Raw genomic sequence first — 52,880 nt, forward strand, 5'->3', positions numbered from 1 at the left:
GACGTTCTTCGCCGCCCACGGCATCACCCGCATCCAGCGGGTCCTGACCGACAACGCCCGCAACTACCGAGTCTCGGCCGCCTTCCAGCAGGCCTGCACCGAACTGGGCGCCCGGCAGAAGTTCACCCGCCCCCGCTGCCCATGGACCAACGGCAAGGCCGAACGCCTCAACCGCACCCTGGCCACCGAATGGGCCTACCGACGCCCCTACACCAGCAACGACCAGCGCACACAAGCACTCGGACCCTGGCTGGAGCACTACAACACCGCACGCCCCCACTCAGCCCTGGGCGGCAAGCCGCCCATCACCCGACTGTCACCAAGATCATGACCGAGTACAGCTAGCCCGGCGGGCCGCCGCCCGGCCTGGCGGAGCGTCCGGCGATGAGCAACCGCACGCCGCGCGCCAGCGCCGTCAGCGCGATCAGCACGCCGAACGCGCCGGCGAGGACGAGCCCGGTCTTGTTCATCGGCGGGACGCTCAGGGACACGAACGCGACCATCTCGCCGAGGATCACGAGCGTCCAGCAGTCGACCGAGCGGCTCCGGACGGCGAGCGGGCCGAGCTGCGACTCGGGCAGCAGCAGCCGGGCGAGCGCGCCGATGAGCAGCGCGGCGGCCATCAGGCCGGAGCCCTTGCGGAAGTAGTTGAAGGCGCACAGCGTGAGCCCGGCACCGACGCCGCTGAGCACGAGGAGGTACGGCAGCTGGGCGAGCCAGTGCGGCGCGGCGCCTCTGCGGCGCGGCGCCCTGCGCCTGCGCCGGTGCACCTGGGTGCTCATGGCCCTCACGGTATAGGCAATCGGTCCGCCGGACGACATCGCGGGCGCGAGGGGCGCGGTGGAACGGTCCGGCTTGTCACCCGGGGCCGGGAATGAGGGTGGGACGGGTGGGGCCGCGGAGGGACCCGGGAGACCCGAATCCCTTGCGGCATCGGACCTACTCGTCAGTAGGAGGGTGTGACAGTACGGCGCCCGGGTAACCCGGCAGACAGGGGTCGCTAACTAGCTGGGAGGACTGCCGTGGAGGGGCCGTTCATGCGGATCGAGGACAGCGGGCTGGTGATGCCGCTGCGCCCCGACGTTACGACGGTCGGGAGAGGGAGAGGAGTCGACGTACGCCTCGACGACCCGAGTGTGTCCCGTTTGCACGCAGAGATCGTCCGACGCGGTCCGTACGTCTACGTGGTGGACATGGGCCTGTCCCGCAACGGGACGCGCGTCAACGGGCGGCCGATCGCCCGCCGAGTCCTGGAGGACGGCGACGTCGTGAGCTTCGGCACGGCGCGCTGCCGCTTGGGGGGAATCCCCCGTGAGGAGGTCGACCCGGACGTCGAACTGCGGCGCGCCGTCGCGCCCGAGCTCACCCGCCGCGAGGTCGACGTGCTGACCTCGCTGTGCCGGCCCGCCCTGTCCGACGAGGCGTTCGTGGCCCCCGCCACGGCACGCGACATCGCCGGCGAGCTGGTCGTCACCGAGGCGGCCGTCAAGCAGCACCTGCTGCGTCTCTACCAGAAGTTCCGCATCCCCGAGGGCGCCAACCGGCGCACGCGGCTCGCCAACGAGGTCATCGCGATGGGCCTCGTCCGGCCGCTGCCGCCGGTGCACGTGCCCCAGGGCCGCCCGCCGATGGACGGCCGGGTGTCCGGGGTGCGGACCACGGGCGAGACGCGCAGGCCCGGGGCGCCGGGCCACGCAGCACATGGGCCGGGACGTCCGGCGCACAGCACGGCCGGGCGGAGGGCCAGCTGATGTGAACCGCGGTCGCCCTCCGCGGCAGCGCACTTGCGAGGGCGATCGCCCAGACCCCCGTCCCGCGTACGTGACGGCGCGGCTCGGGGAGACGTGGGCGGAGGCCGCCACCCTGGTGCTGGGTGGCGGTCTCCGTACGTGTGCGGTCAGGCGGCCCGCTCGGCGGCCTCGACGACGTTGGCGAGCAGCATCGCGCGGGTCATCGGGCCGACGCCGCCGGGGTTGGGCGCGACCCAGCCGGCCACGTCGCGGACGTCGGCCGCGACGTCGCCGGCGAGCCTGCCGTCCACCCGGGACACGCCGACGTCGAGGACGGCGGCGCCGGGCTTGACCATGTCCGCGGTGATCAGGCCGGGGACGCCGGCGGCGGCCACGACGATGTCGGCCGCGCGGGTGTGCGCCGCGAGGTCGCGGGTCGCGGTGTGGCAGAGGGTGACGGTCGCGTTCTCGGAGCGGCGGGTCAGCAGCAGGCCGAGGGCGCGCCCGACGGTGATGCCGCGGCCGACGACGGTGACCTCAGCGCCCTTGATCGGGACGTCGAACCGGCGCAGCAGCTCGACGATGCCCTTCGGCGTGCAGGGCAGCGGGCCCGGCTGCATCAGCACGAGCCGGCCGAGGTTGACGGGGTGCAGGCCGTCGGCGTCCTTGGACGGGTCGATGCGCTCCAGCACGCGCTGCTCGTCGAGGCCCTTCGGGAGGGGCAGCTGGACGATGTAGCCGGTGCAGGCGGGGTCGGCGTTCAGCTCGGCGACGGCGCGTTCCACGTCGTCCTGGGTGGCGGTGGCGGGCAGGTCGCGGCGGATGCTCTCGATGCCGACCTCGGCGCAGTCGCGGTGCTTCATGTTGACGTAGGAGTGGCTGCCGGGGTCGTCGCCGACCAGCACCGTGCCGAGCCCGACCGACACGCCGCGGTCGCGCAGTGCCTCGACGCGGACCTTGAGGTCGGAGCGGATCTCGGCGGCCGTGGCCTTGCCGTCCAGAGTCTGTGCCGTCATGCGTACCTCCGCGTGGATCTCACCTGGACCGGGACCGGCTCGCAGCACGGCCGCGGCAGGGGCCCCGTCCACCCAGGCGCGCGGTGTCCGGACCGTCGTTCGCTCCCCGGTGGTGATCCACCTTGACCGCGCCAGTCGCGTTGGCCCTCCATGCTAACCGGCCGGCCGGCGGCGGCACGGTACCGCGGTGGCTTGTGGAAATCGGCGCCGAGTGGCCCTGCCGGATGCCGGCCGGCGGCTCCTAGCGTGGTCCGCATGAGCGACGAATGGTTCGAGCGGCCCGTGCTGACCGGGCGGTACGTGCGGTTGGAGCCGCTGTCGGACGAGCACGCCGAGGGCCTCTTCGCGGCGTCCGGGGACCCGGCCGTGTGGACGTGGCTGAGCGAGCGGCGGCCGACGACGGTCGCGCGGATGCGGGTGCTCGTCGGCAAGGCGCTCGCGGCGTGCGAGCGCGGCCTGCGCCTCCCCTGGGCCCAGATCGACGTCTCCACGGGGGAGGTCGCCGGGACGACGTCGTACTACGAGATCGTCCCGTCCCACCGCGGCCTGTGCATCGGCCACACCTGGCTCGGGTCGCGGTGGCACCGCACGGCGATCAACACCGAGGCGAAGCTGCTGCTGATGGGGCGCGCGTTCGACGACCTCGGCGCGATGCGGGTCGGGTGGCACACGCACGTCCGGAACGCGCGGTCGCGGGCGGCCATCGAGCGCCTCGGCGCGTCGTTCGAGGGCGTGCACCGCAAGCACCGGATCCTGGCGGACGGCTCGGTCCGCGACACGGCCGCCTACGCCATGACGGACGACGACTGGCCCGCCGCCGAGGCGCGCCTGCGCGCCCGGCTGCGCTGATCGCGGCGGGTCAGTCCTCGGAGCCCTGCCGCCAGGCGATGAGGCGGTCGGTGCCGTGCCAGCCCAGCTGCGCGGCCAGCACCGCGGCCAGGAAGGCGGCGACCAGCCCGATCACCTGCCGGGACTCCATGAGCAGCGAGTCGGCCCGGTACACGACGCCCAGCATGAGGGACACCACGACATCCATCCCGCCTCCATAACGGAACGCCCGCGCCAGGGTCAAGGGAGGATTACGGGGCGCGGTGCGCCCGAGGCTACCCGCCTCGCCACCGTGCCCCACCTCCCCCAAACCCCGAAAGACCGTGTTCCTCACCACACCGCCCCGCCAACCCCAGCCACCGCCGCAACCACGCGACAACCTCAATGGTTGCGATCGCGTCCGAAGGCAGGGGCGAGCGAAGCGAGACCCTGATCGCGCAGCGAGCCGCAAGGCGAGTCGAAGCGATGCCGGCGATCGCCCGAGTCTTTCGACGATGGAGGGCCGCCAGGCCCGAAGGAGGAGAAAGACTCAATGAAAGAAGTGCCTGACTCCCGTGAAGTAGAGGGTGATTCCGGCCTTCTCGGCGGCTTCGATGACCTTGCCGTCGTTGACGGAGCCGCCCGGTTGGACGATCGCCTTCACGCCCGCCTCGGTGAGCACCTCCAGGCCGTCCGGGAAGGGGAAGAAGGCGTCGGAGGCGCCCACCGCCGACGCCGCCCGCTCCGCGCCGGCCCGCGCGACGGCGAGCTTGGCGGAGTCGACCCGGTTGACCTGGCCCATGCCGACGCCGACGGTGGCGCCGTCGGCGGCCAGCAGGATCGCGTTGGACTTCACCGACCGGATCGCCCGCCACGCGAACGCCAGGTCGCGGAGGGCGGCCTCGTCCGCGGCCTCGCCGGCCTTGAGCTCCCAGGCGGCCGGGTCGTCGCCGGGCGCGTCCACGCGGTCGACGCCCTGCAGCAGGACGCCGCCGTCGATGCGCCGGTACTCGGCCGCGCCCGCCGGGGCGTCCGGGCAGACCAGCAGCCGGATGTTCTTGAACCGGTCCTTGAGGACGGTCACGGCCTCGTCCTCGAAGGACGGGGCCACCAGCACCTCGGCGAAGCTCTCGGTGACCTGCCGGGCCATCGCGGCGGTGACCGGGCGGTTCGCCGCGATCACGCCGCCGTACGCCGAGACGGGGTCGCAGGCGTGCGCCTTGCGGTGCGCCGCGGCGATGTCGGCGCCGACGGCGATGCCGCACGGGTTAGCGTGCTTGATGATCGCGACGCACGGCTCGGTGAAGTCGTAGGCGGCGCGGCGGGCGGCGTCGGTGTCGACGTAGTTGTTGTACGACATCTCCTTGCCGTACAGCTGCTCCGCCCCGGCCAAGCCGGGGCGGCCGTGAGGGGTCTCGCCCGGCGACCGGTACAGCGCGGCCCGCTGGTGCGGGTTCTCGCCGTACCGCAGGGTGTTCGACCGCTCCCAGGTGGCGCCGAGGAAGTCCGGCCACCGCGTCTCGGCGGCGGTCTCGTCGGGCGCGTAGGCGCTCGCGAACCAGGACGCGACGGCGACGTCGTAGGACGCCGTGTGGGCGAACGCGCGCGCGGCGAGGCGGCGGCGCTCGTCCAGGGTGAAGCCGCCCGCCTTCACGGCGGCGAGGACCGTCGCGTATGCGGACGGGTCGACGACGACGGAGACGCTCGCGTGGTTCTTCGCGGCGGCGCGGACCATCGTGGGCCCGCCGATGTCGATCTGCTCGACGCACTCGTCCGGCCCGGCGCCGGAGTCCACCGTGTCGGCGAACGGGTACAGGTTGGCGACGACCAGGTCGAACGGCTCAACGCCGAGGTCGTCGAGCTGCTGGAGGTGGTCGTCCTTGCGGCGGTCGGCGAGCAGGCCGGCGTGCACGCGGGGGTGCAGGGTCTTGACCCGCCCGTCCAGGCACTCGGGGAACCCGGTGAGCTTCTCCACCTTCATCACCGGCACCCCGGCGGCGGAGATCCGGCCCGCCGTGGACCCGGTCGAGACGATCTCCACACCCGCCTCGTGCAGGCCCCGGGCCAGCTCCTCCAGCCCGGACTTGTCGTACACGCTGATCAGCGCGCGCTTAATCGCCACCCGACTCACCGGCCGAGCTCCCCTCTTGATCGGACGAATCACCACAGGTCCTGCACTTCATCGAGACCCGCCTGCCGTGCGCGGTCCAGCCGTCGCGGGCGAGGCGTCCGACGACGTCGACGAGGAGGCGGCGCTCCACCCGCTTGATGCGCTCGTGCAGGGAGTCCTCGTCGTCATGCCAGCCCACGGGGACGGTCTCCTGGGCTATGACGGGTCCGGTGTCCACGCCTTCGTCGACGAAGTGAACCGTACAGCCCGTGACCTTGACCCCGTACGCCAGGGCGTCCCGTACGGGGTGGGCGCCGGGGAAGGACGGGAGCAGCGCGGGGTGGGTGTTGACCGTCCGGCCGCCGAACCGGGCGAGGAACCGGGGGCCGAGGATCTTCATGAAGCCGGCGGAGACGACCAGGTCTGGCTCGTAGGCGCCGACCGCCTCGGTGAGGGCGGCGTCCCAGTCGGAGCGAGACGGAAAATCGGGGACACGCAGGGTGAAAGTGGGCACACCGGAGCGTTCGGCGCGCTCGGTTCCCCCGATATCGGGACGGTCCGCACCCACGGCCACGACCTGCGCCCCGTAGGCTGGATCCGCGCACGCGTCGAGCAGCGCTTGTAGGTTGGTCCCCGCGCCGGAGACGAGGACGACGAGCCGGGCGGACACATGACTCCCCGGTGGACGTTGCTGGGACACCACGAAGCCTATCGGGCGAGCTCGGTGCCGCTTGATCCCAGTCGGACCCCACGGGCCAGGAGGAGACGAACGTGAGCGAGCAGCAGGGCCCGCCGGCCCCGCCCGAGGACCGCCCCGGCGGGCACCCGGCGGGTCAGCCGCCCGCGGGACCGCGGCAGGACGCCCGGCGCACCGGCTGGCGGGCCCTGTGGCTCGGCGGCATCGCGCTGCTGACCGCGGTCTTCTTCTACCCGCTCGGCCTGGTGCTGGGCGTCGCCGCGCTGGTCGTCGGCATCCGGGCCCGCCGCTTCGCGCGCCGCGCGCGGGACACCGCGCCCGGCGCCGTCCCCGGCATCGTGCTCGGCGCGATCGGGCTCGCGTTCTCGCTGATGTCGGTGTCGCTCACGGCGTTCCTGTGGTCGGAGCTGAGCGGCTACCAGAACTGCGTCAGCGCGTCGAACACGACCACCGACAAGCAGGCGTGCCGCGACGAGTACTACCCGAAGATCGAGAAGAAGCTCGGCCTGCCCGCGGGGAGCATGGACAAGTACGGCGACCTGCTCTAGCCGTCCTGGTCGGGGTCCTCCCGCAGGACGTAGATGGCGCCGCCGCGGTTCTCGGTGCGCCCCGGGTCCTCGCGCGGGGGCGGGACGGGCCGGGGCGGCTCCTCGGGCTCCGGCTCCGCGTGCTCGTCGACCACGTGCTCGTCCACGATCTGCTCGTCCACCACGTGGCCCTCCACGACGACCGTGCCGTCGCTCGGCGGCGGAGGCGGCGGCGGGGACGGTTCCGCGGCCAGGTCGGGCAGGGGGTCGGCACGGCGGCGGGCCCGGCGCGGCGCGAGGACGGGCTCGGCCTCCTCGAACTCCAGCCGTCCGGGCGCGTGCGGAGCCCTCGGCGGCGGCTCGGGCGCCGTCCCCGGCCGCGGGTCGTAGTCGCCGGGGATGGGCGCGGACAGCGGCATCGCCGGCTCCGGCGCGACCCGCGCCCGCTTCTTCGGTTTCGGTGCGGGCTTCGGTGCCCGTTTCTTGGAAGCCGGTTTCCCGGCGGCCCGCTTCTTCTTCCGGGTGTCGCGCTCCGGGCGGCGCAGCACCATCCAGTTCGCGACCCACGCCGCGATCGCCGCCGAGATGCCCACCTCCAGGGCGGCCAGCAGCCCGACCTGCCAGGCGGAGGGGCCCACGGTCGCCATCCGCCCGCCGCCGAGCGGCCCGCCGGACAGCGCGGTCAGCAGCGCCGCGACGGCCCCGGTCAGCGCGCCGGACACGAAGCCCCACAGCGGGGCGCCCTCCGACACCGGGCTCGGCAGCGACCGGATCGTGAGGACGCCGCCGACCGCGCCCGCGACGAACGGCGCGGCCAGCGCCAGCAGGGAGATCGCGGGGGCGGGACCGGGCTGGGGAAGCGCGGCGAGCGGCGGGAACGCGGGGACCGCGTCCAGGAACACCCCCGTCGGGGAGACGCTCGTCCCGGCGCCGACCGAGAAACCGGGCCCGACCGCGTAGGCCATCCCCCAGATCGCCGCGTTCGGCAGGAACGCCAGCTCGACCAGCAGCAGCAGGACGCCGCCGACGACACCGGGCGCGAGCATGTCGTAGAGGTCGGCGGCGTCCGACAGGTGCAGGGCGAGGGACGCGCCGACGAGGATCGCGCCCGACGCCAGCAGCACGCTCAGCGACCCCGCCACGCCGATCACGAGGGACCGCGGCCGTTCCGGCAGCAGCTTCAGCAGCGCGCCCAGCCCGGACCGGACCCGGCCCTCCCGCGCCTCGGCCGCCACGACCGCCCGCGCGGCGCCGAGCCCGCCCGCGACGGCGGCGACGAGGAAGCACCCGACGAGCGCCTGCCAGGCCGACGGCCGGACGGTCTCCGACGAGGCCGCGAGCGCCAGCAGCCCGGCCAGGCCGGCGTACGGCGCGGCCAGCGCGACCGCCACGTGCACGACCGCGATCCGCTGCCGGTGCTGGAGCCCGACCACCCGGATCATCCAGCCGCCGCCCCGGTGCAGCAGCACCCCCGGCAGGACGAGGACGCCCAGCGGCAGCAGCCCGAACCGCCCCTGCCCGTAGGAGAAGCCCGCGTGGTGGGAGACGAGCCAGAAGTTCACGGCGGTCCGGAACACCCCGGCCATGCCGTGCCCCAGCGCGGTCTTCGGCGCGGCGATCCACCCGATCAGCGTGATCGTGGTCAGCACGGCGAGCCCGATGCCGATGCACCACAGCGCCGCGACGAGCCCCGTCACGTACAGCGGCCTGGCCGCGGGGGCCGGGCGCTCTCGGCCGGAGTCCGCGCGCGGCGGCCCGCCCTTCGCCGGGTCCCGCTCCGCACGCCGCCCGGGGGTCTTGTCGCTCACGGGCTCCATGCTGGCACCGCCCCCGCCCCGCCGGGCCCCGCCCGGCCCGGCGTGTCGCCTTTGTCGTGCCGTCGTGCCGTCGTGCCGTCGTCCCGTCCCGCCGTCCCGCGGGCGCGCACGCGAGAAGACGCCCGGACCGCGCGGAGCGGCTCGGGCGTCTTCTCGGTACCGCCGGTCAGCGGTTCTTCATGATCTCCCGCATGAGGACGGCGGTCTCGCTCGGGGTCTTGCCGACGCGGACGCCGACCTTCTCCAGGGCCTCCTTCTTCGCCTGCGCGGTGCCGGCGGAGCCGGACACGATGGCGCCGGCGTGGCCCATGGTCTTGCCCTCGGGGGCGGTGAACCCGGCGACGTAGCCGACGACCGGCTTGGTCACGTTCTTCTCGATGTAGGCGGCGGCGCGCTCCTCGGCGTCGCCCCCGATCTCACCGATCATGACGATGCCGTCGGTGTCCGGGTCGTCCTGGAACGCCTGGAGGGCATCGACGTGGGTCGTCCCGATGACGGGGTCGCCGCCGATGCCGACGCAGGTGGAGAAGCCGATGTCGCGCAGCTCGTACATCATCTGGTAGGTCAGCGTGCCCGACTTGGACACCAGGCCGATGCGGCCGGGGGTGGTGATGTCGGCCGGGATGATGCCCGCGTTGGACTTGCCGGGGGACGCGATGCCGGGGCAGTTCGGCCCGATGATCCGCGTCTTGTTGCCGGCCTTCTCGGCGTAGGCCCAGAAGTAGGCGGTGTCGTGCACCGGGATGCCCTCGGTGATGACGACGCAGAGCGGGATCTCGGCGTCGACCGCCTCGACGACGGCGTCCTTGGTGAACTTCGGCGGGACGAACACGACGGAGACGTCCGCGCCGGTCTCGGCCATGGCCTCCTTGACGGTGCCGAACACCGGGAGGACGGTGCCGTCGAAGTCGACGGACTGGCCGGCCTTGCGGGCGTTCACGCCGCCGACGACCTGGGCGCCGGAGGCGAGCATCCGGCGGCCGTGCTTGGTGCCCTCGGAGCCCGTGATGCCCTGCACGATGATCTTGCTGTTCTCGGTGAGCCAGATCGCCATTGTCATGCACCTGCCGCTGCGAGTTCGGCGGCGCGCTTGGCCGCGTCGTCCATGGTGTCGACCTGCTGGACGCCGGGCAGCGCCGCGTCGTTGAGGATCGTGCGCCCGAGCTCGGCGTTGTTGCCGTCCAGCCGGACGACGAGCGGGCGGTCGACGGCCTCGCCGCGGTCGGCCAGCAGCTTGTAGGCCGCGACGATGCCGTTGGCGACGGCGTCGCACGCGGTGATGCCGCCGAAGACGTTGACGAAGACGGACTTGACGTCGGTGTCGGACAGGACGATCTCCAGCCCGTTCGCCATCACCTCGGCGGACGCCCCGCCGCCGATGTCGAGGAAGTTCGCCGGCTTCTGCCTGTCGAACTGCTCGCCCGCGTAGGCGACCACGTCGAGGGTGGACATGACCAGGCCGGCGCCGTTGCCGATGATGCCGACGCTGCCGTCCAGCTTGACGTAGTTGAGGTCCTTGGCCTTGGCCGCGGCCTCCAGGGGGTCGGCCGCGGCCTTGTCCTCCAGCTCCTCGTGGTCGTCCTGGCGGAAGGCGGCGTTGTCGTCCAGGGAGACCTTGCCGTCGAGCGCCTTCACCTGGCCGTCGGCGGTGAGGATCATCGGGTTCACCTCGACGAGGGAGGCGTCCTCGTCGGTGAACACGGCCCACAGCCGCTCGATGAGCTCGGCGGCGCCCTCGACCGCCTCCTGCGGCAGCCGGCCCTGCTCGGCGATCTCGCGGGCCTTGGCCCGGTCGACGCCGTCCAGCGGGGAGATCGGCACCATCGCCAGCCGGTCGTGCGGCACCTCCTCGATCTCCACGCCGCCCTCGACGGAGCAGATGGACAGGAAGGTGCGGTTCGCCCGGTCGAGCAGGAAGGAGAAGTAGTACTCCTGGGCGATCGCGCTGCCCTCCTCGATCAGGACCTTGTGGACCGTGTGGCCCTTGATGTCCATGCCGAGGATCCGGGTGGCGAGTTCCTGGGCCTCGTCGGCGGAGTCGGCCAGCTTCACGCCGCCGGCCTTGCCGCGGCCCCCGGTCTTCACCTGGGCCTTGACGACGACCTTCGAGCTTCCCGCGGCGAACAGCTCCGCCGCGATGGCCCGGGCTTCCTGGGGAGTATGGGCGACCTTGCCGGTGGGCACCGGTACCCCGTACTCGGCGAAGAGTTCCTTCGCCTGATGTTCGAACAGGTCCACGAGGCGTCCTTTTTACGGATCGACAGCCAAATGTGACCACACGAGTGGGGGTTACACGGGTGTCCGTGCGGCCGGCACTCTGCGGTCCGCTCCGTCGATGCAGCCTAGTCAACCAGTCTTCGTGGTGATGCCGCCGGGTCCATATGTCACCGAGAGTTCCCTCCCGCGGCGAGTACCGCGGGGCGTCAGGTGTGCTCATCCTCAAGGGAGGGCACGAGTGGCACGTGAGGAGGATGAACCAATTGACGTAGTTTGATGTACTTATTTCGGCCGGGCGGCTGATGCGGCAAAGGGGGCGAACGCATGGCGATGGCGGAAGAACGGGACACATCCCTCGCCGCACCCGTTCCCGCCACCCCGGTCCTGCCGGTCCCGCCGCCCCCGCGCCGCGGGCCCGCCCGGCGGCGGCCCGCCTCGCGCCGGCGGTCGCGCGTCCGCACGGTCCGCCGCACGGCGGCGATGCTCGTCGTGGCCGCGCTCGTCGCGACCGGCGGCGTCACCGTCCCCGAGCCGCCGGGGCCGGGCTGGGCGAGCCCGGGGCTCGTCGGCGGCGGCGGATGGCCCTTCGCCGGCGTCCCGCTCCCGCCCGACCAGGCCGACGGGGCGTCCTACCTGCCGGACAGCTCGGTGATCAAGCTCGCGGACGGGCGGATCCGGCTCATCCCGTCCGGCGGCGACACCCCGGTCACCGTGGGGGCGTCCGATCCGCGGGTGGCACGGGCCGTCCGGTCCGACAGCGCGTGGCTGGCCCAGGGAACGATCCCCGGCGGGCCGGACGGGAGCCACCGCGACATGGCGGCCCGCGCGCTCCTCGACCTGCGCCTCCTCACCCGCCCGAACGGGGCGTCCCTCGCGTCCTGGTACTCCAAGTGGCGGTACTGCTGGCCCCGCGACTCCGCGTTCACCGTCGCCGCGTTCACGGTGACGGGGCACACGTCCGAGGCGCGCCGCGTGCTGCGCTTCCTCGCCCGCGCCCAGAACGAGAACGGCATGTGGGCCGCGCGCTACAACGCCGACGGGACGGCGGTCGCGGACGGCCGCGCGCCGCAGCTCGACTCGCTCGGCTGGGTGCTGTGGGCCGCCTGGTTCTACCGCGTCCAGAGCAGGGACGCCGACGAGCTGCCCGCACTCTGGCCGATGGTGCAGCGCGCCGCCGACCATCTGGCGCGCTCGCTGGACGCCGAGGGGCTGCCGCCCGCGTCGTCCGACTACTGGGAACGCGACCACCGCCGCGAGCAGGACCCGCGGCGCCCCACGCTCGGCGTCGTCGGGCCCGCGCTGGCCGGGCTGCGCGCGGCCGCCGACCTCGCGGGGATGCGCGGCGAGGGCGGCAAGGCCGCCGAGTGGCGGCACGCGGCGCGGCGGGTGTCGGACGCGGTGGACCGGCAGTTCGCGCCCTACGGATACCCGCGCTCGCCCATCCCCGGCGGGCTGATGGACACCTCGGTGACCTTCCTCGCGCCCCCCTTCGCGCATCCCGACCCGGGCGTGACCGTCGCGATCGGGGACGCCGCGCGCAAGCAGGCGCTGCCGAACGGGGGCGTCCTGCCGGGCGAGCGCTGGTCCGGCGACCCGGACGTCGCCTGGACGCCGGAGACGGCGCTGTTCGGGCTGAACGCCGCCGCCTCGGGGCGGACCGGCGACGCGCTGAGCCGCCTCGCCTGGCTGTCCGCGCACCGCACGTCGCTGGGCGTCCTGCCGGAGAAGGTCGGCGTGACCGGCAAGCCGGCCGGTCCGGCGCCGCTCGGCTGGACGGCGTCGCTCGTCCTGCTCAGCCTGTCGGCGCTGGAGCGCCCGCTCCCCATCCCCTAGCCGCGCCCGGTCAGCCCGCCCACTCCTCGGCGAGGACGGCCCACACCTGGACGTCGCGGCGCTCGCCGTCCAGCACGAACGCCTGCCGGTGGACGCCCTCGCAGGTCATGCCCAGCCGCTTCGCCACCGCGGCGCTCGCGGTGTTGCGCGGGTCGCAGAGCCACTCGACGCGGTGCATCCCCCGCGTGCCGACCGCCCAGTCGATCATGACGCGGACGGCCTCGGTGATCAGGCCGCGGCCCCGCGCCTCCGCCGCGAGCCAGACACCGGCCTCGCAGACGCCCTGCGCGGCGTCGAACGTCCGGAAGACCGTCCCGCCCTGGAGGACGCCGTCCACCCAGATGCCGTACATGCGGCCCGTGTCCTCGGCCTGCCTGTCGGCGTAGGACTGGAGCACCTTCCGGGCCGACTCCTCGTCCACCACCGTCCGCGCCCACGGGATGTACTGCTCGATGTCCGCGCGGACCCTGTCCGCGTGCGCGGCGAACTCGGCGGCCTGCCAGGGCTCGAACGGGCGCAGTTCGGCACCGTCGGCGAGCGTGCGGGCGAACATGGGGGCCTCCAGGGGGTACGTGCCAAACGTTTGTTATGTACTCTACGGGAATGCCCGCCCGAGGTGACCACGACGCCCGCCGCCGGGACGTGTCCGAGGCCGTCTGGCGCGTCCTCGCCGCCCGCGGCTTCGGCGGCCTGACCCTGCGCGCCGTCGCCGCCGAGATGGGCGCCTCGACGGGCCTGCTCACGCACTACTTCCCGAACAAGAGGGCCCTGGTCGCGCACGCCCTCGACCTCGCCGACGAACGCACCGCGAACCGTCCCCTCCGCGAGGCCCCGCCCGGCCTGCGCTCCCTGCGCGCCGCCCTGCTCGACGTCCTGCCGCTCACCCCCGCGGCGGCGGACATGAACCGGATCTGGGTCGGCTCGTGGGACGTCGCCCTCGCCGACCCCGGCCTCGGCGAACGCCAGCGGCTCCGCTACCGGAACTGGCGCGCCCGGCTCCGCCCGCACGCGGCCGCCGCGGCCGCCCGGGGCGAGCTGCCCGCCTCGGCCGACGTGGACGCCGTCGTCGCGGCGGCCGCCGCGTTCGCGCACGGCCTGGTCGTCCACGCCCTCCTGGACCCCGGCGCGTACCCCCCGGACCGCCAGACCGCGATGCTGGACGTCTTCCTCGCGTCCCTCGCCCGGCCGGGCCCATAATGCCCCGATGATCGAATCGCGCACGCTGCGCTGCCCCCGCCATCTCGGCATGTTCCTCGCCGGAGCCGCCGTCGCCGCGCTCTTCGGCGTCGTGGCGATCGACAAGGCCCGCGGCGGCGCCGGCCTCCCGGCCTATGCCGCCGGAGCCGTGTGCTTCCTCCTCGCGCTCGGGGCCCTCCCGATGCTGCGCACGCGCATGATCCTCCGCAGCGACGCCCTCACCCTGGTCTGGGGCTACGGCCGCCACCGCCTCGCCTGGACGGACATCGTCGAGATCTCCGCGGACGCCCACCACGGCGCCTGGATGCTCCACGTGCGGACCGAGGACCACGAGCGCGTGGCGGCCTTCTTCCCCGTCCGCCTGGCGGGGATGAAGGTGGACCAGGGCACCCACCTGCAGGAGCCCTCCGGCGACACCCCCTACGGGCTCTACAAGCTCCACGCCGAGCTCTGGGAGGAATGGCGGCGCCACGTCCCCGCCCCCGCGCCCGGCTGAGGCCCGCCCGGTGGAGCGATCCGCCGCTGGGCCATCCTGGTGCCATGACGATCAGCACGCGCCCCCTCGGTGACGACTTCGGCTCCCCCATCGACGACCGCTACTTCGAGGACTACACCGCCGGCGCCGTCTACGAGTACGGCCACGTCACCCTGGACGAGGCGGAGATCATCGAGTTCGCCCGCCGGTTCGACCCGCAGCCCATCCACGTCGACCCGGACTTCGCCGCGTCCGGCCCCTTCAAGGGGATCATCGCGAGCGGCTGGCACAGCGGCTCGATCATGATGCGGCTGTTCGCCGACCACTTCCTGTCCCGCGTCGCGAGCCTCGCCTCCCCCGGCGTGGACGAGCTGCGCTGGCCCGCGCCGGTCCGTCCCGGCGACTCGCTGCGCCTCCGCGTGGCCGTGCTGGAGGCGCGCCCGTCCCGCTCCAAGCCGGACCGCGGCATCGTCCGCACCCGGGCCGAACTCCTCAACCAGGACGACCAGGTCGTCCTGCACACCCTCCCGATGAACCTGCTGCGCCGCCGCGACGCCGGCTCATGAGACACGCCCTGGGCGCGGGTCACCGTCCCGGCGCCACGTCCTCCGCCGCCCGCGGCGCGGGCGCGGCGGGCGCCGGGAGGGCGGGTTCGGGGAGGGTGCGGATCAGCAGCCAGGCCAGGGCGGGCATCGCGATGAGCGGGGTCAGCGCCGTCCGCAGGGACGTCGCGTCCGCGACGCTCCCGAGGACCGGGCCGGCGAGCCCGCCGATACTGACGGTCAGCCCGAGCGTGACGCCGCTCGCGGTCCCGACCCGGGTGGGCAGGTAGTCCTGGCCGAGGGTGACCTGGAGGGAGAACGGGATGTAGAGCCCGGCCGAGGTCAGGGCGATGAACAGGTAGATCGCCGGGCCGGGGACGAACACGATGCCCGCGACGGCGACGGCCGTCACGAGGTACGACCTGCGCACGGCGGTGACCCGGTCCCAGCGGGCGGCCAGGGAGCCGCCCAGCACGGTGCCCACCGCGCCGCCGAGGTACAGCACGAACAGGGCCGCGGTGCCCGCGGCCATGCCGCCTCCCGTGCGCTGCCGCGCGTAGAACGAGATGAACGTGGCCATCCCCATGAACACGACGGATCGGCAGACCACGGCCAGCGACAGCTTCACGAAAGATCTCCTGTCGTCCACGCCTTGCTCGGCGGAGGGGCCGGAGCCACCGGGCGTGCTCGTCTCCAGCGCGCGCAGGACGGGCAGGCACAGGACGCTGCCGACGAGGGCCGGGACGGCGAGGAACGGTGTGAACCGCAGGTCGTGCGGGGCGATCACGGCGGCGACCAGGAGCGGGGCCAGCGCGAATCCGACGTTGCCGCCGACCGAGAACCAGCTCATCGCCGTGTGGCTCGCCCCGCCGGCCTTGCGGGCGACCCGGGCCGACTCGGGGTGGTACGCGGCGACCCCGACCCCGGAGACCGCCACGAACACCAGCGTGAGCGCGTAGTCGCCGCCGAGACCGCTCAGCGCGATCCCGGCCCCGCCGAGGAACGTGCTCAGGGGCAGCAGCCAGGGCATCGGCCACCGGTCGGTGAGCGCGCCGAACAGGGGCTGCGCCACCGACGAGAGCAGCGACGCGGCGAGGACGATCCCGGAGGCGGCGGCGTAGGTGTAGTGGCGCTCGGCGACGAAGAACGGGACGAGCGCCGTCACGGACCCCTGGTAGACGTCCACGCAGGCGTGCCCGGCCGACAGGAGGAGGACCTGCTTTCGCGATGACACGCCGTTCATGCTCGCGCCGGGACGAAATGTCGGGCTTCCGATAATCTGCCAACCGATGCAGGAAATCCGCCACCAGCCGGCCGCCCCCACCCGCACCCGCTGGCTGGCCCCGGGGGCCGAGATCGACGCCCACCGGCACGACGACCACCACATCGCCTATGCCGGACGGGGCGTCGTGTCCGTCACCACCGACGCCGGGACGTGGGTGGCGCCCGCCAACCGCGCCATCTGGATCCCCGCCGGCGCCGCGCACGCCCACCAGGCCCACGGCGAGGTCGAGCTGCACCTGGTCGGCCTCCCCGCCACCGACAACCCCCTCCGCCTGGACGAGCCGTCCGTGCTCACCGTGGGCCCGCTGCTGCGGGAGCTGATCCTCGCCTACACCCGCGAGCCCGACCGCGCCGGCGACCCCGCGCGCGCACGGCTTCGCGCGGTGCTGCTCGACCGGCTGCGCACGTCGGCGCAGCAGCCCCTGCACCTGCCCGCTCCCACCGTCCCGCAGCTCACGGCGCTGTGCGGCATCCTGCACGCCGACCCCGCCGACAGGCGCACCCTGGCGGAGCTGGGGCGGGAGGTCGGCGCGAGCGACCGCACGCTGTCCCGGCTCTTCAGGGCCGACCTCGGCATGACGTTCCCGCAGTGGCGCACCCAGCTGCGCCTCCACCACGCGCTGGTCCTGCTCGCCGAGAACACGCCCGTGACCGCCGTGGCCCACCAGTGCGGCTGGTCGTCGGCCAGCGCGTTCATCGACGTCTTCCGCCGGGCCTTCGGGCACACCCCGGGCGCGCACGGGGCACCGGACGGCGCCGGCCCGTGACCGTCCGCCCGTCAGTGCTCGGCGGGCTGTTCCTCGCGGGTCTCCCTCTGGCGGCGCTTGCGGAGAGCGCCCGGCTTGGCCTTCTCCTCCGGGTGGTGCCGGACGCGAACCAGGCTGGCCCCGGTCGTGACCAGCAGGATCACCAGGATGGTGCCGAGCGAGAGCGGCGTCGGTATCTCGGGAACCGACGTGGTGACGTCCTCGTGCAGGAACTGCATGATCAGCTTCACGCCGATGAACGCGAGGATGACCGACAGGCCGATCGACAGGTAGACCAGGCGTTCCAGCAGGCCCTCGATGAGGAAGTAGAGGGCGCGCAGGCCGAGCAGGGCGAACGCGTTCGCGGTGAAGACGAGGAACGGCTCCTTCGTCACGCCGAAGACGGCCGGGATGGAGTCCAGCGCGAAGAGGATGTCGGTGCTGCCGATGGCGATGAACACCAGGAGCAGCGGTGTCATGACGCGCTGCCCGTCCTCGTGGGCCAGCATCCGCCCGCCGTGGAAGTCCTGGCTCACCGGGAGGATCTTGCGCGCCCGGCGGACGAGGAAGGTGTCCTCCACGTCGGGCTCCTCGTTGCGGTGCCGGATCAGCTGCACGGCCGTCCAGATGAGGATCAGCCCGAACAGCAGGAAGGTGAAGGAGAACAGGCTGATCGCGGCGGCGCCGACCGCGATGAGGACGGCCCGCAGGACGAGCGCGGCGGCGATCCCGAACAGCAGCGCCTTCTGCTGGAACTCCTGGGGCACCGCGAACCGCGCCATGATGATCACGAAGACGAAGAGGTTGTCGACCGACAGGCTCTTCTCGACGATCCAGCCGGAGAAGTACTCGGTGCCCGCCGTCGACCCGCCGAGGACCCACACGGCGAGGCCGAACAGCAGCGCGGCGGCGATGTAGAACACCGACCAGAAGGTGGCCTCGCGGATCCCGACCGCGTGCGGCCGCCGGACCGCGACCAGCAGGTCGAAGACGAACAGCATGGTGATCAGCGCGATCGTCGCGACCCAGGCCCATGCGGGTATGTCGACCATCCGGGGGCTCCCACGTCGGAACGAGTGTCGGCTGATCTATATCCGTTCTGGGCGCCGTCATCCGCACTCAGGCTCACTCAGGCGAATCTGAGTATTCGCGCCCATGCGGCGGCACCCCGCCCGCGGCGAGGCTGCGGGCATGGAAACCACCCGCTGGCGCCCGTTCGCCCTCGCAGCCAAGGCGGCGCTCGCCGCGCTCCTCGCACTCGTCGTCGTGTTCCCGGAATGGGACCGGTTCGCGGACAAGGCCATGGGCGTCCGCGTCGCCGCCTACCCCGCGGCCGTCATGCTCGTCACGCTCGTCTGGGCGCTGCGCGGGCGGGGCCGGCCCTTCCCGTGGGACGTCGACCTCCTCGTGACGCTGCCCTTCCTCGTGGACGTCGCCGGGAACGCCGCCGACCTCTACGACACCGTCGGCTGGTTCGACGACGCCTGCCACTTCGGGAACTGGGCCCTGCTCAGCGCCGCCGCCGGCGTCGCCCTGCGCCGCCGGGGCGGCCCGCCCGCCTGGACGCTGGCCCTGACCTGCGCCGGACTGGGCGCCGCCGCGGCGATCCTCTGGGAGTTCTTCGAGTACGGCGTCTTCATCCTCGACACCCCCGAGGCCGTCACGATCTACCGGGACACCATCGGGGACCTCATGCTCGGCCTGGCCGGCTCCGTGGTCGGCGGCCTCGCCGTCGCCCGCACCGGGGGTCGCGGGGGCCTGCCGCCGGCACGTCCGCTCCCTGCCGGGCGGCGGCCGGGCCTCAGCCTGGACACCACGGTCCACCTGCGGCTGCTGCCCGGGTCAGTACACCAGGGCCTGGACGTCGTCCGTGGTGATCTCCTCGACGAAGGTCGGGGCGCCGGCGATGCGGACGCCCGGCAGGACGTCGTCCGGGCCGATCTCGCGGCGGGCCGCGCACTGGGTGCAGAGGGTGACGCGCCCCGCGGAGAGGACGACGGCGAGAAGGTCGTCCAGCGGAGTGGCGTGCGGCAGTGAGAACTCCTTCGCCCGCCCCGGCAGCGCGAACCAGGCCGACTCGCCGGTCAGCCACAGCGAGACCGGCACGCCGCTCGCGGCGGCGGCCGCCGCCACCGTGAACGCCTGGTTGCAGCGCTCCGGGGCGTCGGCGCCCGCCGTCACCTTGATCACCAGTGGTCGGGCCATAGTCGCACTCTAGTCCCGGGATACCGCGTAGCATCCTGCGCGTGGGCGGAATGGTGAACGCGGCGATCCTCATCGCCGTGCTCGGACTCATGGCGGTGGCCGCCGTGCTCCTCGTCATCCGCCTGAGCCGCCTGAAATAGGGGATTCAGTCCAGATGGTCGAGGGCGACGATCAGGGCGGAGGCCAGGACCAGGCACGCGCCGCCGCCGTACCCGATCCCCATGAACATCACGGCCCGCCGCCCGAACTCGCGGCGCGTCCGCGTGGTGATGCTGTACTGGCCGGTCTTCTCGTCCTTGCCGATCGACCCGCCCGTCGCGGTGCCGAGGATGTAGAGCGGCCGCCCGGCCGGCAGGATCCACTCCTCGTAGCGGTACTCGGAGACCTCCTCGGTCGTCAGGCCCGGCAGGGACCCGTGCTCGGGACGGCGCTCGTCCATCGTCCGGACGGCCCCGTCGACGGCCGCCGTCCCCGGGTCGACGGTGAAGCGCCCGGACTCGTCCTGGAGCGGGAACGGCGCCGCCGACTTCTCGTCCATGAAGACCCGCTTGCCGCTCCGGGTCTTCGCCGTGGCGCGGACGCGGTACCAGGCGCACGGCGTCCCGGAGAACGGCGCCGGCTGGACGGCCTGGGCCGTCCCGCTCACCTGGCAGGGCACGCCGCCGGGCAGCCCCGCCACCCCCGCGCAACTCGTCGCGACGGCGCGGCGCAGGCTGCGGAAGCGCAGCCGCCAGACCCAGCCGGCGGCCAGCAGCACCGCGGCGAGGATCAGCAGGAAGACGATCGCCGGGGAGAGATCGGACACGGTCCAATGATCGGGACGGGGACGGCGCACGGACAGGGACGGCGGTCCCTCTCAAGCCGGGCCGGCGGCCGGGACGCGCCGGGCCGCGGTCGCCGCTACGCTCGGTGTCCATGGATCCTGAGCTGCACCCGGACCTAGAGCCCCTGGCGTTCCTCCTCGGCACCTGGGAGGGCGCCGGGGTGGGCGGCTACCCCACGATCGAGTCGTTCAACTTCGGCCAGGAGATCTCCTTCACCCACGTCGGCAAGCCCTTCCTCATCTATTCGAGCCGGACCTGGATGATCGAGGAGGACGGCACCCTCGGCCGTCCGCTCGCCGTGGAGACGGGGTACTGGCGGCCGCAGCCCGGCCACCAGGTCGAGGTGACGCTGGCCCACCCGACCGGGATCGTCGAGATCTACGTCGGGAACGCGGCGTTCAACCGGGTGGAGCTGCGGACCGACGTCGTCGCGCGCACGGAGTCGGCCAAGGAGGTCACCGGCGGCCACCGCCTGTACGGGCTGATCGGGGAGGACCTCGGCTGGGCCTACGACATGGCGGCGATGGGCCAGAAACTCCAGTCGCACCTGTCGGCGCAGCTCAAGAAGGTCTCCTGAACTCCCCCGGAAATGAACGGTCCCCGGACCTTCCCGCCGGGAGGCGGGGCGACGGACAGGACGGGTCCATCGGTCCGGGGACCGGGTAACTGCCTGGGATTCGCCGGTCACCGTCGCGACCGGTTGCCACCGCCGGGGGCGGCGGCGCCGAGGCGGAACGGCGACTAGCGGACAGCCACCTCGCGAGTCCTAGAATCAACCATTTCTTGGACCACCTCCTTTCGCGCGTACCCCGAACGTATGCGAGCGCCGTCCGGTGGGGCAAGCGAGTTTTCCGACGGCTGAAACGCCGGGCCGGACCGGCGCCGCCGGGTTCTAGACTCGGTGCATGGTCGAGTCGTGGCAGGAGGAGCTGCGGGCGAAGGGGTACCGGGTGACGCCCCAGCGCCAGCTGGTCCTTGAGGCGGTCACCAACCTGGAGCACGGGACGCCCGAAGAGATCTGCACCGAGGTGCAGCGCACGGCCCGCGGCGTGAACATCTCCACCGTGTACCGGACGCTCGAACTCCTGGAGGAGCTCGGCCTCGTCAAGCACGCCCACCTCGGGCACGGTCCGCCGAACTACCACCTCGCCGCCGAGGCCGAGCACATCCACCTCGTGTGCCGCGGCTGCCACACCGTGGAGGACGTCGACCCGCGCGCCGCGTCCGGCCTGGCCGACGTCCTGCGGCGCGACTTCGGGTTCGAGACCGACGTGCACCACCTCACCGTCTACGGGCGGTGCAAGGAGTGCCGCGCCACATAGTCTGGACGCATGGGAAGCCCTCTGCTGCAGTCGCCCGGAGCCGTCGCCGCCGACGCGCCCGACCAGGAGGTCGCCGCGCACTACGGGGACCCGGCGCGCGAGCAACGCGCCCTCGAAGAGGGGGCGGCGTTCGCCGACCGGAGCAACCGGGGCGTCGTCCGCGTGTCCGGGCCGGACCGGCTGAGCTGGCTGCACAGCCTCCTGAGCCAGCACCTGGACGGTCTGAAGCCGTTCGAGCCGACCGAGGCGCTGCTGCTCAGCCCGAACGGGCACATCGAGCACCACCTCTTCCTCGTCGACGACGGCGAGGCCGTCTGGGCGCACGTCGAGCCCGGGACGGCGCCCTCCCTGGTGGAGTTCCTCGACCGGATGCGGTTCATGCTGCGCGTCGAGGTCGCCGACGTGTCGGACGAGTACATGGTGATCACCGGGCCGCCGTCGTCCGATGCCGGCCCTTCCTGGCCGGACGTGGCGGGGACCGCGACGCGGATCGTCCCGCGCGGCTCCTTCCCCGACGGCCTGCGGCCGGCGGGGATCTGGGCGTACGAGGCGCTGCGCATCGCCGAGCACCGTCCCCGGTTCGGGCTCGACACCGACCACCGGACGATCCCGCACGAGGCGGGGTACGTGGAGACCGCCGTCCACCTGAACAAGGGCTGCTACCGGGGGCAGGAGACCGTCGCCCGCGTCCACAACCTGGGGCGTCCCCCGCGCCGCCTGGTGTTCCTGCACCTGGACGGCAGCGTCGACCGGCTCCCCGCGCACGGCGACCCGGTCGAGATCCCGGGCGGGCGCACGGTGGGCACCGTCGGCTCGGCCGCCCGCCACCACGAGCTCGGCCCGATCGCGCTCGCGCTGGTCAAGCGCAACGTCCCGGTGGACGCCGAGCTGCTCGCCGGCGGCGTCGCGGCGGCCCAGGAGGTCGTCGTCTCCCCGGAGACCGGCGCGAACGCGCAGATCGCCCTCCGCCGCCGCGCGGCGAAACACGGGTAGCAGGCGGCCCCCCGGACGAATATCGTCTGACATAGACGATTTCTGACCGGCCGGCGCCCAGGGAAGGTGGATTCCTACCGATGGTCCCGAACCTGGGGAAAGAGGAGCCGCCGGCGGCCAGGAGAGGGACCCGGCGCCGTCCGGGCCGGGAGTCCGCGCTGGTCTGGTGGGCCCTGTTCGCGGCCGTCTTCGGAGCGGCGTACTGGTTCCAGTCGTGGCGCGTCGCGCTGCTCGGGCTGCTCGGCTGGTGCCTGTACGAGTTCATGCTGGTCCCGACGATGTGCCGGATCCTCACCCAGCAGGGCGCCGCCTGCACGGAGCGGACGCGGGGACGGCTGTTCGCCTGCGCCCGCCCCGGCCACCAGCGGCTCCGCAACGACGCGCTGTGGCGCCTCGCGGGCCTCCGCAACCCCTTCCAGAAGCCCCTGCCGGCCGAGGAACCCGACCGCGACACCGGCGTCGTGGTCGTCTCCCCGAACCTGCGCGGACGCCTCGTCCCGCAGGACCGGGCCCTCATCCTGCTCGCCACCGCCGGCACGGTCGGGGCGCTCGTCGGCATGGTCTACGGGTTCCGGTAGCCCCTGCCCCGCTGCAGCCCGGCGGGTGGGTCAGACGTCCAGGACGAGGGTGATCGGGCCGTCGTTGACGAGCGCGACCTCCATGTCGGCGCCGAACTCGCCCGTCTCGACCTTCGCCCCCATGCTCCGCAGCTCGCGGACGACCGCGTCCACCAGGGGCTCGGCGACCGGGCCGGGCGCGGCGGCCGTCCAGGATGGGCGGCGGCCCTTCCGCGCGTCCCCGTAGAGGGTGAACTGGCTCACGACGAGGAGCGGCGCGTTCACGTCCGAGCACGACTTCTCGTCCCGCAGGATGCGCAGCCCCCACAGCTTCGCGGCCAGCCTGCGGGCCTTCTCCGGGCCGTCGTCGTGCGTCACGCCGACCAGGACGAGCAGTCCCGGCCCCTCGATCGCGCCGGTGACGCGCCCGTCCACGGACACGCCGGCCTGGCTCACCCTCTGGACTACCGCACGCATGACCATGCATTCTGCCGCCTATGGGAGCAACGACGCTCATCACGGTGGCGCCCACGGGCGCGGAGTCCGCCAAGGCGGACGTTCCGGCCCTGCCCGTCACCCTGGAGGAACTCGTCCAGACGGCCAAGGAGTGCGAGGCCGCCGGGGCGGCCGTGATCCACGTGCACATCCGCGACGACGACGCGCGGCCCACGCTCGACCCGTCCCGGCTGCGGGACACGGTGACGGCGCTGCGGGAGAGCACGGGGCTGATCGTCCAACTGTCCACCGGAGGCGCGGTCACCGACCCGTACGAGGACAGGCTGCGCGTGCTGGACGCGGAACCCGACATGTGCTCGCTCACCTGCGGGACGGTCAACTTCGGCGACGACGTGTTCATGAACCCGTGGCCGTTCATGGTGGAGCTGTACCGGCGCACGCAGGAGCTGGAGGTCGTCCCGGAGTTCGAGCTGTTCGACCTGGGGCAGGTGGCGGCGCTGCGGCGGCTGCTGGACAAGCACGGGCCTCCGTACGGCGGGCACGTCCACTGCGATCTGGTGATGGGCGTCCCGGGCGGCATGCCGGGCGACGCGCGGTCGCTGGTGGCGGCCGTCGAGGCGCTGCCGGACGGGGCGACGTGGTCGGCCACCGGCATCGGGCGGACGTCCCTGCCCGTCCTGTTCGCCGCGTTGTCGGCGGGCGGGCATCTGCGGGTCGGGATGGAGGACACGCTCACGCTGGCGAAGGGTCGTCCGGTGACGGCGAACGTCCAGCTGGTGGAGCGCGCCGCCCAGGCCGCCCACCTGGCGCAGCGCCCGCCGATGCCCGCCGCGGACGCCCGCGCCCTCCTCGGCGTCAAGCGGCACTGAACTTGGGGTTTTCCACAGGTCGTGATTTCCCTCCCGTGGGGTGGGTCGGGTACTTGACCATGGAGGTAGCAGGTCCGCCCCCGGGTGGGTGGGGCCTGCTTTTCGGGAGTTCGGTGTTCCGCTGGTCGGTGCCGGTGTGACGAGGTGGGCCTGATGACGATCAATCCCGTGCTGGTCGAGGTCGAGCGGTCCGGGTTCGTGGAGTCGCGGCACCGCGGGGCCGCGATCGGGATCGACGCCGGCGGGGCGGTCGCCGTGCGGGCCGGCGACCCGGCGGCGCCGGTGTTCCCGCGGTCGGCGAACAAGCCGCTGCAGGCGGTCGCGATGCTCCGGTCCGGGCTCGAACTCGACGACGAGCTGCTCGCGCTCGCCGCGGGCAGCCACTCCGGCGAGGACTTCCACATGGAGGGGGTCGAGAAGATCCTCTCCGCCGCCGGGCTCGTCGCCGCCGACCTGCGCTGCCCGGAGAGCTGGCCGCTCGACCCCGCCACCCAGCACGACATCGCCCGCACGGGCCGCGGCCCGTCCCGCCCGCGGATGAACTGCTCGGGCAAGCACGCCGCGATGCTCGCCACGTGCGTCACCGCCGGCTGGCCGACCGGCACCTACCTCGACCCCGGCCATCCGCTCCAGCGCGCCGTCCGCGACGTGGTCGAGGAGATGGCCGGCGAGGACGTCACGGCGGTCGGCGTCGACGGCTGCGGCGCGCCCCTGTTCGCCGTGTCGATCGCCGGGGTCGCGCGGGCGTTCCGCGCGCTCGTCCTCGCCGGGCCCGGCACGCCCGAGCGCCGCGTCGCGGACGCGATGCGGACCCATCCGCAGTGGACGTCCGGCACCCGGCGCGAGGAGCTGCGGCTCATGGAAGCCGTGCCGGGCCTGCTCGTCAAGTGCGGCGCCGAGGGGGTGGACGCGTTCGCGTTCGGCGACGGCCGCGCCGGCGCCGTCAAGATCGACGACGGGGCGATGCGGGCGCGGACGCCCGTCACCGTGGCGCTGCTGCGGGCGCTCGGCGTCCACGACGGCGCCGACAAGGCCGCCCTGGACGAGCTGGCGGTCGTCGAGGTCCGCGGCGGCGACGGCGTCGTCGGCGCCATCCGCCCCTCCCCAGGAGCCTTCGACCAGCCGTCTAGTGGGTGTCGGGGTTCGTGGACTTCTTGAGCTCCTCGAACTCCTGCTTGAAGACCGTCTGCTCGTACAGGATCCCGTCCGGCCACGGCTTCTTCGGTTCCCGGCCCGGCTGCGGGTTGTCGCGCCGGAACTCCTCCGGCTGCGTCTCCTTGCTGGGCGGGTAGCTGTGGGAGAACATCCCGGGCGTGTAGGTGTACACCCCGCCCTGCTCCATGCCGCGGTGGTTGTCCTGGTCGTTCCTGCGGTCGGGATGGATCTTCCTGGACGAGGCCGCCCTCAGCATGTACAGCCGGGCGATCGTCAGCACGGCGGCCACCACAACGATGATCCACACCCACCGGAGCGCGACGGTGGGGGATGTGTCGGCCAATACCTCCTGGGCGAGCATTGCGGTCCACCTCCGATGGCGCGAACGACCCCTGGCGGGGTCAGCTTGGGATGTGTCCGCTAATGCCGGAATTAATCTCCTCCTGGGCCGTGCCGGCGGGTGCGCCGACCGTGCGGAGCCGGCCCGCCGCCGCGCCGGGCGCGGCCATGACGGCGCACACGGCGAGCACGGCGACCATCGGAACGGTCCATCCACCGGTGGCGTCGTGCAGTGCCCCGACGGCGAGGGGGCCGAGCGCCGCGATCACGTAGCCGACGCCCTGCGCCATCCCGGACAGCTGCGTCGCGACCTGGGCGTCGTGCGCGCGGAGCCCGATGAACGACAGCGCGGTCGCGAACCCGAAGCCCCCGCCGATGCCGAGGACCACCGTCCAGCCCCACACCGTCGCGATCGGTGCCCAGGCGATGCCGGCGAACCCGATCGCCGACAGCACCGCCGTGGCGATCACCAGCGGGCGCTGGTCGCGGGTCCGGCGGGCGATCGCCGGGACGGCCAGCGACCCGGCCGCCTGCATCGCCGCCGACAGCGCGAGGACGTACCCGGCGGCCGCCTCGCCCATCCCGCGGTCCTGGCAGATCGTGGGCACCCACGCGAGCAGGACGTAAGCCAGCAGCGACTGCAGGCCCATGAACACGGTGACGTTCCAGGCCAGCCCGGACCGCCACACCAGCGCCGCGACCCCCTGCCGGTGGACCGCGGGCGGTGCCGACCGGGCCGCGTGCGCCGCCCGCCGCGCCCGCGGCGTCCACAGCAGCCCGGCGAGGGCCGCCGGGATCGCGAGCAGGCCGAGCGGCAGCTTCCAGGTGGCGTCGAAGAGGTCCTCCACGGGGACGGCGAGGCCGGACGCCAGGCAGGCGCCGGCGGTGAGCGCGACCGTGTAGACCGACGTCACCGTCGTGATCCGGTCCGGGTGGTCCCGCTTGATGATCCCCGGCATCGCGATGTTGCCGACGCTGATCGCGATGCCGGCGGCGAGGGACCCGGCGAACAGCGCGAACGCGCCGTCCAGCAGCCGCACCACCAGCGCGGTGACGAGCAGCGCCATCGCGGTGACCAGCAGCGTCTCGCCGCGGGGCGCACGCCGCAGGAACGCCGCGGCGAGGCCGTAGGAGCCGAAGAACGCCAGCGGGAGGGTGGTCAGCGCGCCCGCCGCCGTCCCGGACAGGTGGAACGCGTCGCTGATCTCGGTGAGCAGCGGGCCGACCGCCGCGACCGCCGGGCGCAGGTTGACCGCCACCAGGACGATCATGAGGAGGGAACCGGCGAGGGCGCGCCGTCCCGTCACCGTCCGGCCTCCTCGCCGAGCAGGGCCGCGAGGACCGCCAGGGTCGGCTCGACGACGGCCGCCGCGGCCGCCGCGGCGGCCCCCGGGTCGCCCGCGGCGATCGCGTCCAGCACCGCGCGGTGCCGGGCGGGCCCGGCCTCCGGCACCTCGCGGTCCAGCCTGATCATGCGCATCGACTCGTGCAGCCGGTCGATGAAGAACCGCATCGCCTCGATCAGCACCGGGTTCCGGGTCGCCTCCGCCACGCCGAGGTGGAAGCGCGCGTCGGCGGCGCCGAACGCGTCCGGCTCGGTGGCCTCGTCGCGGGCGCGGAGCAGGTCCTCCAGCCGCGCGAGGTCGGCGTCCGTGCGGCGGCGCGCCGCGAGACGGGCCGCCTGGACGTCGTAGGCGAGCTGCACCTCGAAGACGTCCCGGGCGGAGGCGCGCGAGACCCGGCGCAGGAGCGGGCGGGGGTCGGCGCTGCTGCGCACGTACGTCCCGTCGCCGCGGCGCACCTCCAGCACGCCGACGTGCGACAGCGCCCGGATCGCCTCCCGGACGGCCGGGCGGCTCACGCCGAGCTGCGCGGCGAGGTCCGTCTCCGCCGGGATGCGCGCGCCGACCGCCCACGCGCCGCCGCTGACCTGCGCCTGGAGCTGGTCGAGGACGGCGTCCACCGTCGACCCGCCCGCTACCGGCCTCAAACCCACACGAGCCTCCCTGTAAGACGTCAGACATCTTACGGGAAGGGATGGAACGGTCCGATATGACCCGTGATGGCCGCCGGGAGGGGTCTCGGCGGCCACCACGGGCGTCGACGGCACCGGAGGGCGTCGCGTCCCCGCGCGGGACGCGCCGGATCAGCGGGGCCGGCGCCGGCGCGCTTTCCGGGACGTCATCAGCACCACCAGGATCCACGCGATGAGCGTCACGAAGATGACGGCCGGGCCGATGGCCAGGAACAAGGCGTCCCCGAGCCTGGCGGGGTCGTCGGCGAGCACGGCGGCGGCTGGCATCGGCGCACACCTCCTCGCCTCCGCCGATACCCGGCGTCAGGCGGTTAACCGTCCGGTGGCCGCCCGCCGCCTCAGAGCCCGCGCGACTGCGAGATCGATCCCGACGTGGCCAGCAGGAACGTGCGCATCGACTCGGCGAACTTCGACAGGTCCCATTCGGCCGGGCCCTCGTACCAGTACAGGTTGTCGGCGCCCTCGGCCCGCTCCCCCGCGTCCTTCACCGTCTCCGTCCACTTCGGGACGGCGTCGAAGACGACCGCGTACGGCAGGAGGCGGGAGAACAGCGCGATCCGCTGCCGCGACGCCGTCCCTTCGCCCTCGGGGATGACACCGCGCTCCAGGAACGCGCGGAAGCCGATCGTGTGCGCGAGCACCGTCGCGCCGCGCGCGGTCTTCGCCGGCATGTACTGGCCGCCGTACGCCAGCGCCGCGCCCGCGATGATCAGCGCGAGCCCGGCCAGCGCCCACTCGGTGGTGAACGCGAGCGCGACCGTCCCGGCGATGCCGAGCAGCGTCACCAGGATGCCGGTGACCGTCCATCGGGACCGGACGGTGTCGGGGCGCCGCGCGAACCAGCCCTGCTTCACCACGTCGTCGTACATCGCCGACCTGACCTGCGCGAGCTTGGTCGCGAACGTCCCGCCGAGCTCCGACAGCTTCACGGCGTCGCGGCCGGAGCCGTCCGGCGCGGTCAGCAGGGCGTCCAGCAGGATCCGCTCGTAGGGCAGCAGGTCGGCCTGCGGGCGGTCGAGGCGGCGCAGCGTCCAGTCGAGGCGGCCGGTCCGGGCCCGGTCCTCCTCCTCGATCAGCAGGTAGCCGCGGACGGCGAGGTCGACGATCGTCGCGGTCACGTCGATCACGTCCGCCTGCTCGTCGATCAGCGTGCCGATCTGGCCGGGGCGCACCCCGTCCGGCGGCTCGAACTCGGCCCCGGCGAGCGGCGCGTGGTCGCCCTCGGCCGCCTTCTTCCCGACGACCCGCGCGTCCCGCCCGCGCAGCAGGTAGAGGACGGCGACCCCGCCGACGAGCAGCACGAGCAGGCCCGCCAGCGCGGCGCCGGTCACCGCGTTGACCGAGAACGCGGTCGCGACCGTGTGCCGACGCTCGTAGAGGGCCTTCCCGCCCGTCGTGCCCGCGGGCAGCCCCGCGACCACGGTCAGGTACTCGCCCGGCAGCATCCCCTGCTGCGCGTAGACGCCCTGCGTCTTGGTGTGGTTCGTGTAGTACTGCGTGCAGCCGATCGTGCTGCCGATCGGGCCGGTGAAGCAGTTGACGTTCCGGATCACCGCGCCGCCCTCGACGGTGACCTTCGCCTCGTCCAGCGGCACCTTCCAGCCGCCGATCACCGGCCAGCGCAGCTCCTCCGCCGCGCCCATCGGGGTGATCGCGCCGCGCAGGTCGTACTCCAGGACGACCGTGCGGTCGCCGGTCAGCTTCTGGCCGCCGCTCACCTTGACCGTCGTGGTGGTGTCCCCGCTGGTCGCGGTGACCTCGGCCGGGCCGCCGTCCGGGCTGCTGGCGCGCAGGTTGTCCAGCTTGTAGACGCGGTCCTCGGTCAGGCTCTCGTGCGTCCGGGTCGGGTACGTCCGCTGGAAGCCGTCGCGCCCGTCGAACCGGTAGACGATCGTCTCCTTCACCCTGGCGGTCCCGCCCTTGACGGCGGTGATGACGACCTCGTCCTTCAGCACCCGCTCGGACGCGCGGAACCCGGCCGCCGAGGCGGGCGAGGCGGTCGCGAGAGGCAGGGAGAGCGCCGCCGACACCGTCAGAAGGACCGGACGCGACCGGAACAACCGCGCAAGAGCAGACATGGCCGCAAATGGTATCGGGAACGCGTGCGATGATTCTGCGCTATGGCAGGTCATTACCCCCCGCCGCCACCACCGCCGCGGCCACCGGCTCCGCCGTACGGCCGGCCTCCCCATGGCGGCCCCCCGTACGGCGGTCCTCCGGGTGGGCCTCCCGGGCCTCCCGGGCCTCCCGGGCCTCCGCACGGCCGGCCCGGCTACGGTCCTCCCCCTGCCTACGGACCGCAGCAGTACCGGTACGTCCCGATGCGTCCGCCGCCGCGCCGCAGTGCCGGCGGGACGATCGCGGGCATCTTCGGCGGGCTCACGTCCCTGGTCGTCATCGCGATCCTCGCGCTGTCGACGGTCGGCGCCGGGCAGGACGGGACGGGCGGCATCCGGCCGTCGACCTCGTCCGGCGGCGCGTCCACCCCGCGCGAGAAGGCGACGAACAGCAAGCTGTACAGGACGGGCGTGCTGACGCCGGTGAACTGCCGGCTGCCGCGGATCCTGCCGTCCGCCGAGTCGATGCGGCACTTCATGGACACCCTGAGCGACTGCCTGGACAGCGCCTGGACTCGGCAGTTCGCGAAGGCCGGCCTCCCGTTCGACAAGCCGAACCGCGTGTTCTGGCTGGAGCCGGGCCGCAGCCCGTGCGGCACGTACCCGGCCCCTGGCGCGTCCGCGTTCTACTGCCCGGCGAACAACACGATGTACGTCGGGCTCCAGAACGTCGTGGAGACGTCGGGCGGCGAGCCGCTGTCCCACTACGCCGTCTACGCGCGGGTGATCGCGCACGAGTACGGCCACCACGTCCAGGACCGGGCCGGGATCCTGCTCTACGGGGACCGGCAGATGGAGTCCGGCGACATCGCCACCCGGACGGAGGCGAGCCGCCGCATCGAGCTGCAGGCGCAGTGCTTCGCCGGCGCGTTCCTCGGCAGCGAGCGCGGCACGCTGCCGATGACGCGCGAGCAGTACGTCGCCATGGTCGTGGACGTCCGGGGGCGCGGCGACGAGGACCAGCCGCCGGAGAAGCGCGACCACGGCTCGGGCCGCCACTACGCGGGCTGGGTGATCACCGGCTACAACGGGCGCGACCTGACCGTCTGCAACACGTGGACCGCTCCGTCCTCCAAGGTGAGCTGAGTTCTTCGCGCAGGGGCGGCTGAGCACGCGTACTCATGACCGGGACGCGGGCGGCCCGCACACTCGTGCCATGACGACCTCGACCCCGCCGGCCCCCGCCGGCAGCACCGCGTTCTTCGTCCAGGCCGCGATCTCCTTCGCCGTCTCCAGCGTCGCCGTGGGCATCGGCGTCGCCTACCTGCCGATCAGCGGCTGGGTCCGCGCCTTCCTCGGGCTCGGCCTGCTGTACGTGATCACGTCCACGTTCACGCTGGCCAAGTGCGTGCGCGACCGGCAGGAGACGCAGGCCATCACCAGCCGCGTCGACCAGGCGCGCCTGGACAAGCTGCTCGCCGAGCACGACCCGTACGCCGCCCCGAACCTGTGATCCGCGTCCGCACCGGCGCCGCCGTCCCCCGTTCAGGGGCGGCGGCGCCGTCTCTGTTTCCCGGCTTCTCCGGCATGTGAGGCGTTTCACCGCGAAGTGCTAGCTAGACTGCTTGCAATTGCAAGCACCATGACGCAGGGTGGAGACATGGCAGGTTCGAAGGTCGGCTCGATCGGGGAGTACATCCGGGAGCAGCGCACGCGGGCGAAGATCTCGCTGCGGCAGCTCGCGGACGTCTCGGGCATCTCCAACCCGTACCTGAGCCAGATCGAGCGCGGCCTGCGCAAGCCGAGCGCCGAGATCCTGCAGCAGATCGCCAAGGGGCTGCGGATCTCCGCCGAGGCACTGTACGTGCAGGCCGGGATCCTTGAAGACCGCGAGTCCGACACCGACGTGCAGGCCGCGGTCCGGGCGGACGCCCTCCTCACGGAGCGGCAGAAGCAGGTCCTCCTGGACATCTACGCGTCGTTCCTCAAGGAGAACGAGGCCACCGGCGTCCTCGGCGCGGACAGCGCCGAGAGCACCGCGCCGGACCAGGACGCGCCGGAGCAGGACATGCCAGAGCAAGACATGCCACGGCAAACCAGAGCAGAGCAGAACGGAAAGGAAGAGGTCGGATGACGCTGGCCAGCAACTTCCGCGAGAACAAGGCCGTCTACACGGTGGCCGGCGCCGGCGACTTCGCGGTGGAGAAGATCCGCGAGGTCCCCGAGCAGGTGACCCGGTACCAGGGCCGCGCCCGCGAGACCGTCGGCAAGTACCAGGGCGAGGTCCGCGAGACCGTCGACCGCTACCGCTACCAGGTCCGCGAGACCGTGGACCGCTACCGCGGCGAGTTCTCCAAGTACCAGGACCGGGTGGACGCCAAGGACCTGCCGGGCGCGGCCGTCGCGTACGCCACGCACTTCGGCACCCGCGCCGTCGAGTTCATCGACGAGCTCGCCGAGCGCGGCAAGAAGGTCGTGCACCGCGAGGCCGTCGAGGTCGCCGAGATCGCCGAGGCCGACGCCAAGCCGGCCCCGAAGCCCCGAACCGCGCAGGCCCGCACCGCGCAGCCGCGCGCCAAGGCCGCGGGGCAGACCCGGACCACCACCAAGAAGTGACACCGCCGGAAGGTGACGGCGCGTGCGCGCGCCGGATGCGAGGGCCCGGCCGGGAACACCCGGCCGGGCTTCTTCGTCTTCACCAGCAGGCGGGCTGCCGACGCCCGCTGGACGGTGCGCATAGGGTTGGGCGGGAAGAGCCGTGTGCGCGACGAGGAGTCGCCGTCCGAGACGAGCAGGAGCGCTGATCGCCGATGTCGGGCTTCAACGTGCTGGACTACTTCTTCTGGCTGCTGCTGATCATCGCGTTCGCGATGGAGGCATGGGCGCTGATCGACTCGCTGACCGTGCCCACCGGCGCGTTCTCGGCGGCGAGCAAGCAGAGCAAGAAACTCTGGATGATCATCCTGATCGTCGCGACGGTGGTGGGCGCCGCGTACGCGGTCGCGCCCGCGGCGCTCGGAGCCAGCCCGATCGCCCTGCTGCTCGGCATCCTCCCGGTCGCCGCGTTCATCGGCGCGGCCATCTACCTGGCCGACGTCCGGCCGGCCGTCGGGCCGTACAAGAAGAAGAACGGCGGGCGCGGCGGCTCCCGATCGGGCCCCTACGGTCCCTGGTGACCCCCGCGAAGTGTACACTTCGGGCATGGAAAGTGTTCCTTTGAAGGATGCCCGTACACGGCTCGGCAAGATTCACACCGCAGCCGCCCACGGGCAGCCCGTAGAGATCACTCGTCATGGTTCCGCTCCGGTCGTCGTGGTCTCCAGGACCATGTACGACGCGATGTTCACCGACCACCTACGCTGGCAAGCCGAGCAGTACCGCAAGGCCCTTGAGGAGGGGACCATCCCCGAGGGCACGCTCGTCATCCACCGCGACGACCTCGACCGGTGGCGTGACGCCACCCCGGAGGAATGGGCGGCAGGCACGCTCGATGCCTGACCATCTGATGATCTCACCGCCGGTCCGCCGGGAGATGGCAGCCCTCCCGGAAGGCCTTCGCAAGCTGGTCTTCGACGTCATCCTCTTGCTGCTGGAGCAACCTCATCCGCCCGGCAGTCAAGCCCACGAGGGTGTCGCCGACATGTACTGGCTCGAACTTGATCAAGTGACGATCTACTACAACGCCTTCGGAACCGGCACGATCATCCTCCAGCAGGTCGTCGTCAACGACTGAGAGCGGTGAACCGGCACCCACGTCGCGTCCACCAAGCAGATCGGCCGCATCCGGGTCGCCAAGGTAGAGAACGAGGGCCGCGGCTTCCGGCGGCTGCGCATCGTGATCGCCGACTGAGCCGGCGCCGCCGGGCCGACTGTCACCGCCGGGCCGGGCACCGGCGGTCCGGGCGCCTCCGTCCCGCCGGTGCCCGGTGCTCTAGGGGGACGGGCGCGACAGCGCGTCCACCGAGACCAGCCCGTTCTCGACGAGGTCGACGGCGCGGTCGAGGGCGGTGCGCATCGAGACCGGGTCGTAGCCCTCGCGGCGGCAGTGCGCGACGACCGCCTGCATGCCGCCGACCGCGATGCCGGACGCGGCGACCGCGTCGATCTCCGAGATGCCGGGGCACAGCTCGCGCAGCAGCGCCTCGATCGCCTCCTGCGCGTCCAGCAGCCGCTGGAGCGCGCGGGCCCGCAGGCCGGGGCGCTCCAGGACCAGGGCGACCTGGACGGCCCCGTAGTCGCGGTGCTCGGCGACCACGGCCTCCAGGACGTCCACGATGCTGCGCCGGATCGTCTCCATCGGCGCCTCGCCGGAAGTCCGGCGCAGCCGCTCGGAGACCTCGGCGAGCCGGTCGTCGATCTCGGCGAAGACCACGTCCTCCTTGGACGGGAAGTAGCTGAAGAACGTCCGGGGGGACACGTCCGCGGCGGCGGCGATGTCGGCGATCGTCGTCTCCTCGTAGCCGCGCTCGGCGAACAGGCGCAGCGCGGCGGTCGCGAGGGCCTGCCGGGTGCGCTGCTTCTTGCGCTCCCGCAGGCCCGCCCGCTCGGCGGGCCGTCCCGGCGCGTCGTCCATGTGACGGACATTACCATGACTGCAAAGTTGCATCTATTGCAAAACTGCATGCATGGGTGTTCTCTGCCTGCATGGCGCGATTCCTGGGGGCACTGGGCCGCTTCTGCGTGCGGAGGCGGCGCACGGTCTTCGAGCTCTGGGCCGTGCTCATGCTCGGCGCCGGCGTCCTCGGGATCACGCACGGCGGCATGTTCGTCCAGCAGAGCACGCTGCCCGGCACCGAGACCCAGCGCGCGATCGACACCCTCGGCCAGGACTTCCCCGCCATGACCGGGCCGACCGCGACCATCGTGTTCCACGAGACGGCGCAGGCCGACCCCGCCGACTGGCGGGTCGCGCTCACGATCGGCCGGGCGATCGACAACGTCGGCAGGATGGACCGGGTCGCGTTCGTCGAGAACCCCTACGTGCGCGGCATGGGCGGCCTGAAGGACGACAACGCCGTCGTCGTCCGGTTGAACTTCACCGGCACCATGAGCGACGTCGGGCACGCCGACCTCGACGCGCTGAACCGGGCCGTCGAGCCCGCGCGGATGGCCGGCCTGGAGGTGAGGTTCGGCGGCATCGTCGCGATGATCCTCAACCAGCCGAAGGGCGGGCCGCAGGAGGGCGTCGGGATCTTGCTGGCCCTGGTCGTCCTGCTGCTGGCGTTCGGGTCGTTCCTCGCCGCGGGGATCCCGATCGTGGTGTCGCTGTGCGGCATGGTCGTCGCGTACTCGCTCATCCATGTCGCGGCGTCGATGTTCCAGATCGCGCCGACCGCGCCGATGGTCGCGGCGATGCTCGGGATCGGCGCCGGGATCGACTACGCGCTGTTCATCGTCACGCGCTACCGGCAGCAGCTCGCCGAGGGCGACGACACCGAGACCGCGGTCGGGCGCGCCATGGAGCACTCGGGCCACGCGGTGGTCTTCGCCGGCGGGACCGTCGTGTTCGCGATCTGCGGGCTCTTCCTCTCCGGAATCGCCTTCATCGGGCGGATCGGGATCGCCGCCGCGCTCACCGTGGCCATCATGGTGGTGGCCGCCCTGACGCTGCTCCCCGCCGTGCTCGGCTCGCTCGGGCCGCGCATCGACCGGTACGAACTGCCCAGGGTGCGGCCCGACCGCAGTTCCCGACGCTGGACGGCCTGGGGACGCCACGTCGACCGGCACGCCTGGCCTTACGCCATCGTCGCGACCCTCGTCTTGCTGGCGCTCTCCATCCCGACCCTCAGCCTGCGTTTCGGCGTGATGGCGGACAGCATGTCGTCCCCGCGGATGGAGGCGCGGCAGGCCTACGACATCGTCGCCGAGGAGTTCGGCGCCGGGCACTACAGCCCGTTCGTAGTGGTCGCGAAGGTGCCGGGCGAGGAGAAGCGCACCAAGCCGAAGCGCGTGGTGCCCACGGTCGACGGCCGTGCGGGGTTGAGCGGTCTGACCGGCCCCGCGGCGGCCCGTCCGTCCCCGTCGCCGTCGCCCGCCCGCCCCAAGGGCGCGCCGGACCCGAGCGAGAAGCCCGACAAGCGCGCGGTGCTCGTCGGCCAGGAACTCCGGCAGCGGATCTCCGAGGTGCCCGGCGTCGTCTTCGTGGACGAGCCCGTCGTCACCGGGACCACCGCGATCGTCCAGGTCGTCCCGCGGGACGCCCCGCACGCCGAGTCGACCACCGACCTCGTCCACCGGCTGCGGACCGTGGAGATCGGCGCCGTGCGGGCCGCCCATCCGGGCACGGAGATCTACCTGGGCGGCGAGAACCCCGCGATCATCGACGTCGCGTCGACGGTCGGGGACCGCATGCTCACCGTCGTGGTCGCCGTGGTGGCCGTCGCCCTGCTGCTCCTGGTCATCGCGTTCCGGTCGATCGTCGTCCCGCTCAAGGCCGCGCTGATGAACCTGCTGTCGATCGGCGCGTCGTTCGGCGTCGTCACCGCCGTCTTCCAGTGGGGCTGGGGCGTCCAGCTGCTGGGCGTCGACCAGGCCATCCCCATCATGTCGTTCATCCCGCTGTTCATGTTCGCCCTGATCTTCGGGCTGTCCATGGACTACGAGGTCTTCCTGCTGTCCCGGATCAAGGAGGAGTACGACAGGACGGGCGACCCGCACGAGTCCGTCGTGACCGGCATCGGGGTCACCGCCCGCCTCATCACGTCGGCCGCGCTCATCATGATCTTCGTGTTCGCCAGCTTCGTCCCGCAGCCGGACCCGACGATCAAGATGATGGCCCTGGGCCTGGCCGTGGCCGTCGCCATGGACGCCACGATCGTCCGCCTCGTCCTGGTGCCGGCGCTGATGAGCCTCCTGGGCCACGCCAACTGGTGGTGGCCGGGCCGCGGCCGCCCCACCCCGCCGCCTCCCCCGCCGCCGGAACCGGTCAACGAGCAACTGGAACTCGAACTGACCCGCTGATCACGATCGACTCCGAAACTTTCGAGAATGTTGGCGACGCACACCCTTGAAGATCGCGTGCGGCCGAAGACTTTCGAAATCGACTGATCGCCCACTTTACCAGCCAGGCGAAACAGACCTAAACGCGGCGCGCATTCTCGAAATCTTTCGAAAACTGTTGACTTCCCTTGAGGGCGAATCAACACTGACGGCAGCAACGGCTCCCCCGCCGACCCGGGTCACCCATCCGAGGACGACCGCCCACCCCTGCCGGCGTCCACGAGGAGGAACACGCCCATGAGAACCGCCCCGTCGATGAGGCGCAGACGCGCGAGACCGCTGATCGGCGCCATCGGCGCCATCATCCTGACCGCGGCCATGGCGCTGATGCCCGCCACCGCGCACGCGGCCATCACCAGCAACCAGACCGGCACCCACGACGGCTACTTCTACTCGTTCTGGACCGACAGTTCCGGGACGGTCTCCATGGAGCTCGGGTCCGGCGGCAACTACAGCACGTCCTGGAGGAACACCGGGAACTTCGTCGCCGGAAAGGGCTGGAGCACCGGCGGACGCAGAAGCGTGAACTATTCGGGCAGCTTCAACCCGTCCGGCAATGCCTATCTGACCCTCTACGGGTGGACGAGAAACCCGCTCATCGAGTACTACATCGTCGACAACTGGGGCACCTACCGGCCCACGGGAACGTACAAGGGCACCGTCACCAGCGACGGCGGCACCTACGACATCTACGAGACGACCAGGTACAACGCGCCTTCCATCGAGGGCACCAGGACTTTCCAGCAGTACTGGAGCGTCCGGCAGTCGAAGCGGACGGGCGGGACCATCTCCGCGGGCAACCATTTCGACGCCTGGGCCGGTCACGGAATGAACCTCGGCAGTCACGACTACCAGATCCTCGCGACCGAGGGCTACCAGAGCAGCGGCAATTCCAACATCACGATCGGCGGCTCCGGTGGAGGCGGCGGCGGTGGCGGCGGTGGAGGTGGAGGCGGCGGTGGCTGCACCGCGACCCTCTCCGCGGGCCAGAAATGGGACGACCGGTACAACCTCAATGTCTCGGTGTCCGGCTCCAGCAACTGGACGGTGACGATGAACGTCCCGTCCCCGGCCAAGATCAGCTCGACCTGGAACGTCAGCGCGAGCTACCCCAGCGCGCAGGTGCTGACCGCCAGGCCCAACGGCAACGGCGACAACTGGGGCGTCACCATCGCCCACAACGGGAACTGGACCTGGCCGACGGTCTCCTGCAGCGCAGGCTGACCCGGCGCGGAACCACTATCCGGCGCGGCGGCCACCGGCCGCCGCGCCCCCCGAAAGAAAACTCCCCGCGCCGAATCGAAGTTGATAATCTTGTCCTCGCTGCTTCGATTCCCCCGGGGAGTTGGCGATGGACAATGCGCGGCGGCTTGCGACGGCGGTGACCATCGCTCGACGATGCGTAGCGGCCGTAGGACGCGACGCGAGTCCGGACGAGAACACCGCGGACGGCACAGTTCTCGCCGATGCGATGGCATTTGCCGATATCACCGCCTCCCTCGTGGAGAAGACACGCGAGCGGCTCGACATACCAGACCTCGCGCCAACGCATCGCGTCGACATTCTGGCCGAGTGGGCCTGGCCGATTCACACCGCGATGCTCTCCGCCCGCCCGTTACCCGCCGCGCTCGCCGAGATACGCGACGAAGTCGAGGACGAACTCCAAGCCCAAGGCGGCCTCGTCGCCGATTCGCTCGACGCCCTGGACGGACAGGTCTACGCGCTGACCGCCCTACGCGTGGCGCTCGAATTCCAATCGCAGGGCAAGTTGGACGAAGCAAAGGAATGGCTCCGGCTCGGCCGCGAGTCAGGGCACCTCCCCGGCAAACCCGTCAATCGCACGAGGCGCCTCACCATCATCGGCGTCTCCCTGGCGCTACCGGTGGCCCTCGTGGTCTGGCTGATCGCCCGCTCCGGCGGCGACCCGGAACCCCCTTCCCTGCCGTACTCCATGTCCGACTACGCACCCGCCTGCGACGGCAAGGCCTTCCCGGCCGCTCCCGCGTACGCCGGCGCGGCACCGCACAACACGGTCGTCCTGACGGCTGCGGACGACGACCACCTGCCCACCTCGCAGAAATGGGCGTTGCTCGACACCGTCCAGTCCGGCATGGACGTCATGAAGTTCTCGCGAGCGTGGCGGCCCGACGAAGCCCGCACCGTCCAGGCCGTGGCGTGCGTCGATCTGGTCCGCCAATCCGATCTGGTCCAGGTATGCAATTACCGCCATTCACGAGACCTGATCCGGACCAGTCTGCCGACACAGATCTCCATGTTCCGCGGCTACTTCACCGTCACCGTCATCGAGGTCCGCACCGCCCGCCGCCTGCACCACGTCGAGGTCACGGGCGACAGAGCAGTCTGCCCGCAGACGGTCGCCCTCGACACCAGCTCCGTTCACACCGAACTGACGGCCGACCAGCTCAAATCCGCCATAGGCCACCTCATCGACGGCTGAACGCCCAGGAGCTGAACATGGCCGACGATCCACACATCCACGTCGACTCGAAGATGGCCCGCGGCGGGGCCGCCACCCGCAACCTCATGGCCTCCACTTTCGGCCTGGCCGGCGACCTCCCGTCCACGGTGACCACTGGATGCGGCCTGCAAGTCCCGTACGCGATGACCTCTCCCCACCCGAAAAGCGTTACCTGCCTCCCCTGCCGCGAATACGCGAGCAACGAGCACCGCCGCCTAGCGGACATGGTCGAAAACCTGGGCACCATGCCCGGCTCCCCCATCACCCCCGCTGACGCCGAGCAAGCAGCCGCCGCCCACCGCACCCTCGCCAAGAACTTCTCGGACATGTGAGGGCGTCTAGAGTCGCCGCATGCGACGACGGACAGGATTGGTGATCGCCGCGACCGCGACCCTGGCCTGGGGCGAGTGGTTGAACTGGCGCTGGTCTCGAACGCTCACGGGAAGCGCCGGAGGCGATTCCGAGGCCGTGGTCGTGCTGGGCTTCCGCAACCCCCAAGCGACGGCGAACTTCATCAACCGCTGGCGGGTCCGTGCCGGAATCCGCTCCGTCGCCGCTGACGCGCGCGGCACTCTCATGATCTTCAGTGGCGGTTCGACCGGCAGTGACATCGCGGAAGCCCGGTTGATGGCCGACTACGCGAAATCGGCCCTCGCGTTCGACGGCACAGTGCTGCTCGAAGACAAGAGCGCGACGACGTGGCAGAACGTCACGAACGTGATCCCGCTGCTTGAGGACGTCGACCGCATCAAGATCGCCTCCCAGCCGGCTCACGCCCTCAAGGCCCGCGCGTACCTGCGACGGCAGCGCCCCGATCTTGCCAAGAGGCTCGTGCGGGCGGACGACTACCGCCCCGGCGAGTGGACAGCCGTCAAACCACTGCTGGCCCTGTACGGCCTCTGGACACTCCGTGCCATAAAGCCCGACGAACGAAAGGCGCACCCGTAGCAAGCCGCTGTCGCAGCGGCACGCTGGTGAATGTCACTCGCCGCTGGTGGATCGGATGGTGTCGAGCCAATCTCTTGTCCAGGTCAGCTCTTTCTGGGTGATCTCGGCGATCAGGGATTCGACCCAGCGCAGCTCGGCCTTGGTCATGGCCATGAGGTACTCGTCTTCGATCAGGAAGAGGCGTGGGACGTCCTGCGCGTCGTTGTCCCGTCTGGCTTCCGTCTCGGCCAGGCGGCGGGTCAGGGCGGCCGCACGTTCTTCGAGGTGACGCGTCACCTCTTCGGGTGTCGTCGCGGCCATGCTGGCCAGGGCGGCGGGAAACTCGGGGAACTCGCGGGCCGGGGTGGACAGGGTCGTGGCGAGCCACTGCTGGAGGGCGTCCCGGCCCTTCTCGGTGATCTCGTAGATCGTCCGGTCCGGACGCCCCTGGCCGTGCGAGGTCTCGCGCACCTGGACCAGCTCACGCTGCCGCAGCCAGTTGATCGTCTGGTAGACGCTGTTGCTGCGCGCCACGTTGACGATCCTGTCCTTGCCGCGCTCCTTGATGAGCCGGCGCATCCGGTAGGCGTGCATCGGTTCTTCGCTCAGGGACGCCAGGAGGACGAGGGCCAGAGGCGACTGGTGGCGTGGGCGTTCGGCCATGGCCCTCATCTTCCCAGCCCGGCGACCATCCGGACGTTATCCATATTATGGATAGCCATGTTATGGTCGCGCCATGACTTCCCACTTGGTCGGCTTACTGCGAGGTTGGGGTACCGGCCCGTACGCCGTGATGGTGCCGTCTCTGGTCATCGCCCAGGCAGTGTCGTTCCGCTCGACCGGCATGGGCTCGGCCGGGCTGGCGGTCGGCGGCCTCGCGGGTCTGGGGTGGGCGCTGCTGGTGGGCTGGGTCACCGGCCGGATCGGCACCACGTCGGAACGCAGGTCGAAAGCGGAGGATGTATTCGTCTTCTGCGGCGTGATCTGCGCGGCCTTCTTGTGCTGCGGCGGCGTCATGATGATCCTGCTCATGGGCGCGGTCCTGGACGAATCCTCGACGACGCATCAAACGCTCTCGGCGATGATGGCCCCCACACTTCCGTACTACATCGTCGGCAACACGGCGATGGAACTTCTCATCGTCCCCGCCGCCCTCTTCCTCGGTTGGCGAGCGGGCCGGGACACCATGACGCGAATTCACGCCATGGTGGCCGCTGCCGTGATGACTGCCGCTCTGGCGACCGGGTGTGCGGCTGCCGACGAACAAGCCGTCACCGTGGCGAAGACCGACGGGAGCAGCCGACCGGCGCCTGCGTCGCGTGACCAGACTCGTGCGATCACTGCCTTGCTGAAGTCCATCGATCGGTCATGGAACATCGGCGATGCGGCCGCTTTCGCGGCCCACTGGACAAGTGATGGCACGGTCATCAGCCCGCAAGGCAGGCGCACCGAAGGTCGCAGCAAGATCCGCGAAGAACAGGCCGCCGCCTTCGCCGGCCCCATGAAGGGAACCACCCACGAACTCACCGCCACCAATATCCAGTGGACGGCAAGAGATCACGCGGTGGTCGACGGTGATGCGGTGGTCAGCAATCTGAGAGGAAGCGACGGGACGGTCTACCCACCGTTGTCCGCCAAATTCACCTGTGTCTGCATCAACAAGCACGGCCGGTGGATGGTTACCCACATGGTCTCCTACACCTTCATCGATTCCTAGGGCGGCTTCCGCCGTCCCGCGAACGGCGCCGGGGCGCGGAATGCGGTCAGGTCGGTGTTGGGACGCCGGGGCAGGTGGTGGTGCGGCGGCCGGTTTCGAAGTAGGCGACGATCTTGGCGGCGCAGCCGGGGACCCGGAGGGCGGAGCCGTGCACGTCGTCGTCGATGGTCGCCAAGGTGCCGCCGACGGCCGCCTGCATGCGTGGCGCCCACGCGTACGGGGTGGCGCTTTCATGGCGGTGGGCCGAGAGCATCAGCGAGCCGCCGACGGGCCGCAGGCGCGGCTTCTCCGTGCGGAACGGCCACCCCGCGCACTTGGGCAGGAAGGGCGTGGCCTGGGCGGTCACCGGGTAGCGCTTCAAGCGCTCCTGGTAGGCGCGCCAGCCTGCCTCGAAGGAGGTGGCCGACGGGTCCTCGTTGCAGTGGATCGCCAGGCCCGCGGTCACGTCCTTGCCGCCCGGCGGACCGCCGCCGAACATCTCCTTGACCGCCGGCGGCGCGGTCGGGCCTTCGGCGTCCAGCAGCTCCGCGAAGACCTGGGCGACTCTCGGCCACATGGGGCTCGCGGACCCCGCCGCCTGGGAGATCAGGTGACCGTCGACGGTGAGATCGATGTCGGTGAAGGTCAGCGGGTCGGCGTCGTAGGACCGGCGCATCCTCTCCAGCGTGGCCGCCACCTGGCGCCGGGACGTCCCGAGCCCGTAGACGGCGTTCCGCTCGGCGATCCAGGCCGCCATCCGCTGGAAGTCGCGGGCGGCGGCTTCGGGACGGTCCTCCGAGATGGCGTCCGACCAGAAGTCGGGGTGCATCACGCTGTCCAGCCACATCCGGCCGACCTTGCCGGGGAAGAGGCTCCGCAGGACGACGCCCAGCCCGGTCCCCCAGGAGACCCCGTAGAAGCTGATCTTCGGTTCGTCCAGCGCGGCGCGGATCCGGTCGACGTCACGCGCCACGTTCGCGGTCGTGAGCCGGCTGAGGAAGGCGGGGTCCGATCGGGCGCATTCCCGGGTCCGCTTGACCATGTCGTCGTAGAGCTTCCGGGCCTCTTTCTCGGTCACCGGCCCCGGCTGCGGGCGGCCCTCCCCCACCGGGCATTTAACCTTCGTACTGTGGCCCACGCCTCGCGGATCGAATCCGATCAGGTCGTACCGCCGGTCCAGCTCCGCGCCTTTCCTGACGACCTCGATGGGCATCAGGTAACCGCTGCCGCCCGGACCTCCCGGGTTGAGCGCCAGGCTGCCCAGGCGATGCGCCTGATCGGTGGCCTTCAACCTGGTCACACCGATGCTGATCTGCTCTCCGCGCGGGTCGGCATAGTTCTGCGGGACGCTGAGCGTGCCGCATTCCAGCCGTCCTAGAAGACGCCTGTATTCCGCCAGTTCGTTATCTCGGACGCCCTGAGCCCGCAGTTCCTCGTCGGTGTATTGCGGGCACGTCTGCCATTCAATGGCCTGCGGCTTCGCCTGGACGGCCTCGGCGCGCGGCACGACGGCCGGTGCCCCGATCGCGAAAAGGCCCAGCAGCAACGTCCCAAGGATCGCAAAGGGTCCGCTCTTCGCAGGACTCACTACCCCGATTCCCTCCCTCACGGCCGCCCGGGACCCCCTTCCGGCAGCGCCGAGCCCCGTGGCCTCACGGTCCGTTATGCACCCCCGGCGGTTTCCCCACCGTTTCCCCCAAGGCCGCTGCGGGGGTCAGAAGCCGATCGCTTCGCGGAGCAAGAGAACGGTCCCGCGCCCCGGGGACGGTTCCGCGTTGAGGATGAGGAGGCGGTTGACGGCGCTGGGCCACCCGTGGACCGCCTGGGTGCGGGCGCTCTCCAGCGGAAGGCAGTGGTCTTCGACGCGGCGCAGTGCGGTCTCCAGGTCGGGCACCACCTTCTGCGCCCCGACGATCCAGATCGCGCGGGCGGCGCCGCCGGCGTAGCCGGGTATCTGGCTTCCGCTTCCGGACGCGACCACGACGGAGCCGGTCTCGGTGACGGCGGCGACGCTGCCCACGGCGACGTCGGGGACGGCGAGCATGCGCCGGATCTCGTCCATCCGGGTCGCGCGGTCCATGGCCAGAACGCGCGGCTTGACGGCCTTGTACCGCCCGCCGGCGTTGATGTCCTCATCGATGCCGGACAGGCGGAGGGTCTCGCTGGCCCCGGTGAACACGCTGGCGCCGTCCGGTATCAGCTCTCGGACGCGGGTGCGCGCGGCGGCGGCGTCATCGAGGAGCTCGACGGTGAAACCGTGTGCGGTGAGCGCGGCCGCCGCCCGAGCGAGGCGCTGCACGGACGCCGGTTCGGTGAACGACATTTCCGGGATACGGGTGGTCATGATGTCTCTGAGCCTCCTGCTCGCTGGACGATGCGTCCGTCTCAGCGGTTCGACAACGCAGCCGTCCGGAATGTGAGGCGGCTCGCCGGCCTCACATTCCGGGGCGCCGGCTTGTCGAACTTGTGAGGGAAGTCGCGACCAAGGGAGCCGTCTGCACCATGACCACCCGATCCGGGCCGGGGCGGGACCGGCACGATCCGGGCCTGGACGCGATCATGAGCGAGCGGCGCCGGCTGATCGGCCTCGCGTACCGCCTGCTCGGGTCGCTGTCCGAGGCCGAGGACGCCGTCCAGGAGACGTTCGCCCGCTGGTACGGCATGTCCCGGCGGCAGCAGGACGCCATCGAGTCGCCCGGCGCCTGGCTGACGACGGTCACCAGCCGCATCTGCCTCAACCTGCTCGGCTCGGCACGGGCCCGGCGCGAGACCTACGTGGGCGAATGGCTCCCCGAGCCGCTCCCCGGGCGCACGGAGTGGATCGACGGGCGACCGGGCGGCGCGACCGCCGACCCGGCCGACCGGGTCACCCTGGACGAGTCGGTCGGCATGGCCTTCCTGGTCGTGCTCGAATCGATGACCCCGGCCCAGCGCGTCGCGTTCATCCTGCACGACGTCTTCTGCCACCCGTTCGCCGAAGTCGCCGAGATCGTCGGCCGCACCCCGGCGGCCTGCCGCCAGCTGGCCTCCTCGGCCCGCCGCCGCCTCCGGGCCGCGCGGCCCTCCGCGACTCCGGCGGCCCCGCGCGCCGGAGTCGTCCGGGACTTCAAGCGGGCGTGGGAGGCCAAGGACATCGACGCCCTCATCGGCCTGCTCGACCCCGACGCCACGGCGACCGCCGACGGGGGCGGCCTCGCCACCGCTTTCCTGCACCCCATCGAAGGCAGGGAGGAGGTCGCGCACGCCTGGGCCGAACTCGCCCACCGGAGGCAAGGCGACATGACCTTCCTGGAGTGCACGGTCAACGGCCAGCCCGGCCTGGAGGCCCAGCAAGACGGCGTCACCGTCACGGTGTTCGCTTTCGAGGTCGCAGGCGATCGGATCAAACACATCTGGGTGGTGCGCAACCCCGAGAAACTCCGGCACTGGACGACAGGAATTTACCGAGCGGCCGTGCCGAGCACGGTGTGTACGGTGATCGGATGATCGAGATACGTCACGCCCGCCCAGAGGACGGTGACGCGCTCGGCGAGATCCACGCCGTGTCGTGGGAGGCGTCCCACGCCCCCTTCTTCCAACCGGAGTTCGCCGCGCGAGCCGTCGAGAGCAGGCGCGCAAGATGGCACGACCGGATCGCGGAGGGCGCCGGGACGATCCTGCTCGCCGAACTGGACGGCCGTCCCCTGGCCCTGTCCTTCTCGCGGCCGTCCCCGACGCGGCCAGGCCTCCCAGAGATCTTCGGCTTCTACTGCCACCCCGACGGCTGGGGCAGGGGCGTCGCCGCGGCACTGATGACGGGGACGCTGCGCCGCCTCCACGACGACGGGTTCACCCACGTCCACCTGTGGACGCTCCGCGACACCGCACAATCCCGCCGCTTCTACACCAAATGCGGCTTCACCGAGTCCGGCGCCACGCGCGGCTTCGACTACGGCGACGGCATTCCCATCCAGCAGGTCGAGTACGAGCGCTCCTGCTGACCACCCCCCGACGCCTTCTGACTGGACGAATCACGCGGAAGTACTCGGAACCGAACGCGAACCACGGACGCCGTCCATCGGCTGCCCAGCCCCGACCGCAGCGTCCAACTCAGGCGGGAGGGAGGAGGGTGACGCCGTAGCGAGCCGCTTCGGCGGCGACTGCCGCCACGTCAGGGGTGGTCGGCTCGGGGATGTCGTCGGTCGGGGCGGGCTCGCCGATGGCGGCGAAGAAGCGCTCGAACCCGGCCGGGGTGACCAGCACCAGGCAGCGGACCTCATCGGTCTGCACATGCACGCTGTGGGGGATCCCCCGGGGTAGGAACATCATCTCGCCCGGCCCGGCGCTGACGGCCGTGTCATCGCCGAGGGTGGCTCCCAGGTGCCCATCGAGGACGTAGAAGGCCTCGTCCTCGTTCGCGTGCACGTGCGGGGGCGGTTCACCGGCCGGGGTGAGGCGCTGTTCGAGGACCGCGAGCCCGCCCCCGGTGTCCTCGCCGGTCGCGACGTACCTCATCCAGCTGTTGAGCATCCAGATCGTCTCGCCCGTGCGGGCGGTGGCCCCGTGCGTCATGGCGGTACGGCCCCCCTCATATACTGCCCTCTGCAGTAAACCCTCCGTCCGAGCGTGATCCCGCCAAAGGCAGTATGTCAAGGAGCCGGCGTGGCAGAACTGACGACGACCTCGTACGCGATCCTCGGGCTGCTCGCGCTGCGCGACCACACCACCTACGAGCTGACCAAGCAGATGCAGCGCACCGTCGGCTACATCTGGCCCAGGGCGGAACGCAAGCTCTACGACGAGCCGAAGCGCCTGGTCGCCGCCGGATACGCCGAGGCGGTCCAGGATCTGGTCGGACGGCGGCGCCGCACCACCTACTCCATCACCCCCGCCGGGCGGGAGGCCCTCGCCCGCTGGCTCGGCACCGAGCCGGCACCGCCCGCCATGGAGTTCGAGGGCATGCTGCGCGTCCTGTTCGCCGATCAAGGCGACATCGACCAGCTCCGCAGGTCACTCCGGGCCATCGCCGCCGACGCCGCCGCACGCCGCGCCCACTTCGCCGGGATGGCCGGCGGCATCCTCGAAACGGGCGGCGAGTACCCCCACCGCGCCCACGTCAACGCCCTGGGAATGCAGTTCATGACCGCCTACCTCGACCAGATGACCGCCTGGTCCGAGTGGGCACTGAAGCAGATCGAAGAGTGGGGCGACACCACGTCCCCAGCCCAAACCTGGGCCACCCAGGCCCGCGAGATCTTCACCACCGCCGCCAACCCACCCGACGCCGCGACCAGCGACGACGGCACCGAGCGGAGCACCCGCTAACCCCTCCGGAAAGCCGCCCCCGACCGCTGCCCCGCCGAGGGCCGAGAATGTTCTCCTAACGCCCCGCACGCCGACCGGCCACCACAAAGCTCACCCCCGGCGAGCCCTGGTCCGACACATCCTCTGGGCGCGCCCGAACAATAACCCCTACGGAACCGCCAGCCGACGGCGCCTTCTTCGAGGCCCTACGGGTGGGTGGACGCTATCGGCATGCCGGTTCGGGCCTCCAGGGCCTTGACCACCGCGGCCATGTCGGACCGGCCGTCTCCCAGCTTGAGGGTCTCGCCGTAGAGGGCGTGGCAGGCGTCCAGCAGGGGCGAGGCGACCTGGACGGAGCGGGCGGCCTCGGCGATCAGGCGGTTGTTGTCCAGGACGTTCTCGATGGACGCCTGGACGGTGAAGTCGCGCTCCACGAGCTTGCGGCCCTTGGCGCGCGACACGGTGCTCGCCATCGGGCCGGCGTCGAGGACGTCCAGCAGGCGCCGCCGGTCGAGGCCGTGCCGATCGGCGAAGTGGAACGCCTCGGCCAGCCCGGTGACCATGGTGATCAGGAACAGGTTGACCGACAGCTTCGTCAGCAGCGCCTGGGGGACCGGCCCGCAGGCGAACGCCTCGTGGCACATCGGGCGCAGCAGCGGCCGGACGGCGTCCACCGCCGACGGTTCGCCGGCCAGCAGCGCGACCAGCTCGCCGGCCTCGGCGGGACCGCGTGAGCCGGACACCGGAGCCTCGACGTAGCGGCCGCCCGCGGCCCGGATGTCGGCTTCCAGCCCCTGCGAATACCCGGGGGACGTCGTTCCCATGTGTACGACGACATGCCCCCTGACGTTCTCGGCGAAGGAAGGGGTTCCGCGTCCCAAGGCGGCATCGATGGCGGGGCCGTCGGCCAGCATGAGGAGCACCGTGCTCGTCCGGCGGAACACCTCGGACGGTCTTTCCGCCACCGCCGCGCCGGCCGCGCGCAGGTTCTCGCTCTTGGCGGCGGTGCGGTTCCAGACGACGAGGCGGGTTCCGGCGCGGGCGAGGTTGAGCGCCATGGGCCGTCCCATGACGCCGAGGCCGATGAAGCCGGCGTCCATGTCCACCATCGCCCCTCCTCGGGCCGCTCCCCGGCGGGACGGCCTTGCGAGTTATGACACTGGTCATGATAATGACGCAGGTAGACAACGCAATAGCCGGTGAGAATTCATTAGGAGGCTCGGCCATGGCGAGCGGTGAGCGGGACCCGCGCGAGCGAATGGTGTTCAGCGCGGCGCAGCTCATCCGGCGCGACGGCGTCACCGCCACGGGTCTGCGGGACGTCGCCGCCCACGCCGGGGCACCGCGCGGTTCGCTCCAGCACTACTTTCCCGGCGGCAAGGAGCAACTGGTCAACGAGGCCGTGGAGTGGGCCGGACGCTACGCGAGCGCACGTGTCGCCCGGTTCGTGACCGCCATGAGACGTCCCACCCCGGGCAGGCTCTTCGCGGCGATGGTGCGGCAGTGGACGGAGGAGTTCGGACGGACCGGCTTCGACCGCGGCTGTCCCGTCGCCGCGGCCACCGTCGACTGCGCCGAGTCGGTGGCGTCCACCCGGGCCGCCGCGGCCGCCGCGTTCGACACCTGGCGCCGGCCCGTCGCCCGCGAACTGACCGCGATGGGCGTGCCGTCCGGGAAGGCCCCCGCCCTCGCGACGCTCATGATCAGCTCTCTGGAGGGCGCCATCCTGCTGGCCAGGGCGGAGCAGAGCGTCCGCCCGCTGCGCACCGTCGCCAGAGAACTCGCCCCCTACCTGGACTCGTTCGTCCGGAAAGAACCCTGATTCCGGCACGGCGCCCGGCCTGGGGCCGCGTGACCGGGGGCAGGCCGCTCATCCGTCGTTCTTCTGCGTGGTGGAGAATCGTCGGCATGACCAAGCCTGTCCTTGTCGTTCTCGGTGCCGGTCCCGGCCTGGGGCTGTCCGTCGCCCGCCGTTTCGCCCGCGAGGGGCATGCCGCGGTGCTGACCACCCACGCGGCCGACCATGCCGACTCCCTGGCCTCGACCCTCCGGGACGAGGGGCACGAGGCCGAGGGCGCCGGGGTGAACCTGACCGATCCCGTCGACGTCGGCAACGTGATCGGCGAGACGGGCGAGCGCCACGGCCGGATCGACGTCCTGCACTTCAACCCCAGCGCGTGGCGGGAGAAGGACCCGCTGCACCTCAGCGTCGCCGAACTCCTGGAGGACGTGGCGTTCGGGGCCGGCGCGCTGCTCCCCGCCGTCCAGGCCGCGCGGCCGTTCATGCGGGCCGGCGCCCGCGTGCTGGTCACCGGATCGGCGGCGGCGGACCACCCGTCGCACATCGCCGCGTCGCTCGGCGTCCAGAAGGCCGCGGTGCGGAACCTCGTCACCAGCCTCGACGCCACCCTGGCGCCCGACGGCATCCGCGCGGTCGCGGTGCAGATCAACGGCGTGCTCGCCAAGGAGGGGCCGTTCTCCCCGCCCCCGATCGCCGACGCCATGTGGCGGGCCGTCGGCCGCCCGGACGGCGACTGGACGCCGCACGTGCCCTACGACGGCTGAGGCCGGAGGTTTGCCCCGGGCACCGCGGGAGATTGACCAGGACAGCACCGGGTCGCAGGGAGCGTGGACGGGGGTCGCGCCGGCTCCGGTGCGGTAGGGGCACCGCTATGCGAGTCATGCTGAGAGCGCAGATGGACACCCAGGTCTCGAACGAGACGCTCAGGAAGGGCCGGCTGCCCGAGATCTTGAAGGCGATGATGGAGCAGCTCCAGCCGGAGGCGGCCTACTTCGGTCCCAGCGAGGGCGGCCGGGCCTGCACCTTCGTGTTCGACATGCAGGACAGCTCGACGCTGCCGGTCATCGCCGAGCCGCTCTTCCAGGAGCTGGGCGCGAAGATCGAGATCCAGCCGGTGATGACGCGGGACGACCTGGAGAAGGGCCTCTCCGCCCTGCAGTGAGATCAGATCCGGCCCCAGGGGACGGACGCGTACGCCTTGTCCGCCGAGGCCATCAGGTCGCTCACCGGGTAGGTCACGTCGCCGATGCGGGTGACCGGCGCGATTCCCAGTGAGTTGGTGACGACGCCGCCGTCCCGGAAGAAGCCGATGTTGGTGATGCCGCCTTCGGCGACGCGTCCGTCCCGCAGGACGAGGAGCGCGTCGTCGAAGCCGGCGCGCTGGGCCTTGAGTCCGAAGTGGATCTGGCCGAAGCCGCCGACGTGCCTGATGTGCGGCACGGGCTCCCGTACCTGCATGGCGGTGAAGTGGCCGTAGTTGACCAGGGCCGGGTGGGCGAGAGCCTCGGCGGTCGCCGGCCGCCCGTTGACCTCGATGCGCATGTCCGACTCTCCGTCAGCGGGGTGATGATGCCGGTAGGCCGATCATGAAGTGTAGAACGCCTGCCCAGGTGGGACGCGGCGCGGGGCAAGCGTCAGGGGCTCTTACGCCCGGAGAGCCCGGACAGGTCTCGGGCGACGACCGTGTTCCGGTCGATAGAACGGTTTCCCAAGGACAGCTGCGGCCATTGCCCGGACAGTTCCTGCCGGCTGCGCTCGCTCCACGCCCGCGCCTCGTCACTGCGCGTCTTGTAGAAGTTGAGCGCGTAACCGCCTGAGTGCACGCGGAGCAGCGTGAAACCGCCCGGGTATTCCTTGACGGCCCCCACCTCCTGCTGGACGACCCTGGGCGCGAGAGGGAAGACCGAACGCTGGTTGCGGTGCGTGTGGCCCGCATGGTGGAGGAAGACGCCGGGAGCCCGGTTGTAGGCGGCGAGGATTCTCAAAGATTGGCCCGCGTCCAGGGAATGGGTTCCGGTTATGGCGAGCGGGTCGTTCTCGGTGAACAGCGGGTGGTGGCCGAAGACGATGGTGGGACGGTCGGGGTCTTTCTTCAACTCCGCTTCGAACCACGCGTGCTGGGCCGCGGAAAGACCGCCCGAGTCGCCGCCGTCACCGGGCTTGTCGTAGGTGTCCAGGCCGATGACGCGAAGGCCTTGGAGGTCGTGGGAGAAATAGGTCCGGCCGGACGGGAAGAACGCGTCCTTGAAGCAGTCGTTCCCCTGGTGCTCGCCGGGACTGCACGCGCTGTATGCCCCACCAGCGTGGGCCCGGTCGTGGTTGCCGCGGGCGATCAGATAGTCGCCGCCCAGCGCGCCGAACGTGTCGAGGATGCTCTTGGCGCTCGCGAGGTCGGCCGGGGCCGCCTCGCTCGACACGTCCCCGGCGGCGAGGAGGTAGTCGGCGCCCCGGCTGCGGGCGTCCGCCATCAGGGCCCTGGCCATCACCTCCGGATACGGCGGATGGCCGGGGACCTGCTCGATGCCCTTGATCCACGGCAGCCGGCCGACCAGCCCGGCGACCGTCTCGCCCAGGTGGAGGTCGTTGCAGAGGGCGACGGAGAACAGGTGGCGGCCCGGCGGCGGCTGCGGGGTCGTGAAGGAGAACACGTCCCCGTGCGGTGTACCGGCCGCCTGGCCCGCCGCCAGCCAGGTCGGCGTCGCCGCACGCCCTTCAGAACGGGCCTTGTAGTAGTACGTCCGGCCCGGCTCCAGGTCGGTCAGCTCGACGTAGTGGTACGGGGTGCCCGGCGCGCCGTGGGCGGTCCGCGTCAGGCGGGACGGGTGCGTCCCGTACAGCACCTCAGCGTCGGACGGGGCGGGCCGCATGCGGCCGAGGCCGTCGTCCGTCCCCGGGACGCCCGTGTACCAGGTGAGGACGGCCGTCGTCTCGGTGACGGTGACCAGCTCCAGGTTCACCGGCCGGACGCCGCCCGCCGCCCAGGCGGTGTCGGGCAGGAGGGAGGCGCCCGCGACGACGGCGCTCCAGCGCAGCAGGGCCCGGCGGCTCGGACGGCAGCAGATCATGATCGCTACCGTCGCACCGGCCCGGCCCCCGCACCAGACCCAAAGAGGCGGCCCCGGTCAGACCGTGACGGCGTTGAGGCGCTCCTCGCGGAGCCGCTCGGCCCAGGACGCGTCCAGCGGCGGGAGGTCGCGGCCGACGGCCCAGCGGAGCAGCAGGTCGGCCAGGCCCGGGTTGCGGACGAGCGCCGGCCCGTGCATGTACGTGCCGAGCACGCGCCCGCTGTAAGCGCCCTCGAACCCGTCGCCGTTGCCGACGCCGTGCAGGACCTTCGCGAACGGCCGGGCGTTCGGCCCGAGCTGCGTGACGCCCTGGTGGTTCTCGAACCCGGTGATGCGCGGGACGTTCAGCTCGCCCGCGACGTCCCCGACGATCTCGCCGACGGCGCGCTGCTCGCCGCGTCCCGAGCGGATGTCGAGGAGGCCGAGGCCCTGCACGGGCTGCCCCTCCTCGCCGCCGAACTCGTGCCCGAGAAGCTGGTATCCGGCGCACACGGCGAACACCACCGCCCCGGACTGGACGGCCCGCGCCAGCCCGCCGTCACCGCGCAGGCGCTGCGCGGCGAGGATCTGCGGACGGTCCTCGCCGCCGCCGAGCAGGTAGATGTCGCCGTCGGCGGGGACGGGCTCGTCCGACCGCAGGCTCACGGTCTCGGTCGGGATGCCGCGCAGCGCCGCCCGGCGTTCCAGGACGATCGTGTTGCCCTGGTCGCCGTAGGTGCTGAGCAGGTCCGGGTAGATCCAGACGATCTTGACCCGGTCGGAAGCGTTAGACGACACGGCCGTACCTCGTTCGGATGCTCTGGAAGGCGGTGTAGTTGGC

The 52,880-nt window shown here is 71.9% G+C and carries 63 protein-coding genes, 2 pseudogenes and 1 riboswitch (1 of these 66 running past the window's edge); of the genes and pseudogenes, 36 read left to right on the forward strand and 29 right to left on the reverse strand.

Annotated elements, in window-relative coordinates; all coding sequences use genetic code 11:
* A partial coding sequence (locus tag BM339_RS16120) for an integrase core domain-containing protein (RefSeq protein ID WP_143118447.1) occupies window positions 1-331 on the forward strand: 331 nt, incomplete at its 5' end.
* Between the two features lie 10 nt (window positions 332-341).
* On the opposite strand, the gene BM339_RS16125 is transcribed toward BM339_RS16120, so the two are convergent.
* Window positions 342-782 carry a DUF3017 domain-containing protein gene (locus tag BM339_RS16125; RefSeq protein WP_021596503.1) on the reverse strand — a complete coding sequence of 147 codons (441 nt, stop codon included), beginning with the start codon at window positions 780-782 and terminating at the stop codon, window positions 342-344.
* Window positions 783-1,037: 255 nt separating this feature from the next.
* On the opposite strand from BM339_RS16125, the gene BM339_RS16130 reads away from it, so the two are divergent.
* The gene (locus tag BM339_RS16130; protein ID WP_412520545.1) at window positions 1,038-1,751 is read left to right on the forward strand and encodes an FHA domain-containing protein; all 714 of its coding nucleotides are present in this window, start codon (window positions 1,038-1,040) and stop codon (window positions 1,749-1,751) included.
* A 146-nt stretch (window positions 1,752-1,897) separates the two neighbouring features.
* Here BM339_RS16130 and BM339_RS16135 read toward each other — a convergent pair whose 3' ends face one another.
* Window positions 1,898-2,746: a bifunctional methylenetetrahydrofolate dehydrogenase/methenyltetrahydrofolate cyclohydrolase gene (locus tag BM339_RS16135; RefSeq protein WP_075021371.1), complete on the reverse strand. Its 849-nt coding sequence runs from the start codon at window positions 2,744-2,746 to the stop codon at window positions 1,898-1,900.
* A gap of 63 nt (window positions 2,747-2,809) precedes the next feature.
* Window positions 2,810-2,895: riboswitch (ZMP/ZTP riboswitch) on the reverse strand.
* Window positions 2,896-3,001: 106 nt separating this feature from the next.
* Here BM339_RS16135 and BM339_RS16140 point away from each other — a divergent pair.
* Window positions 3,002-3,595, forward strand: coding sequence for a GNAT family N-acetyltransferase (locus BM339_RS16140; RefSeq protein ID WP_075021372.1), 594 nt, complete (start codon window positions 3,002-3,004; stop codon window positions 3,593-3,595).
* 10 nt (window positions 3,596-3,605) lie between these two features.
* On the opposite strand, the gene BM339_RS49870 is transcribed toward BM339_RS16140, so the two are convergent.
* The 3 genes from BM339_RS49870 to purN form a co-directional block, all read right to left on the reverse strand.
* The gene (locus BM339_RS49870) at window positions 3,606-3,782 is read right to left on the reverse strand and encodes a hypothetical protein (RefSeq protein ID WP_021596499.1); all 177 of its coding nucleotides are present in this window, start codon (window positions 3,780-3,782) and stop codon (window positions 3,606-3,608) included.
* A 321-nt stretch (window positions 3,783-4,103) separates the two neighbouring features.
* Entirely contained in the window at window positions 4,104-5,684 is a 1,581-nt protein-coding gene (gene purH / locus BM339_RS16145; RefSeq protein WP_075021373.1) for a bifunctional phosphoribosylaminoimidazolecarboxamide formyltransferase/IMP cyclohydrolase, read from the reverse strand.
* Entirely contained in the window at window positions 5,665-6,333 is a 669-nt protein-coding gene (purN, locus tag BM339_RS16150; RefSeq protein WP_083597664.1) for a phosphoribosylglycinamide formyltransferase, read from the reverse strand. Before purN ends, purH begins: the two co-directional genes overlap by 20 nt.
* Before the next feature lie 101 nt (window positions 6,334-6,434).
* Between purN and BM339_RS16155 the strand changes: the two genes are divergently transcribed.
* Window positions 6,435-6,908 carry a hypothetical protein gene (locus BM339_RS16155; protein ID WP_075021374.1) on the forward strand — a complete coding sequence of 158 codons (474 nt, stop codon included), beginning with the start codon at window positions 6,435-6,437 and terminating at the stop codon, window positions 6,906-6,908.
* On the opposite strand, the gene BM339_RS16160 is transcribed toward BM339_RS16155, so the two are convergent.
* The 3 genes from BM339_RS16160 to sucC all read right to left on the reverse strand — a co-directional run bounded on the left by BM339_RS16160 (window position 6,905) and on the right by sucC (window position 10,942).
* A complete protein-coding gene (locus tag BM339_RS16160) occupies window positions 6,905-8,695 on the reverse strand; it encodes a cell division protein PerM (RefSeq protein WP_256255370.1) in 1,791 nt (596 codons plus the stop codon). The genes BM339_RS16155 and BM339_RS16160 overlap by 4 nt on opposite strands.
* Window positions 8,696-8,870: 175 nt before the next feature.
* On the reverse strand, window positions 8,871-9,758 hold the full coding sequence (gene sucD, locus BM339_RS16165) for a succinate--CoA ligase subunit alpha (protein ID WP_075021375.1): 888 nt from the start codon (window positions 9,756-9,758) through the stop codon (window positions 8,871-8,873).
* A 2-nt stretch (window positions 9,759-9,760) separates the two neighbouring features.
* On the reverse strand, window positions 9,761-10,942 hold the full coding sequence (sucC, locus tag BM339_RS16170) for an ADP-forming succinate--CoA ligase subunit beta (RefSeq protein WP_021600243.1): 1,182 nt from the start codon (window positions 10,940-10,942) through the stop codon (window positions 9,761-9,763).
* A gap of 303 nt (window positions 10,943-11,245) precedes the next feature.
* On the opposite strand from sucC, the gene BM339_RS16175 reads away from it, so the two are divergent.
* The gene (locus tag BM339_RS16175; RefSeq protein WP_024935617.1) at window positions 11,246-12,754 is read left to right on the forward strand and encodes a glycoside hydrolase family 15 protein; all 1,509 of its coding nucleotides are present in this window, start codon (window positions 11,246-11,248) and stop codon (window positions 12,752-12,754) included.
* Window positions 12,755-12,764: 10 nt separating this feature from the next.
* On the opposite strand, the gene BM339_RS16180 is transcribed toward BM339_RS16175, so the two are convergent.
* Window positions 12,765-13,307, reverse strand: coding sequence for a GNAT family N-acetyltransferase (locus BM339_RS16180; RefSeq protein ID WP_021599625.1), 543 nt, complete (start codon window positions 13,305-13,307; stop codon window positions 12,765-12,767).
* 50 nt (window positions 13,308-13,357) lie between these two features.
* Here BM339_RS16180 and BM339_RS16185 point away from each other — a divergent pair, with 50 nt between their 5' ends.
* Genes BM339_RS16185 through BM339_RS16195 form a run of 3 tightly spaced genes read left to right on the forward strand, consistent with a single transcriptional unit; the run spans window position 13,358 to window position 14,992 of the window.
* Window positions 13,358-13,951, forward strand: a complete 594-nt coding sequence (locus BM339_RS16185) for a TetR/AcrR family transcriptional regulator (protein ID WP_143118448.1) — start codon at window positions 13,358-13,360, stop codon at window positions 13,949-13,951.
* Window positions 13,952-13,958: 7 nt separating this feature from the next.
* Window positions 13,959-14,447, forward strand: coding sequence for a PH domain-containing protein (locus BM339_RS16190; protein ID WP_075021377.1), 489 nt, complete (start codon window positions 13,959-13,961; stop codon window positions 14,445-14,447).
* 44 nt (window positions 14,448-14,491) lie between these two features.
* Window positions 14,492-14,992, forward strand: a complete 501-nt coding sequence (locus BM339_RS16195) for a MaoC family dehydratase (protein ID WP_021599622.1) — start codon at window positions 14,492-14,494, stop codon at window positions 14,990-14,992.
* Window positions 14,993-15,011: 19 nt separating this feature from the next.
* Here BM339_RS16195 and BM339_RS16200 read toward each other — a convergent pair whose 3' ends face one another.
* Entirely contained in the window at window positions 15,012-16,202 is a 1,191-nt protein-coding gene (locus BM339_RS16200) for an MFS transporter (protein ID WP_256255371.1), read from the reverse strand.
* 55 nt (window positions 16,203-16,257) lie between these two features.
* Here BM339_RS16200 and BM339_RS16205 point away from each other — a divergent pair, with 55 nt between their 5' ends.
* Window positions 16,258-17,019, forward strand: coding sequence for a helix-turn-helix transcriptional regulator (locus BM339_RS16205; protein ID WP_075021379.1), 762 nt, complete (start codon window positions 16,258-16,260; stop codon window positions 17,017-17,019).
* 11 nt (window positions 17,020-17,030) lie between these two features.
* Here BM339_RS16205 and BM339_RS16210 read toward each other — a convergent pair whose 3' ends face one another.
* Window positions 17,031-18,050 (reverse strand): TerC family protein, encoded by a 1,020-nt coding sequence (locus BM339_RS16210; protein WP_021597966.1) that lies wholly within the window; start codon window positions 18,048-18,050, stop codon window positions 17,031-17,033.
* Window positions 18,051-18,189: 139 nt separating this feature from the next.
* On the opposite strand from BM339_RS16210, the pseudogene BM339_RS52950 reads away from it, so the two are divergent.
* Window positions 18,190-18,726 (forward strand): annotated as a pseudogene (locus BM339_RS52950) (DUF2238 domain-containing protein); the annotation flags it as partial.
* A gap of 114 nt (window positions 18,727-18,840) precedes the next feature.
* Here BM339_RS52950 and BM339_RS16215 read toward each other — a convergent pair.
* Complete coding sequence (locus BM339_RS16215) at window positions 18,841-19,203, reverse strand: DsrE family protein (protein ID WP_075021380.1); 363 nt, start codon at window positions 19,201-19,203, stop codon at window positions 18,841-18,843.
* A gap of 145 nt (window positions 19,204-19,348) precedes the next feature.
* Window positions 19,349-20,008 carry a GIDE domain-containing protein gene (locus BM339_RS16220; protein ID WP_021597962.1) on the reverse strand — a complete coding sequence of 220 codons (660 nt, stop codon included), beginning with the start codon at window positions 20,006-20,008 and terminating at the stop codon, window positions 19,349-19,351.
* A 110-nt stretch (window positions 20,009-20,118) separates the two neighbouring features.
* Here BM339_RS16220 and BM339_RS16225 point away from each other — a divergent pair, with 110 nt between their 5' ends.
* The 4 genes from BM339_RS16225 (at window position 20,119) to BM339_RS16240 (ending at window position 22,920) form a co-directional block, all read left to right on the forward strand.
* Entirely contained in the window at window positions 20,119-20,604 is a 486-nt protein-coding gene (locus BM339_RS16225; RefSeq protein ID WP_021597961.1) for a heme-binding beta-barrel domain-containing protein, read from the forward strand.
* Between the two features lie 328 nt (window positions 20,605-20,932).
* A complete protein-coding gene (locus tag BM339_RS16230; protein ID WP_021597960.1) occupies window positions 20,933-21,349 on the forward strand; it encodes a Fur family transcriptional regulator in 417 nt (138 codons plus the stop codon).
* A gap of 9 nt (window positions 21,350-21,358) precedes the next feature.
* Window positions 21,359-22,342 (forward strand): CAF17-like 4Fe-4S cluster assembly/insertion protein YgfZ, encoded by a 984-nt coding sequence (gene ygfZ, locus BM339_RS16235; protein ID WP_021597959.1) that lies wholly within the window; start codon window positions 21,359-21,361, stop codon window positions 22,340-22,342.
* Between the two features lie 80 nt (window positions 22,343-22,422).
* Window positions 22,423-22,920, forward strand: coding sequence for a hypothetical protein (locus tag BM339_RS16240; RefSeq protein ID WP_075021381.1), 498 nt, complete (start codon window positions 22,423-22,425; stop codon window positions 22,918-22,920).
* A 30-nt stretch (window positions 22,921-22,950) separates the two neighbouring features.
* Here BM339_RS16240 and dtd read toward each other — a convergent pair whose 3' ends face one another.
* Window positions 22,951-23,376 carry a D-aminoacyl-tRNA deacylase gene (dtd, locus tag BM339_RS16245; protein ID WP_075021621.1) on the reverse strand — a complete coding sequence of 142 codons (426 nt, stop codon included), beginning with the start codon at window positions 23,374-23,376 and terminating at the stop codon, window positions 22,951-22,953.
* Window positions 23,377-23,396: 20 nt separating this feature from the next.
* Between dtd and BM339_RS16250 the strand changes: the two genes are divergently transcribed.
* Both BM339_RS16250 and BM339_RS16255 read left to right on the forward strand, forming a co-directional pair.
* Window positions 23,397-24,224 carry a beta-keto acid cleavage family enzyme gene (locus tag BM339_RS16250; RefSeq protein WP_075021382.1) on the forward strand — a complete coding sequence of 276 codons (828 nt, stop codon included), beginning with the start codon at window positions 23,397-23,399 and terminating at the stop codon, window positions 24,222-24,224.
* A 153-nt stretch (window positions 24,225-24,377) separates the two neighbouring features.
* Window positions 24,378-25,382, forward strand: coding sequence for an asparaginase (locus BM339_RS16255; protein WP_024935611.1), 1,005 nt, complete (start codon window positions 24,378-24,380; stop codon window positions 25,380-25,382).
* Here BM339_RS16255 and BM339_RS16260 read toward each other — a convergent pair.
* The 5 genes from BM339_RS16260 to BM339_RS16275 form a co-directional block, all read right to left on the reverse strand.
* Window positions 25,351-25,740: a hypothetical protein gene (locus BM339_RS16260; RefSeq protein WP_021597952.1), complete on the reverse strand. Its 390-nt coding sequence runs from the start codon at window positions 25,738-25,740 to the stop codon at window positions 25,351-25,353. The two genes, BM339_RS16255 and BM339_RS16260, sit on opposite strands and share 32 nt — an antisense overlap.
* A gap of 40 nt (window positions 25,741-25,780) precedes the next feature.
* Window positions 25,781-27,025 carry a CynX/NimT family MFS transporter gene (locus BM339_RS16265; RefSeq protein ID WP_075021383.1) on the reverse strand — a complete coding sequence of 415 codons (1,245 nt, stop codon included), beginning with the start codon at window positions 27,023-27,025 and terminating at the stop codon, window positions 25,781-25,783.
* On the reverse strand, window positions 27,022-27,714 hold the full coding sequence (locus tag BM339_RS16270; protein ID WP_024935608.1) for a FadR/GntR family transcriptional regulator: 693 nt from the start codon (window positions 27,712-27,714) through the stop codon (window positions 27,022-27,024). The genes BM339_RS16265 and BM339_RS16270 overlap by 4 nt, the downstream gene beginning before the upstream one ends.
* A 150-nt stretch (window positions 27,715-27,864) precedes the next feature.
* Window positions 27,865-28,020 carry a hypothetical protein gene (locus BM339_RS49875; RefSeq protein ID WP_021594576.1) on the reverse strand — a complete coding sequence of 52 codons (156 nt, stop codon included), beginning with the start codon at window positions 28,018-28,020 and terminating at the stop codon, window positions 27,865-27,867.
* 71 nt (window positions 28,021-28,091) lie between these two features.
* Window positions 28,092-29,831 carry a DUF2207 domain-containing protein gene (locus BM339_RS16275; protein WP_033332251.1) on the reverse strand — a complete coding sequence of 580 codons (1,740 nt, stop codon included), beginning with the start codon at window positions 29,829-29,831 and terminating at the stop codon, window positions 28,092-28,094.
* Between the two features lie 243 nt (window positions 29,832-30,074).
* Between BM339_RS16275 and BM339_RS16280 the strand changes: the two genes are divergently transcribed.
* From BM339_RS16280 to BM339_RS52620, 8 genes and pseudogenes are all read left to right on the forward strand, one after another.
* Complete coding sequence (locus BM339_RS16280) at window positions 30,075-30,956, forward strand: neutral zinc metallopeptidase (RefSeq protein WP_075021384.1); 882 nt, start codon at window positions 30,075-30,077, stop codon at window positions 30,954-30,956.
* Window positions 30,957-31,026: 70 nt separating this feature from the next.
* Complete coding sequence (locus tag BM339_RS16285) at window positions 31,027-31,323, forward strand: YiaA/YiaB family inner membrane protein (RefSeq protein WP_021594573.1); 297 nt, start codon at window positions 31,027-31,029, stop codon at window positions 31,321-31,323.
* 147 nt (window positions 31,324-31,470) lie between these two features.
* A complete protein-coding gene (locus BM339_RS16290; RefSeq protein WP_021594572.1) occupies window positions 31,471-31,944 on the forward strand; it encodes a helix-turn-helix domain-containing protein in 474 nt (157 codons plus the stop codon).
* On the forward strand, window positions 31,941-32,426 hold the full coding sequence (locus BM339_RS16295; protein WP_021594571.1) for a hypothetical protein: 486 nt from the start codon (window positions 31,941-31,943) through the stop codon (window positions 32,424-32,426). Before BM339_RS16290 ends, BM339_RS16295 begins: the two co-directional genes overlap by 4 nt.
* A gap of 194 nt (window positions 32,427-32,620) precedes the next feature.
* Entirely contained in the window at window positions 32,621-32,986 is a 366-nt protein-coding gene (locus BM339_RS16300) for a DUF2516 family protein (protein ID WP_021594570.1), read from the forward strand.
* 25 nt (window positions 32,987-33,011) lie between these two features.
* Window positions 33,012-33,308, forward strand: coding sequence for a type II toxin-antitoxin system prevent-host-death family antitoxin (locus BM339_RS16305; RefSeq protein WP_143118449.1), 297 nt, complete (start codon window positions 33,012-33,014; stop codon window positions 33,306-33,308).
* Window positions 33,301-33,543: a hypothetical protein gene (locus tag BM339_RS16310; protein ID WP_075021386.1), complete on the forward strand. Its 243-nt coding sequence runs from the start codon at window positions 33,301-33,303 to the stop codon at window positions 33,541-33,543. The genes BM339_RS16305 and BM339_RS16310 overlap by 8 nt, the downstream gene beginning before the upstream one ends.
* 24 nt (window positions 33,544-33,567) lie before the next feature.
* Window positions 33,568-33,660: pseudogene (locus BM339_RS52620) on the forward strand (hypothetical protein); the annotation flags it as partial.
* 81 nt (window positions 33,661-33,741) lie between these two features.
* Here the strand turns inward: BM339_RS52620 and BM339_RS16320 are convergent.
* Window positions 33,742-34,383: a TetR family transcriptional regulator gene (locus tag BM339_RS16320; RefSeq protein ID WP_075021387.1), complete on the reverse strand. Its 642-nt coding sequence runs from the start codon at window positions 34,381-34,383 to the stop codon at window positions 33,742-33,744.
* A 71-nt stretch (window positions 34,384-34,454) separates the two neighbouring features.
* On the opposite strand from BM339_RS16320, the gene BM339_RS16325 reads away from it, so the two are divergent.
* The 5 genes from BM339_RS16325 (at window position 34,455) to BM339_RS16345 (ending at window position 40,236) form a co-directional block, all read left to right on the forward strand.
* Window positions 34,455-36,770: an MMPL family transporter gene (locus BM339_RS16325; protein WP_083597666.1), complete on the forward strand. Its 2,316-nt coding sequence runs from the start codon at window positions 34,455-34,457 to the stop codon at window positions 36,768-36,770.
* A gap of 276 nt (window positions 36,771-37,046) precedes the next feature.
* Window positions 37,047-38,033 (forward strand): glycoside hydrolase family 11 protein, encoded by a 987-nt coding sequence (locus BM339_RS16330; RefSeq protein ID WP_033332249.1) that lies wholly within the window; start codon window positions 37,047-37,049, stop codon window positions 38,031-38,033.
* A 127-nt stretch (window positions 38,034-38,160) separates the two neighbouring features.
* Window positions 38,161-39,267 (forward strand): hypothetical protein, encoded by a 1,107-nt coding sequence (locus tag BM339_RS16335; protein WP_143118450.1) that lies wholly within the window; start codon window positions 38,161-38,163, stop codon window positions 39,265-39,267.
* Between the two features lie 17 nt (window positions 39,268-39,284).
* Window positions 39,285-39,620, forward strand: a complete 336-nt coding sequence (locus BM339_RS16340; RefSeq protein ID WP_021594561.1) for a hypothetical protein — start codon at window positions 39,285-39,287, stop codon at window positions 39,618-39,620.
* Between the two features lie 19 nt (window positions 39,621-39,639).
* Window positions 39,640-40,236: a YdcF family protein gene (locus BM339_RS16345; protein ID WP_075021390.1), complete on the forward strand. Its 597-nt coding sequence runs from the start codon at window positions 39,640-39,642 to the stop codon at window positions 40,234-40,236.
* A 33-nt stretch (window positions 40,237-40,269) separates the two neighbouring features.
* Here the strand turns inward: BM339_RS16345 and BM339_RS16350 are convergent, their stop codons facing one another.
* Window positions 40,270-40,878 (reverse strand): PadR family transcriptional regulator, encoded by a 609-nt coding sequence (locus BM339_RS16350; RefSeq protein ID WP_075021391.1) that lies wholly within the window; start codon window positions 40,876-40,878, stop codon window positions 40,270-40,272.
* Window positions 40,879-40,951: 73 nt separating this feature from the next.
* Here BM339_RS16350 and BM339_RS16355 point away from each other — a divergent pair, with 73 nt between their 5' ends.
* Window positions 40,952-41,932, forward strand: a complete 981-nt coding sequence (locus tag BM339_RS16355) for an SgcJ/EcaC family oxidoreductase (protein WP_075021392.1) — start codon at window positions 40,952-40,954, stop codon at window positions 41,930-41,932.
* 46 nt (window positions 41,933-41,978) lie between these two features.
* Here the strand turns inward: BM339_RS16355 and BM339_RS16360 are convergent, their stop codons facing one another.
* Entirely contained in the window at window positions 41,979-43,457 is a 1,479-nt protein-coding gene (locus tag BM339_RS16360; RefSeq protein ID WP_256255372.1) for an alpha/beta fold hydrolase, read from the reverse strand.
* Window positions 43,458-43,625: 168 nt separating this feature from the next.
* Complete coding sequence (locus tag BM339_RS16365) at window positions 43,626-44,255, reverse strand: LUD domain-containing protein (protein WP_075021393.1); 630 nt, start codon at window positions 44,253-44,255, stop codon at window positions 43,626-43,628.
* Window positions 44,256-44,413: 158 nt separating this feature from the next.
* On the opposite strand from BM339_RS16365, the gene sigJ reads away from it, so the two are divergent.
* Window positions 44,414-45,397, forward strand: coding sequence for an RNA polymerase sigma factor SigJ (gene sigJ / locus BM339_RS16370; protein ID WP_075021394.1), 984 nt, complete (start codon window positions 44,414-44,416; stop codon window positions 45,395-45,397).
* Window positions 45,394-45,891 (forward strand): GNAT family N-acetyltransferase, encoded by a 498-nt coding sequence (locus BM339_RS16375; protein WP_075021395.1) that lies wholly within the window; start codon window positions 45,394-45,396, stop codon window positions 45,889-45,891. The genes sigJ and BM339_RS16375 overlap by 4 nt, the downstream gene beginning before the upstream one ends.
* A 109-nt stretch (window positions 45,892-46,000) precedes the next feature.
* On the opposite strand, the gene BM339_RS16380 is transcribed toward BM339_RS16375, so the two are convergent.
* Window positions 46,001-46,462, reverse strand: coding sequence for a cupin domain-containing protein (locus tag BM339_RS16380; RefSeq protein ID WP_075021396.1), 462 nt, complete (start codon window positions 46,460-46,462; stop codon window positions 46,001-46,003).
* A 90-nt stretch (window positions 46,463-46,552) separates the two neighbouring features.
* Here BM339_RS16380 and BM339_RS16385 point away from each other — a divergent pair, with 90 nt between their 5' ends.
* Window positions 46,553-47,215: a PadR family transcriptional regulator gene (locus BM339_RS16385; RefSeq protein WP_075021397.1), complete on the forward strand. Its 663-nt coding sequence runs from the start codon at window positions 46,553-46,555 to the stop codon at window positions 47,213-47,215.
* 185 nt (window positions 47,216-47,400) lie between these two features.
* On the opposite strand, the gene BM339_RS16390 is transcribed toward BM339_RS16385, so the two are convergent.
* Entirely contained in the window at window positions 47,401-48,303 is a 903-nt protein-coding gene (locus BM339_RS16390) for an NAD(P)-dependent oxidoreductase (protein ID WP_256255373.1), read from the reverse strand.
* Window positions 48,304-48,419: 116 nt separating this feature from the next.
* Here BM339_RS16390 and BM339_RS16395 point away from each other — a divergent pair, with 116 nt between their 5' ends.
* The 3 genes from BM339_RS16395 to BM339_RS16405 all read left to right on the forward strand — a co-directional run bounded on the left by BM339_RS16395 (window position 48,420) and on the right by BM339_RS16405 (window position 50,157).
* Window positions 48,420-49,016: a TetR/AcrR family transcriptional regulator gene (locus tag BM339_RS16395; protein WP_075021398.1), complete on the forward strand. Its 597-nt coding sequence runs from the start codon at window positions 48,420-48,422 to the stop codon at window positions 49,014-49,016.
* Between the two features lie 86 nt (window positions 49,017-49,102).
* Window positions 49,103-49,759 carry an SDR family NAD(P)-dependent oxidoreductase gene (locus tag BM339_RS16400; RefSeq protein ID WP_075021399.1) on the forward strand — a complete coding sequence of 219 codons (657 nt, stop codon included), beginning with the start codon at window positions 49,103-49,105 and terminating at the stop codon, window positions 49,757-49,759.
* Window positions 49,760-49,875: 116 nt separating this feature from the next.
* Complete coding sequence (locus BM339_RS16405) at window positions 49,876-50,157, forward strand: hypothetical protein (RefSeq protein ID WP_081842682.1); 282 nt, start codon at window positions 49,876-49,878, stop codon at window positions 50,155-50,157.
* A 2-nt stretch (window positions 50,158-50,159) separates the two neighbouring features.
* Here BM339_RS16405 and BM339_RS16410 read toward each other — a convergent pair whose 3' ends face one another.
* The 4 genes from BM339_RS16410 to BM339_RS16425 all read right to left on the reverse strand — a co-directional run.
* Entirely contained in the window at window positions 50,160-50,537 is a 378-nt protein-coding gene (locus BM339_RS16410; RefSeq protein WP_075021400.1) for an aminotransferase class IV, read from the reverse strand.
* Window positions 50,538-50,629: 92 nt separating this feature from the next.
* Window positions 50,630-52,060, reverse strand: coding sequence for a purple acid phosphatase family protein (locus BM339_RS16415; RefSeq protein WP_075021401.1), 1,431 nt, complete (start codon window positions 52,058-52,060; stop codon window positions 50,630-50,632).
* Between the two features lie 57 nt (window positions 52,061-52,117).
* On the reverse strand, window positions 52,118-52,837 hold the full coding sequence (locus BM339_RS16420) for a type 1 glutamine amidotransferase (RefSeq protein ID WP_021594544.1): 720 nt from the start codon (window positions 52,835-52,837) through the stop codon (window positions 52,118-52,120).
* Window positions 52,827-52,880, reverse strand: the 3' portion of a protein-coding gene (locus BM339_RS16425; protein WP_075021402.1) for a Mur ligase family protein. Its footprint extends 1,197 nt past the window's final position; only the last 54 of its 1,251 coding nucleotides appear in the window; its start codon lies beyond the right edge, outside the window — the gene reads right to left on this strand; it ends in the stop codon at window positions 52,827-52,829. Before BM339_RS16425 ends, BM339_RS16420 begins: the two co-directional genes overlap by 11 nt.

The organism is Actinomadura madurae, assembly GCF_900115095.1.
GTDB lineage: Bacteria > Actinomycetota > Actinomycetes > Streptosporangiales > Streptosporangiaceae > Spirillospora > Spirillospora madurae.

Coding starts and splice junctions, on each gene's coding strand:
- BM339_RS16305 (WP_143118449.1), top strand. CDS start 33,012: ATGGAAAGTGTTCCTTTGAAGGATGCCCGTACACGGCTCGGCAAGATT.
- BM339_RS16275 (WP_033332251.1), bottom strand. CDS start 29,831: ATGTCTGCTCTTGCGCGGTTGTTCCGGTCGCGTCCGGTCCTTCTGACG.
- BM339_RS16400 (WP_075021399.1), top strand. CDS start 49,103: ATGACCAAGCCTGTCCTTGTCGTTCTCGGTGCCGGTCCCGGCCTGGGG.
- BM339_RS16320 (WP_075021387.1), bottom strand. CDS start 34,383: ATGGACGACGCGCCGGGACGGCCCGCCGAGCGGGCGGGCCTGCGGGAG.
- BM339_RS16335 (WP_143118450.1), top strand. CDS start 38,161: ATGGACAATGCGCGGCGGCTTGCGACGGCGGTGACCATCGCTCGACGA.
- ygfZ (WP_021597959.1), top strand. CDS start 21,359: ATGGGAAGCCCTCTGCTGCAGTCGCCCGGAGCCGTCGCCGCCGACGCG.
- BM339_RS16300 (WP_021594570.1), top strand. CDS start 32,621: ATGTCGGGCTTCAACGTGCTGGACTACTTCTTCTGGCTGCTGCTGATC.
- BM339_RS16130 (WP_412520545.1), top strand. CDS start 1,038: ATGCGGATCGAGGACAGCGGGCTGGTGATGCCGCTGCGCCCCGACGTT.
- BM339_RS16410 (WP_075021400.1), bottom strand. CDS start 50,537: ATGCGCATCGAGGTCAACGGGCGGCCGGCGACCGCCGAGGCTCTCGCC.
- BM339_RS16175 (WP_024935617.1), top strand. CDS start 11,246: ATGGCGATGGCGGAAGAACGGGACACATCCCTCGCCGCACCCGTTCCC.
- BM339_RS16330 (WP_033332249.1), top strand. CDS start 37,047: ATGAGAACCGCCCCGTCGATGAGGCGCAGACGCGCGAGACCGCTGATC.
- BM339_RS16135 (WP_075021371.1), bottom strand. CDS start 2,746: ATGACGGCACAGACTCTGGACGGCAAGGCCACGGCCGCCGAGATCCGC.
- BM339_RS16240 (WP_075021381.1), top strand. CDS start 22,423: ATGGTCCCGAACCTGGGGAAAGAGGAGCCGCCGGCGGCCAGGAGAGGG.
- BM339_RS16195 (WP_021599622.1), top strand. CDS start 14,492: ATGACGATCAGCACGCGCCCCCTCGGTGACGACTTCGGCTCCCCCATC.
- BM339_RS16210 (WP_021597966.1), bottom strand. CDS start 18,050: ATGGTCGACATACCCGCATGGGCCTGGGTCGCGACGATCGCGCTGATC.
- BM339_RS16365 (WP_075021393.1), bottom strand. CDS start 44,255: ATGACCACCCGTATCCCGGAAATGTCGTTCACCGAACCGGCGTCCGTG.
- BM339_RS16180 (WP_021599625.1), bottom strand. CDS start 13,307: ATGTTCGCCCGCACGCTCGCCGACGGTGCCGAACTGCGCCCGTTCGAG.
- BM339_RS16325 (WP_083597666.1), top strand. CDS start 34,455: ATGGCGCGATTCCTGGGGGCACTGGGCCGCTTCTGCGTGCGGAGGCGG.
- BM339_RS16125 (WP_021596503.1), bottom strand. CDS start 782: ATGAGCACCCAGGTGCACCGGCGCAGGCGCAGGGCGCCGCGCCGCAGA.
- BM339_RS16310 (WP_075021386.1), top strand. CDS start 33,301: ATGCCTGACCATCTGATGATCTCACCGCCGGTCCGCCGGGAGATGGCA.
- BM339_RS16140 (WP_075021372.1), top strand. CDS start 3,002: ATGAGCGACGAATGGTTCGAGCGGCCCGTGCTGACCGGGCGGTACGTG.
- BM339_RS16185 (WP_143118448.1), top strand. CDS start 13,358: ATGCCCGCCCGAGGTGACCACGACGCCCGCCGCCGGGACGTGTCCGAG.
- BM339_RS16255 (WP_024935611.1), top strand. CDS start 24,378: ATGACGATCAATCCCGTGCTGGTCGAGGTCGAGCGGTCCGGGTTCGTG.
- BM339_RS16260 (WP_021597952.1), bottom strand. CDS start 25,740: ATGCTCGCCCAGGAGGTATTGGCCGACACATCCCCCACCGTCGCGCTC.
- BM339_RS16295 (WP_021594571.1), top strand. CDS start 31,941: ATGACGCTGGCCAGCAACTTCCGCGAGAACAAGGCCGTCTACACGGTG.
- BM339_RS16230 (WP_021597960.1), top strand. CDS start 20,933: ATGGTCGAGTCGTGGCAGGAGGAGCTGCGGGCGAAGGGGTACCGGGTG.
- sucD (WP_075021375.1), bottom strand. CDS start 9,758: ATGGCGATCTGGCTCACCGAGAACAGCAAGATCATCGTGCAGGGCATC.
- BM339_RS16285 (WP_021594573.1), top strand. CDS start 31,027: ATGACGACCTCGACCCCGCCGGCCCCCGCCGGCAGCACCGCGTTCTTC.
- BM339_RS16345 (WP_075021390.1), top strand. CDS start 39,640: ATGCGACGACGGACAGGATTGGTGATCGCCGCGACCGCGACCCTGGCC.
- BM339_RS16340 (WP_021594561.1), top strand. CDS start 39,285: ATGGCCGACGATCCACACATCCACGTCGACTCGAAGATGGCCCGCGGC.
- dtd (WP_075021621.1), bottom strand. CDS start 23,376: ATGCGTGCGGTAGTCCAGAGGGTGAGCCAGGCCGGCGTGTCCGTGGAC.
- BM339_RS16215 (WP_075021380.1), bottom strand. CDS start 19,203: ATGGCCCGACCACTGGTGATCAAGGTGACGGCGGGCGCCGACGCCCCG.
- BM339_RS16280 (WP_075021384.1), top strand. CDS start 30,075: ATGCGTCCGCCGCCGCGCCGCAGTGCCGGCGGGACGATCGCGGGCATC.
- sigJ (WP_075021394.1), top strand. CDS start 44,414: ATGACCACCCGATCCGGGCCGGGGCGGGACCGGCACGATCCGGGCCTG.
- BM339_RS16290 (WP_021594572.1), top strand. CDS start 31,471: ATGGCAGGTTCGAAGGTCGGCTCGATCGGGGAGTACATCCGGGAGCAG.
- BM339_RS16250 (WP_075021382.1), top strand. CDS start 23,397: ATGGGAGCAACGACGCTCATCACGGTGGCGCCCACGGGCGCGGAGTCC.
- BM339_RS16395 (WP_075021398.1), top strand. CDS start 48,420: ATGGCGAGCGGTGAGCGGGACCCGCGCGAGCGAATGGTGTTCAGCGCG.
- BM339_RS16415 (WP_075021401.1), bottom strand. CDS start 52,060: ATGATCTGCTGCCGTCCGAGCCGCCGGGCCCTGCTGCGCTGGAGCGCC.
- BM339_RS16350 (WP_075021391.1), bottom strand. CDS start 40,878: ATGGCCGAACGCCCACGCCACCAGTCGCCTCTGGCCCTCGTCCTCCTG.
- BM339_RS16405 (WP_081842682.1), top strand. CDS start 49,876: ATGCTGAGAGCGCAGATGGACACCCAGGTCTCGAACGAGACGCTCAGG.
- BM339_RS49875 (WP_021594576.1), bottom strand. CDS start 28,020: ATGCCAGCCGCCGCCGTGCTCGCCGACGACCCCGCCAGGCTCGGGGAC.
- BM339_RS16190 (WP_075021377.1), top strand. CDS start 13,959: ATGATCGAATCGCGCACGCTGCGCTGCCCCCGCCATCTCGGCATGTTC.
- BM339_RS16205 (WP_075021379.1), top strand. CDS start 16,258: ATGCAGGAAATCCGCCACCAGCCGGCCGCCCCCACCCGCACCCGCTGG.
- BM339_RS49870 (WP_021596499.1), bottom strand. CDS start 3,782: ATGGATGTCGTGGTGTCCCTCATGCTGGGCGTCGTGTACCGGGCCGAC.
- BM339_RS16380 (WP_075021396.1), bottom strand. CDS start 46,462: ATGACGCACGGGGCCACCGCCCGCACGGGCGAGACGATCTGGATGCTC.
- BM339_RS16355 (WP_075021392.1), top strand. CDS start 40,952: ATGACTTCCCACTTGGTCGGCTTACTGCGAGGTTGGGGTACCGGCCCG.
- BM339_RS16390 (WP_256255373.1), bottom strand. CDS start 48,303: ATGGTGGACATGGACGCCGGCTTCATCGGCCTCGGCGTCATGGGACGG.
- BM339_RS16375 (WP_075021395.1), top strand. CDS start 45,394: ATGATCGAGATACGTCACGCCCGCCCAGAGGACGGTGACGCGCTCGGC.
- BM339_RS16225 (WP_021597961.1), top strand. CDS start 20,119: ATGGATCCTGAGCTGCACCCGGACCTAGAGCCCCTGGCGTTCCTCCTC.